54 protein-coding genes (1 of these 54 cut by a window edge) are annotated in these 56,029 nt (G+C 69.4%); 20 read left to right on the forward strand and 34 right to left on the reverse strand.

Annotated elements, in window-relative coordinates; all coding sequences use genetic code 11:
• The 9 genes from ASF94_RS16465 to ASF94_RS16505 all read right to left on the reverse strand — a co-directional run.
• Nucleotides 1-96 (reverse strand): GTP-binding protein (locus ASF94_RS16465; protein ID WP_033470817.1); only part of this gene is annotated, 96 nt, incomplete at its 3' end.
• A 225-nt stretch (nt 97-321) separates the two neighbouring features.
• Nucleotides 322-2,424 (reverse strand): elongation factor G, encoded by a 2,103-nt coding sequence (gene fusA, locus ASF94_RS16470; RefSeq protein ID WP_056668878.1) that lies wholly within the window; start codon nt 2,422-2,424, stop codon nt 322-324.
• Nucleotides 2,425-2,515: 91 nt separating this feature from the next.
• Nucleotides 2,516-2,989: a 30S ribosomal protein S7 gene (rpsG, locus tag ASF94_RS16475; RefSeq protein WP_056668881.1), complete on the reverse strand. Its 474-nt coding sequence runs from the start codon at nt 2,987-2,989 to the stop codon at nt 2,516-2,518.
• A gap of 170 nt (nt 2,990-3,159) precedes the next feature.
• Nucleotides 3,160-3,537 carry a 30S ribosomal protein S12 gene (gene rpsL, locus ASF94_RS16480; protein ID WP_015012185.1) on the reverse strand — a complete coding sequence of 126 codons (378 nt, stop codon included), beginning with the start codon at nt 3,535-3,537 and terminating at the stop codon, nt 3,160-3,162.
• Between the two features lie 303 nt (nt 3,538-3,840).
• Nucleotides 3,841-5,010, reverse strand: a complete 1,170-nt coding sequence (locus tag ASF94_RS16485) for a D-alanyl-D-alanine carboxypeptidase family protein (RefSeq protein ID WP_056668884.1) — start codon at nt 5,008-5,010, stop codon at nt 3,841-3,843.
• Nucleotides 5,011-5,120: 110 nt separating this feature from the next.
• Complete coding sequence (locus ASF94_RS16490) at nt 5,121-5,768, reverse strand: alpha/beta hydrolase (RefSeq protein WP_056668886.1); 648 nt, start codon at nt 5,766-5,768, stop codon at nt 5,121-5,123.
• Nucleotides 5,769-5,864: 96 nt separating this feature from the next.
• Entirely contained in the window at nt 5,865-6,242 is a 378-nt protein-coding gene (locus ASF94_RS16495; RefSeq protein ID WP_056668889.1) for a ferredoxin, read from the reverse strand.
• A 74-nt stretch (nt 6,243-6,316) separates the two neighbouring features.
• Entirely contained in the window at nt 6,317-7,432 is a 1,116-nt protein-coding gene (locus tag ASF94_RS16500) for a VanZ family protein (RefSeq protein WP_056668892.1), read from the reverse strand.
• A gap of 32 nt (nt 7,433-7,464) precedes the next feature.
• Nucleotides 7,465-7,893, reverse strand: coding sequence for a CopD family protein (locus ASF94_RS16505; RefSeq protein WP_056668895.1), 429 nt, complete (start codon nt 7,891-7,893; stop codon nt 7,465-7,467).
• A gap of 67 nt (nt 7,894-7,960) precedes the next feature.
• Between ASF94_RS16505 and hemB the strand changes: the two genes are divergently transcribed.
• From hemB to ASF94_RS16545, 8 genes are all read left to right on the forward strand, one after another.
• Entirely contained in the window at nt 7,961-8,971 is a 1,011-nt protein-coding gene (gene hemB / locus ASF94_RS16510) for a porphobilinogen synthase (RefSeq protein ID WP_056669367.1), read from the forward strand.
• 75 nt (nt 8,972-9,046) lie between these two features.
• The gene (locus ASF94_RS16515; protein ID WP_235505406.1) at nt 9,047-10,309 is read left to right on the forward strand and encodes a magnesium transporter CorA family protein; all 1,263 of its coding nucleotides are present in this window, start codon (nt 9,047-9,049) and stop codon (nt 10,307-10,309) included.
• Between the two features lie 156 nt (nt 10,310-10,465).
• Entirely contained in the window at nt 10,466-10,984 is a 519-nt protein-coding gene (locus ASF94_RS16520) for a MarR family winged helix-turn-helix transcriptional regulator (protein ID WP_056668898.1), read from the forward strand.
• 57 nt (nt 10,985-11,041) lie between these two features.
• A complete protein-coding gene (locus ASF94_RS16525; protein WP_082493362.1) occupies nt 11,042-12,592 on the forward strand; it encodes an efflux transporter outer membrane subunit in 1,551 nt (516 codons plus the stop codon).
• Between the two features lie 27 nt (nt 12,593-12,619).
• Complete coding sequence (locus tag ASF94_RS16530; RefSeq protein ID WP_056668901.1) at nt 12,620-13,876, forward strand: efflux RND transporter periplasmic adaptor subunit; 1,257 nt, start codon at nt 12,620-12,622, stop codon at nt 13,874-13,876.
• Nucleotides 13,877-13,901: 25 nt separating this feature from the next.
• Nucleotides 13,902-15,530 carry a DHA2 family efflux MFS transporter permease subunit gene (locus ASF94_RS16535; RefSeq protein ID WP_056668903.1) on the forward strand — a complete coding sequence of 543 codons (1,629 nt, stop codon included), beginning with the start codon at nt 13,902-13,904 and terminating at the stop codon, nt 15,528-15,530.
• Nucleotides 15,531-15,607: 77 nt separating this feature from the next.
• The gene (locus tag ASF94_RS16540; protein WP_056668905.1) at nt 15,608-15,889 is read left to right on the forward strand and encodes a hypothetical protein; all 282 of its coding nucleotides are present in this window, start codon (nt 15,608-15,610) and stop codon (nt 15,887-15,889) included.
• 250 nt (nt 15,890-16,139) lie between these two features.
• On the forward strand, nt 16,140-17,792 hold the full coding sequence (locus ASF94_RS16545) for a hypothetical protein (RefSeq protein ID WP_056668908.1): 1,653 nt from the start codon (nt 16,140-16,142) through the stop codon (nt 17,790-17,792).
• Between the two features lie 111 nt (nt 17,793-17,903).
• Here ASF94_RS16545 and holA read toward each other — a convergent pair whose 3' ends face one another.
• From holA to ASF94_RS16580, 7 genes are all read right to left on the reverse strand, one after another.
• Nucleotides 17,904-18,956 (reverse strand): DNA polymerase III subunit delta, encoded by a 1,053-nt coding sequence (gene holA, locus ASF94_RS16550; RefSeq protein WP_056668913.1) that lies wholly within the window; start codon nt 18,954-18,956, stop codon nt 17,904-17,906.
• A 227-nt stretch (nt 18,957-19,183) separates the two neighbouring features.
• Complete coding sequence (gene lptE / locus ASF94_RS16555; RefSeq protein ID WP_056668916.1) at nt 19,184-19,678, reverse strand: LPS assembly lipoprotein LptE; 495 nt, start codon at nt 19,676-19,678, stop codon at nt 19,184-19,186.
• Between the two features lie 21 nt (nt 19,679-19,699).
• Nucleotides 19,700-22,393 (reverse strand): leucine--tRNA ligase, encoded by a 2,694-nt coding sequence (gene leuS, locus ASF94_RS16560; RefSeq protein WP_056668919.1) that lies wholly within the window; start codon nt 22,391-22,393, stop codon nt 19,700-19,702.
• Nucleotides 22,394-22,514: 121 nt separating this feature from the next.
• Nucleotides 22,515-22,940 carry a biopolymer transporter ExbD gene (locus tag ASF94_RS16565; protein ID WP_056668923.1) on the reverse strand — a complete coding sequence of 142 codons (426 nt, stop codon included), beginning with the start codon at nt 22,938-22,940 and terminating at the stop codon, nt 22,515-22,517.
• Between the two features lie 42 nt (nt 22,941-22,982).
• The gene (locus ASF94_RS16570) at nt 22,983-23,711 is read right to left on the reverse strand and encodes a MotA/TolQ/ExbB proton channel family protein (RefSeq protein ID WP_082493363.1); all 729 of its coding nucleotides are present in this window, start codon (nt 23,709-23,711) and stop codon (nt 22,983-22,985) included.
• Nucleotides 23,712-23,757: 46 nt separating this feature from the next.
• Nucleotides 23,758-24,579 carry a 4-hydroxy-tetrahydrodipicolinate reductase gene (gene dapB / locus ASF94_RS16575; protein WP_082493364.1) on the reverse strand — a complete coding sequence of 274 codons (822 nt, stop codon included), beginning with the start codon at nt 24,577-24,579 and terminating at the stop codon, nt 23,758-23,760.
• 91 nt (nt 24,580-24,670) lie between these two features.
• Nucleotides 24,671-25,219, reverse strand: a complete 549-nt coding sequence (locus tag ASF94_RS16580; RefSeq protein WP_056668926.1) for an outer membrane protein assembly factor BamE — start codon at nt 25,217-25,219, stop codon at nt 24,671-24,673.
• Nucleotides 25,220-25,354: 135 nt separating this feature from the next.
• Here ASF94_RS16580 and fur point away from each other — a divergent pair, with 135 nt between their 5' ends.
• Entirely contained in the window at nt 25,355-25,792 is a 438-nt protein-coding gene (gene fur, locus ASF94_RS16585; protein WP_056668929.1) for a ferric iron uptake transcriptional regulator, read from the forward strand.
• A 77-nt stretch (nt 25,793-25,869) separates the two neighbouring features.
• Here the strand turns inward: fur and hprK are convergent, their stop codons facing one another.
• The 3 genes from hprK to hpf all read right to left on the reverse strand — a co-directional run bounded on the left by hprK (nt 25,870) and on the right by hpf (nt 27,988).
• On the reverse strand, nt 25,870-26,823 hold the full coding sequence (gene hprK / locus ASF94_RS16590; RefSeq protein ID WP_056668932.1) for an HPr(Ser) kinase/phosphatase: 954 nt from the start codon (nt 26,821-26,823) through the stop codon (nt 25,870-25,872).
• Between the two features lie 66 nt (nt 26,824-26,889).
• Nucleotides 26,890-27,357, reverse strand: coding sequence for a PTS sugar transporter subunit IIA (locus tag ASF94_RS16595; RefSeq protein ID WP_056668935.1), 468 nt, complete (start codon nt 27,355-27,357; stop codon nt 26,890-26,892).
• 277 nt (nt 27,358-27,634) lie between these two features.
• Complete coding sequence (gene hpf / locus ASF94_RS16600) at nt 27,635-27,988, reverse strand: ribosome hibernation-promoting factor, HPF/YfiA family (RefSeq protein ID WP_056668938.1); 354 nt, start codon at nt 27,986-27,988, stop codon at nt 27,635-27,637.
• A gap of 470 nt (nt 27,989-28,458) precedes the next feature.
• Between hpf and ASF94_RS16605 the strand changes: the two genes are divergently transcribed.
• Nucleotides 28,459-29,379 carry a phosphoribosylaminoimidazolesuccinocarboxamide synthase gene (locus tag ASF94_RS16605; protein WP_056668941.1) on the forward strand — a complete coding sequence of 307 codons (921 nt, stop codon included), beginning with the start codon at nt 28,459-28,461 and terminating at the stop codon, nt 29,377-29,379.
• 16 nt (nt 29,380-29,395) lie between these two features.
• On the opposite strand, the gene ASF94_RS16610 is transcribed toward ASF94_RS16605, so the two are convergent.
• The gene (locus ASF94_RS16610) at nt 29,396-30,253 is read right to left on the reverse strand and encodes a YbaY family lipoprotein (RefSeq protein WP_056668944.1); all 858 of its coding nucleotides are present in this window, start codon (nt 30,251-30,253) and stop codon (nt 29,396-29,398) included.
• Nucleotides 30,254-30,258: 5 nt separating this feature from the next.
• On the reverse strand, nt 30,259-31,164 hold the full coding sequence (gene trxA, locus ASF94_RS16615; RefSeq protein WP_056668947.1) for a thioredoxin: 906 nt from the start codon (nt 31,162-31,164) through the stop codon (nt 30,259-30,261).
• Between the two features lie 105 nt (nt 31,165-31,269).
• On the opposite strand from trxA, the gene purE reads away from it, so the two are divergent.
• The 4 genes from purE to ASF94_RS16635 all read left to right on the forward strand — a co-directional run bounded on the left by purE (nt 31,270) and on the right by ASF94_RS16635 (nt 35,072).
• Complete coding sequence (gene purE, locus ASF94_RS16620) at nt 31,270-31,767, forward strand: 5-(carboxyamino)imidazole ribonucleotide mutase (RefSeq protein WP_056668950.1); 498 nt, start codon at nt 31,270-31,272, stop codon at nt 31,765-31,767.
• On the forward strand, nt 31,764-32,960 hold the full coding sequence (locus tag ASF94_RS16625; RefSeq protein ID WP_056668952.1) for a 5-(carboxyamino)imidazole ribonucleotide synthase: 1,197 nt from the start codon (nt 31,764-31,766) through the stop codon (nt 32,958-32,960). Before purE ends, ASF94_RS16625 begins: the two co-directional genes overlap by 4 nt.
• Nucleotides 32,961-32,976: 16 nt before the next feature.
• On the forward strand, nt 32,977-33,990 hold the full coding sequence (locus ASF94_RS16630; RefSeq protein ID WP_056668956.1) for an L-threonylcarbamoyladenylate synthase: 1,014 nt from the start codon (nt 32,977-32,979) through the stop codon (nt 33,988-33,990).
• Nucleotides 33,991-34,115: 125 nt separating this feature from the next.
• Nucleotides 34,116-35,072 (forward strand): SGNH/GDSL hydrolase family protein, encoded by a 957-nt coding sequence (locus ASF94_RS16635; RefSeq protein ID WP_056668959.1) that lies wholly within the window; start codon nt 34,116-34,118, stop codon nt 35,070-35,072.
• 132 nt (nt 35,073-35,204) lie between these two features.
• On the opposite strand, the gene ASF94_RS16640 is transcribed toward ASF94_RS16635, so the two are convergent.
• The 3 genes from ASF94_RS16640 to dacB form a co-directional block, all read right to left on the reverse strand.
• Nucleotides 35,205-35,879: an OmpW family protein gene (locus tag ASF94_RS16640; RefSeq protein WP_056669378.1), complete on the reverse strand. Its 675-nt coding sequence runs from the start codon at nt 35,877-35,879 to the stop codon at nt 35,205-35,207.
• A gap of 41 nt (nt 35,880-35,920) precedes the next feature.
• A complete protein-coding gene (locus ASF94_RS16645) occupies nt 35,921-37,072 on the reverse strand; it encodes an SGNH/GDSL hydrolase family protein (RefSeq protein WP_156382570.1) in 1,152 nt (383 codons plus the stop codon).
• Between the two features lie 136 nt (nt 37,073-37,208).
• Complete coding sequence (gene dacB, locus ASF94_RS16650) at nt 37,209-38,756, reverse strand: D-alanyl-D-alanine carboxypeptidase/D-alanyl-D-alanine-endopeptidase (protein ID WP_235505407.1); 1,548 nt, start codon at nt 38,754-38,756, stop codon at nt 37,209-37,211.
• A 133-nt stretch (nt 38,757-38,889) separates the two neighbouring features.
• Here dacB and tsaB point away from each other — a divergent pair, with 133 nt between their 5' ends.
• The 4 genes from tsaB (at nt 38,890) to corA (ending at nt 42,159) form a co-directional block, all read left to right on the forward strand.
• Nucleotides 38,890-39,621 (forward strand): tRNA (adenosine(37)-N6)-threonylcarbamoyltransferase complex dimerization subunit type 1 TsaB, encoded by a 732-nt coding sequence (gene tsaB / locus ASF94_RS16655; RefSeq protein WP_056668967.1) that lies wholly within the window; start codon nt 38,890-38,892, stop codon nt 39,619-39,621.
• Between the two features lie 11 nt (nt 39,622-39,632).
• Complete coding sequence (rimI, locus tag ASF94_RS16660; RefSeq protein WP_056669381.1) at nt 39,633-40,133, forward strand: ribosomal protein S18-alanine N-acetyltransferase; 501 nt, start codon at nt 39,633-39,635, stop codon at nt 40,131-40,133.
• On the forward strand, nt 40,130-40,960 hold the full coding sequence (locus tag ASF94_RS16665) for a uracil-DNA glycosylase family protein (protein WP_056668970.1): 831 nt from the start codon (nt 40,130-40,132) through the stop codon (nt 40,958-40,960). Before rimI ends, ASF94_RS16665 begins: the two co-directional genes overlap by 4 nt.
• Before the next feature lie 212 nt (nt 40,961-41,172).
• Entirely contained in the window at nt 41,173-42,159 is a 987-nt protein-coding gene (corA, locus tag ASF94_RS16670; RefSeq protein ID WP_056668972.1) for a magnesium/cobalt transporter CorA, read from the forward strand.
• A gap of 195 nt (nt 42,160-42,354) precedes the next feature.
• On the opposite strand, the gene ASF94_RS16675 is transcribed toward corA, so the two are convergent.
• The 6 genes from ASF94_RS16675 to ASF94_RS16700 all read right to left on the reverse strand — a co-directional run bounded on the left by ASF94_RS16675 (nt 42,355) and on the right by ASF94_RS16700 (nt 49,270).
• Nucleotides 42,355-43,077: a 5'-methylthioadenosine/adenosylhomocysteine nucleosidase gene (locus ASF94_RS16675; RefSeq protein ID WP_056668975.1), complete on the reverse strand. Its 723-nt coding sequence runs from the start codon at nt 43,075-43,077 to the stop codon at nt 42,355-42,357.
• Between the two features lie 61 nt (nt 43,078-43,138).
• Complete coding sequence (locus ASF94_RS16680; RefSeq protein WP_056668978.1) at nt 43,139-44,821, reverse strand: long-chain-fatty-acid--CoA ligase; 1,683 nt, start codon at nt 44,819-44,821, stop codon at nt 43,139-43,141.
• A gap of 141 nt (nt 44,822-44,962) precedes the next feature.
• Entirely contained in the window at nt 44,963-45,694 is a 732-nt protein-coding gene (locus tag ASF94_RS16685; RefSeq protein ID WP_056668982.1) for a hypothetical protein, read from the reverse strand.
• Between the two features lie 221 nt (nt 45,695-45,915).
• Nucleotides 45,916-46,980 (reverse strand): class II fructose-bisphosphate aldolase, encoded by a 1,065-nt coding sequence (gene fba, locus ASF94_RS16690; protein ID WP_056668985.1) that lies wholly within the window; start codon nt 46,978-46,980, stop codon nt 45,916-45,918.
• 92 nt (nt 46,981-47,072) lie between these two features.
• Complete coding sequence (locus ASF94_RS16695) at nt 47,073-48,572, reverse strand: histidine kinase dimerization/phospho-acceptor domain-containing protein (protein WP_082493365.1); 1,500 nt, start codon at nt 48,570-48,572, stop codon at nt 47,073-47,075.
• The gene (locus tag ASF94_RS16700; RefSeq protein ID WP_056668988.1) at nt 48,569-49,270 is read right to left on the reverse strand and encodes a response regulator transcription factor; all 702 of its coding nucleotides are present in this window, start codon (nt 49,268-49,270) and stop codon (nt 48,569-48,571) included. Before ASF94_RS16700 ends, ASF94_RS16695 begins: the two co-directional genes overlap by 4 nt.
• A 128-nt stretch (nt 49,271-49,398) precedes the next feature.
• Between ASF94_RS16700 and ASF94_RS16705 the strand changes: the two genes are divergently transcribed.
• A complete protein-coding gene (locus ASF94_RS16705; RefSeq protein ID WP_056668991.1) occupies nt 49,399-50,244 on the forward strand; it encodes a phosphatase PAP2 family protein in 846 nt (281 codons plus the stop codon).
• Here the strand turns inward: ASF94_RS16705 and pyk are convergent.
• From pyk to speD, 4 genes are all read right to left on the reverse strand, one after another.
• A complete protein-coding gene (gene pyk, locus ASF94_RS16710; protein ID WP_056668995.1) occupies nt 50,222-51,658 on the reverse strand; it encodes a pyruvate kinase in 1,437 nt (478 codons plus the stop codon). The two genes, ASF94_RS16705 and pyk, sit on opposite strands and share 23 nt — an antisense overlap.
• 172 nt (nt 51,659-51,830) lie before the next feature.
• On the reverse strand, nt 51,831-53,225 hold the full coding sequence (locus ASF94_RS16715; RefSeq protein ID WP_056668997.1) for an aminopeptidase P N-terminal domain-containing protein: 1,395 nt from the start codon (nt 53,223-53,225) through the stop codon (nt 51,831-51,833).
• Between the two features lie 90 nt (nt 53,226-53,315).
• Nucleotides 53,316-54,077, reverse strand: coding sequence for a nucleotidyltransferase family protein (locus ASF94_RS16720; protein WP_056669000.1), 762 nt, complete (start codon nt 54,075-54,077; stop codon nt 53,316-53,318).
• A gap of 15 nt (nt 54,078-54,092) precedes the next feature.
• Nucleotides 54,093-54,476 (reverse strand): adenosylmethionine decarboxylase, encoded by a 384-nt coding sequence (gene speD / locus ASF94_RS16725; protein ID WP_056669003.1) that lies wholly within the window; start codon nt 54,474-54,476, stop codon nt 54,093-54,095.
• 101 nt (nt 54,477-54,577) lie between these two features.
• On the opposite strand from speD, the gene tkt reads away from it, so the two are divergent.
• Nucleotides 54,578-56,029: the 5' portion of a transketolase gene (gene tkt / locus ASF94_RS16730; RefSeq protein ID WP_056669006.1), read on the forward strand. Its footprint extends 642 nt past the window's final position; the window shows 1,452 of its 2,094 coding nt (coding positions 1-1,452); its start codon is at nt 54,578-54,580; its stop codon lies beyond the right edge, outside the window.

Here is a 56,029-nt window from a genome sequence, read left to right on the forward strand (position 1 = left end):
GATCGCTGCCGTCAGCGTCGTCTTGCCATGGTCCACGTGGCCGATGGTGCCCACGTTGACGTGGGGCTTGGTACGTTCGAACTTACCTTTTGCCATTTTGACTCTCCAAAGAGCAATGCCTGTGTCGGGGTTTAACGTCTGCACCCGATTGCTGAGTCGTCCCGCACAGGGCAACAGGACGGCACCGGGTCGCAGATTGCAAGAATCTTGCTGCTACTAATTTCATAGCTGCCGGCACTGATGAATCAAGCGCCGGCAGCCGATTTCTCTCGAAACCCAACCGGAAGGTCTGCCGAGGCAGCCCCTCCGGCCCTCACGCCATTACTTGGCGCGGGCAGCCATGATGGCTTCAGACACGTTGCGAGGCGCTTCGCTGTAGTGCTTGAACTCCATCGTGTAGGTGGCGCGGCCTTGCGTTGCGGAGCGCAGCGAGGTCGAGTAGCCGAACATTTCGGACAGAGGCACTTCGGCCTTGATGGCCTTGCCGCCGCCGACCATGTCGTCCATGCCCTGCACCATGCCGCGACGCGAGGACAAATCGCCCATCACGGTACCGGCGTAGTCTTCGGGCGTTTCCACTTCCACGGCCATCATCGGCTCCAGGATCACGGGGTTGGCCTTGCGGCACCCTTCCTTGAAACCGAAGATCGCGGCCATCTTGAACGCCAGTTCGTTCGAGTCCACATCGTGGTACGAACCGAAGTGCAGCGTGACCTTGACGTCCACGACCGGATAGCCGGCCAGCACGCCTTGGGTCACGGCTTCGTGGAAGCCCTTTTCCACGGCCGGGATGAATTCGCGAGGAACCACACCGCCCTTGATGGCGTCGACGAACTCGTTGCCCTTGCCGGCTTCGTTCGGCTCGATCTTGAGCACGACGTGACCGTACTGGCCCTTACCGCCCGACTGGCGCACGAACTTGCCTTCGGCTTCTTCCACCGTCTTGCGGATGGTTTCGCGGTAGGCCACCTGGGGCTTGCCCACGTTGGCTTCCACGCCGAATTCACGCTTCATGCGGTCCACGATGATTTCCAGGTGCAGCTCGCCCATGCCGGCGATCAGCGTCTGGCCCGACTCTTCATCGGTCTTCACGCGGAACGAAGGATCTTCCGCAGCCAAGCGTTGCAGGGCGATGCCCATCTTTTCCTGGTCGGTCTTCGTCTTGGGTTCCACGGCCTGCGTGATCACGGGCTCGGGGAACACCATGCGCTCCAGAATGATCTGGGAGTCGATGTCGCTCAGCGTTTCGCCGGTCGTCACGTCCTTCAGACCCACGCAGGCAGCGATGTCGCCGGCGCGGATTTCTTCGACTTCCAGGCGTTCGTTGGCGTGCATCTGCACGATACGGCCGATGCGTTCCTTCTTGCCCTTGATCGGGTTGTAGACGGTGTCGCCCTTGGACAGAACGCCCGAGTACACGCGCACGAAGGTCAGCTGGCCCACGAACGGGTCGGTCATCAGCTTGAACGCCAGGGCCGAGAACTTTTCGCTGTCGTCCGCCTTGCGGGTGACGGGGTTTTCGTCTTCATCGGTACCCGTCACATCATCGATGTCGGTAGGTGCCGGCAGATAGTCGATCACGGCGTCGAGCATGCGCTGCACGCCCTTGTTCTTGAACGCGGTGCCGCACAGCATCGGCTGGATTTCCGTCGCAATCGTGCGCGTGCGCAGACCGGTCTTGATCTCTTCCTCGGAGAGGTCGCCCTCTTCCAGGTACTTGTTCATCAGGTCTTCGGACGCTTCGGCAGCGGCTTCGACCATCTTCTCGCGCCATTCCTTGGCGGACTCGACGAGTTCGGCCGGGATGTCCTTGTATTCGAACTTCATGCCCTGCGAGGCTTCGTCCCAGATGATGGCCTTCATCTTCAGCAGATCGACCACGCCGGTGAAGTTTTCTTCCGCGCCGATCGGGATCACCACGGGCACGGGGTTGGCCTTCAGGCGCAGGCGCATCTGGTCATAGACCTTGAAGAAGTTGGCGCCGGTACGGTCCATCTTGTTCACGAAGGCCAGGCGAGGCACCTTGTACTTGTTGGCCTGGCGCCAGACGGTTTCCGACTGGGGCTGCACGCCACCCACGGCGCAGTACACCATGCAGGCGCCGTCCAGCACGCGCATGGAACGCTCCACCTCGATGGTGAAGTCCACGTGGCCGGGGGTGTCGATGATGTTGAAGCGGTGCTCGGGGTAGGACATGTCCATGCCCTTCCAGAAGCAGGTCGTGGCGGCCGACGTGATCGTGATGCCGCGCTCTTGCTCCTGCTCCATCCAGTCCATGGTGGCAGCGCCGTCGTGCACTTCACCGATCTTGTGGTTCACACCGGTGTAGAACAGGATGCGTTCGGTCGTCGTGGTCTTGCCAGCGTCGATGTGGGCCGAGATACCGATATTGCGGTAGCGCTCGATGGGAGTCTTGCGTGCCATGATGTTTCTTTCGTTTAACGGCTAAGAGCCCGCCCGCCAAAAATGGCGAATCGGGCTCCCAGCTTTCGAGATATGGGGACGAAACCCGGACTTAGAAGCGGAAGTGGCTGAAAGCCTTGTTGGCTTCGGCCATACGGTGCACTTCGTCACGGCGCTTCATCGCACCGCCACGGCCTTCCGTGGCTTCCAGCAGTTCGTTGGCCAGGCGTTGCGCCATCGACTTCTCGCCACGCTTGCGGGCGGCTTCCTTGATCCAGCGCATCGACAGGGCCAGGCGGCGCACGGGACGCACTTCGACAGGCACCTGGTAGTTGGCACCGCCCACGCGGCGGGACTTCACTTCGACCATGGGCTTCACGTTGTTGATGGCAACGGTGAACGCTTCCAGCGGGTCCTTGTCAGGATGCTTCTTCTCGATCAGTTCCAGGGCACCGTAGATGATGCGCTCTGCAACTGCCTTCTTGCCGCCTTCCATGATCACGTTCATGAATTTGGACAGCTCGACGTTGCCGAACTTCGGGTCCGGCAGGATTTCACGTTTGGGGACTTCGCGACGACGTGGCATTTTTCACCTCTATTTTTGCTTCAGTTGGCGCCTTTCCAGGCACCGCGAGAGCCAATGCAGGACTCCCACTTACTCGACCCGCGCAGAACGCCTGCGTTTGGGGCCACTACGCTGCTTCACCGCGCCACGCGGGAACAGCACCGAAAATTCTTGTACGAAAAGCGCAGGGCTTACTTGGCCTTGGGCTTCTTGGCACCGTACTTGGAGCGCGCTTGCTTGCGGTCTTTCACGCCTTGCAAGTCGAGCGAGCCACGCACGATGTGGTAACGCACACCGGGCAAGTCCTTGACACGGCCGCCGCGGACCAGCACCACGCTGTGTTCCTGCAGGTTGTGGCCTTCGCCGCCGATGTAGGAGATGACTTCGAAGCCGTTGGTCAGGCGCACCTTGGCGACCTTACGCAGAGCGGAGTTAGGCTTCTTTGGCGTCGTGGTGTACACACGGGTGCACACGCCGCGGCGCTGAGGAGAGTTTTCCATCGCAGGGCTCTTGGACTTGGTCTTTTCGACCTCGCGCCCCTGACGGACCAATTGATTGATGGTTGGCATTGAATACGTCCCTAAACGTGAATTTTTTCGTGTAAGCCGTGACAGCTTCGTGAACACGAAAACGTGAATCCCTTCGGAAATTCCGAAAAGCCTTCTAATGTAGCAGCAAGCCCCCGAACGGGCAAGCGGCTCGCTTTCCCCAGCCCATCGCAAGATACGACACGGCCCGTGGAATCGCACAGCCCGTGCCAGGACCGCCGCGCAAGGGCCGCCCCCCGCGCTGGCGATGTCCCCCTTCCCGAATGGCAGCGCCATTCGAGAGAAGGGGTGAAGGCGCGAAAGCGCCTCAGGGGGATGCGCCTCCTACTTGATCCAGAGGCGGATGGCATCCCAGGCGCGGCCGAAGATGCCGGCCTGGTCCACCGCCTCCAGCGCCACCAGCGGCACCTCGGCGATGGGCTGCTCGCCCAGGGACACCTTCAGCGTGCCCACCGGCTGGCCCTTGGTGAACGGCGCGACCAGCGGGTCCTGGCGCACGATCTGCGTCGTGACCTTGCCGGCGCTGCCCGAGGGCACGGTGACCACGATGGCATCGGGGCGGCCGATCTTCAGCGTATTCTGGGTGCCCTTCCAGACGGCAGGCGTCGCAGCGGGCTGGCCGGCGTCGAACAGCTTGACGGCGTCGAACGCGGTGTAGCCCCAGTTCAGCAGCTTCTGGGTTTCGTTGGCGCGGGCGTTCTCGCTCGTGGTGCCGAGCACGATGGACAGCAGGCGGCGCTGGCCGACATTCGGGAAGTCGCGCTTGGACGTGGCGACCAGGCAATAGCCCGCCGCTGCGGTGTGGCCGGTCTTCAGGCCGTCCACGGTCGGATCGCGGAACAGCAGCGAGTTGCGGTTGGTGCCGTTGGAGACGGGCGTGCCGGGATAGGCGTACTGCTTGGTGGCGTAGTAGTGCATGTACTCCGGGAAGTCCTTCATCAGCCGGGTGGCCAGCACGCCCAGGTCACGCGCGGTGGTGGTGTGGCCGGGCTCGGTCAGGCCTTCGGGGTTCTTGTACGCGGTGCCTTTCATGCCCAGCGCCTGGGCCTGGTCATTCATCAGCTTGACGAAATTCTCGGCCGTGCCGCCCACGCCCTCGGCCAGCGCCATCGTGGCGTCGTTGCCCGACTGCACGATCATGCCCTTGATGAGGTCTTCCACCGGCACCTGCATCTTGGGGTCGATGAACATGCGCGAGCCGGGCATCTTCCAGGCACGCACGCTCACGGGCAGTTTCTGGTCGAGCGCGATCTTCTTGGCGCGCAGCGCGTCGAACACCAGGTAGCCGGTCATCAGCTTGGTGAGCGAGGCCTGCTCCACCGGCGCGTCGATGTCCTTGGCCGCCAGCACCTGGCCGGCCGTCACGTCCAGCAGCAGGTAGTTGCGTGCGGCGATCTCGGGCGGCTGGGGTGCCTGCACCTGGGCCCACAGGGCGGCAGGCGCGAGCAGGACGGCGCAGACAAGGGTTCGCAGCGAGGGCAGGAAGGACTTCATGGAGGGCACGGGCACTTGAGGGAAACAACAGAAAGGGGAACGGGAAGAGCCGGCACCTGCAGTGGACGCTGCAGACGCCAGCGGACCGGGCCAGACGCCAGGGCCTGGCATCACGGTTCGGATTGCAGGTGGCGGGTGACCAGGTTCTTGAGCAGCGGCAATTGTCCGTGAAAGAAATGGCCGCCTCCGGGCACGACGGTAACGGGCAGTATCTGCGGGCGCGCCCAATCCATCACCGCCGACAGGGGCACGGTGTCGTCGACCTCGCCATGCACCACCAGCGTGCGCAGATGCGCCTCGGGCGGCACCGGGGCCACGGTGAAACGGCTGGCGGCGGTGCCGACCAGCACGGCGCGCTGGATGTCGGCCTGCCGCTCGGCCCAGAGGCGCTCCAGCGCGTGGCTGGTGACGAAGGCGCCGAACGAGAAGCCGGCCAGCGCCAGCGGCCCCTGCGGCGCGACCTGGCGCACCACGGCCAGCAGGTCGTCCAGCTCGCCCCGGCCGTCGTCGTGCGTGCCGGCGGTGGCGCCCACGCCGCGGAAGTTGAAGCGCACGGCCGTCCAGCCGCTGCCGACGAAGGCGCGCGCCAGCGTCTGCACCACCTTGTTGTCCATGGTGCCGCCGAAGAGCGGATGCGGATGGGCGATGACGGCCACGCCGCGCGGTGCGGCCCCCTCGGCCACGGTGGCGGCGTCGCGCAGCGCCTCGATGGCGCCGGCCGCGCCTTCCAGGGTGAGCCGTTCTGTCTGGGAATTCACGATTTTGCTATCAAATCAATAGCTACCAGTACTTGATGATCAAGCGCTGGCGGCCTAAAACACTGAAAATCGCTCGATGGACGAGCGATGTGCGGCTCAGCGGCCCACGTCCGGCGGCGTCAGCAGCCGCTCGACGACCTGGCCGTTCTTGAGGTGCGACTCGACGATTTCGTCGATGTCTTCCTTGTCCACGTAGGTGTACCAGGTGCCTTCCGGGTACACGACGGCGATGGGGCCGCCGGCGCAGCGGTCCAGGCAGCCGGCCTTGTTCACGCGCACCTTGCCGGGGCCGGACAGCTTGGCCGCCTTGACCTGCGACTTGCAGCGATCGAAGCCGTCCTGCGCGCCATAGCGGGCGCAGCTTTCCTCGCCCTTGCCGCGGTCGTTCAGGCAAAAGAAGATGTGGCGTTCGTAGTAGGAGGGTGCGGCCGGTGCGTTGTCGGCGGCGGCGGCAGGGGTGGGGTGGTCGCTCATGCGGTCATTCTAGGACGCGCCTCGCAGGGCGCCGGAGCACTCGGGCACTCGGCCGACAAGCCCGCAGGCTCCACTCAATCGGCTGCAGCGGCCGCCGTTTCCCGGTCGCGGCGCGACACGCGCTGCACCACGTAGCCCAGGGCCGCATAGGGCCAGAGCCAGCCCAGCCACTGCCCCAGCCCGAAGAAGCGGATGAAGCGGCCCTGCTCCCAGGCCTGCAGCGTTTCGGCGAAGTACGCGCTGGTGGGCGCCTGGTTGAGCAGGTTCAGGTGCAGCGCCAGCGCCAGCAGCAGCAAGGCTGCGCAGGCCCGGCGCGGCACGGCGACGAGCAGCAGCGCCACCACCAGCCCCGCCCAGATGCCCAGGTTCGCGGGCAGCGTGATCCATTCCCAGGCATGGGTCGGCCCCCAGCTCATGGCGGCCGACAGCGCGGTCGCCCCCACACCCACGGCGACCGTGCCGAGAGCAAACACCGCCCGCCGGCCCAGGTGCCGCATGATGCAAAAGCCCAGCAGGCACGGAATGAGCACGCCCAGCAGCACGGCCAGCAGCTCCGCGCCCGGCGACAGCGCCTCGAGCGGCTCGGTGCGCACGGGCAGCCACTTCAGGAACGGCGTGTCCTCCAGCCAGTCGATCAGCGCCGCCTCCAGCCGCTCCCACATCTGGCCCAGGCCGAAGGGCACGGCGGCGGGAAACAGCAGCGCCAGCGGCCAGAGCGCCAGCAGCACCAGCGCGCCACGGGCATCGTCCACGAACCAGCGGGCGCGCAGCCGGCTCCAGCGGTCGATGGCGCCCAGCCGCTCCAACAGCCAGGCCAGCAGGGCGCCCAGCAGGGTGCCGGCCGCGTTCAGCGCCAGGTCCATGTTGGACGGCACGCGGCGCGGCAGGTAGATCTGCAAAAACTCCATCGACAGCGACAGCAGCGTGCCCGCCAGCGTGGCCAGCAGCAGCGCCCAGCGCGCCCAGCCGCTGCGCATCATGGCCAGCGCCAGCAGGAAGCCGAACGGCGCGTAGCCGCCGACGTTGATGTTCACGTCGAACCACGTCCAGTAGGGCGGCGGCATCTTCGCCGTGAGGAACACCCAGGGGGAGATGCCCTGCCAGCGCCAGCCCTCGAACGGGAACAGGCTGGCGAAGACGATCAGCGCCGCATAGATCAGCGCGAGCGGCCAGGCGGAGGTCTTGTGCACGGCGGGGTTCGCTGCGCGGCGCCGGGCGCGGATCAGAACGGCTTGACGACCACCAGCACCACGGCGGCGGCCAGCAGCAGCACGGGTACCTCGTTGAACCAGCGGAACCAGCGGTGGCTGCGCCGGCTCTGGCCGTTCGCCAGCTTGCTCAGCAGCACGCTGCAGGCATGGTGGTAGCCCACGGCCAGCACCACCACGGCCAGCTTGGCGTGCATCCAGCCGTTGCCCGGGCCGCGGCCGATGCCATAGCCCAGGTAGAGCCACAGGCCCAGCCCCAGGGCCGGCACGGCCAGCAGGGTGGTGAAGCGCAGCAGCTTGCGCGCCATCAGCAGCAGCCGGTCACGTTCGGCCGCCGAGCCCGGCGCCACCATGGCCAGGTTGACGAAGATGCGCGGCAGGTAGAAAAGGCCGGCGAACCAGCTGGCCACGAACACGATGTGAAAGGCTTTGACCCAGAGCATGCGGCCAGTGTACGGGCGCACTTTGCGTCCAGATACCGGCTGCCGCAATGTGGCGCACAATTTCGGCATGCATCTGTCCAGCCCCACCCCGTTCCCCGCCCATCGTCCGCGCCGCCTGCGACGCGATGCCTTCACCCGCAACCTGGTGCGCGAGAACGTGCTCACGCCGCACGACTTCATCTACCCGGTGTTCGTGCACGAAGGCACGAACCTGCGCCAGCCCGTCACGTCCATGCCCGGCGTGGACCGGCTGAGCCTGGACCTGCTGCTGCCCGTGGCGGAGGACTGCGTGAAGCTCGGCATTCCGGTGCTGGCGCTCTTTCCCTCCATCGACCCGGCGCTGAAGACGCCCGACGGCCAGGAAGCGCTGAACCCCGACGGCCTGATCCCGCGCGTGGTGCGGGCGCTGAAGCAGGAATTCCCGGAGCTGGGCGTGCTGACCGACGTGGCGCTGGACCCCTACACCAGCCACGGCCAGGACGGCATGCTGGACGCGACCGGCTACATCATCAACGACGAGACCGTTGAGATCCTGGTGGGCCAGGTGCTGACGCATGCCGAGGCCGGCGTGGACATCGTCGCGCCCAGCGACATGATGGACGGGCGCATCGGCGCCATCCGCGACGCGCTGGAAGTGCAGGGCCACATCCACACCCGCATCATGGCCTACAGCGCCAAGTACGCCAGCGCCTTCTACGGCCCGTTCCGGGATGCGGTGGGCACGCGCGGCGCGCTGGGCAAGGCCGACAAGAACGTCTACCAGATGGACCCGGGCAATACCGACGAGGCCCTGCGCGAAGTGGCGCTGGACATCGCCGAGGGCGCCGACATGGTGATGGTGAAACCCGGCATGCCCTACCTGGACGTGGTGCGCCGGGTGAAGGATGAGTTCCGCGTGCCCACCTTCGCCTACCAGGTGAGCGGCGAATACGCCATGCTCAAGGCTGCCGCCGCCAACGGCTGGCTGGACCACGACGCCGTCATGATGGAGAGCCTGCTGGCCTTCAAGCGTGCCGGCGCCGACGGCGTGCTGACCTACTTCGCACGCGACGCCGCACGCCTGCTGCAGCGCCGCTGATCCCACGACGCCGGCCGGCCGGCACTACTAGACTCGTAGCTGTTGGCGCCCGAAGGACGGGCGCTGGAGCCTGTTTTGACCGAAGAAGCCTCCGCCGGCGCCATCCGCGTCTTCCACATCCAGCAGGGCGCGGCGCGCGAACTGACCGCTCTGCCCACGGCCCCGCCCGCGCAGGGGTTCTACTGGATCGCCTGCACCCGCCCGGCCTTCAGCGCCGGTCTGGCGCGCGTGCAGACCACGCTGCAGGCCACCGCCGGGCTGCACCTGGTGGACCTGCACGTGTCCGACCTGCTGAACGCGCACCTGCCCTCGCACTACGACTACACCTCGCAGTACGACCTGCTGGTGTTCCGCCGGCTCACCGCCACGCAGTGCGACACCGCCGTGCCGCCCGGCGCCGCGCCGGGCGCCGCGGCCGATGCTGCAGCCCTGCGCCGCAGCGGGCCGCCGGTGCTGCGGCGCATCGACACCAGCCCCGTGGGCTTCGCCGTCTTCGACCAGGTGCTGCTGACCGTGCACCCCGAGGACTGCACCGTGCGCGACGCCTTCGCCGCGCGCCTGCTCTCGCCCTCCCAGCCAGGCAGCCCTGCGTCGTCGTCGGCGGCGGCAGCAGCGGCTGCGCCCGACAGCGCGACCGCCACGGGTGCCGCAGCGATCTCCGCCACCGAGACCGCCCTGCGCGAGGCGCGCGGCGGCTTCGCGGCCGGCTCGCGCCTGCCCACCAGTCCGGCCGACCTGATGTTGCGGGTGGTGAACCTGATCGTGGACAACTACCTCGATCTGCGGCGCGAACTCTCGCGCCAGCTCGACCACTGGCAGGCCGAACTGCTCAAGCCCCGCGCCCGCTTCGCCAACTGGAATGCGCTGCTGGAGGCCCGCCTCACGCTGCACCAGCTCGACGAGATCTGCGAAGACCAGCGCGCCGCGGTGCAGGACTGGGTGGACACGCTGGAAACCTGGGCGCTGCCGGACACCGTGCCGGCACTGCGCGAGCTGGACCTGCTGAAGGTGCGCAGCCGCGACGTGCTGGAACACATCGAACGCGTGGTGCACCACGTGCGCCGGCTGGAACAAAGCACCGAAACGGCCGTGCAGATGCATTTCAGCGTGCAGAGCAACCGCACCAACGACATCATGCGGACGCTCACGGCCCTCACGGCCGTGTTCCTGCCGCTCAACCTGATCGCCGGCATCTTCGGGATGAACTTCGAGTTCATCCCGCTGGTGCACAAGCAGGACGGTTTCTGGTGGGCGATGGGTTCCATGACCGTCATCGCCATTGCGTTGATCGCGCTGTTCTGGCGCAAACGCTACCTGGCGCGCACGGGCCAGGGCTGACGACGACGCTGGCGACCGGGCGGCCGCACCACCTGGCGCCCGCCCGCGTTTCCGCCCGAGCTTCGGGGGCAGCCCCGCCCCATTAACCCTCTTGCCCTGTCAGACAAGTCAAAGGGTGTCGCAACATTAATTGCCTAGTCAATTAATATCGGTGTCATGCAATCCAATGCCCCCGAAGACCTCGCCGCCTGCCTGGACCCGCAGTGGCCCGTGCCGCACCCGATCGAACAGCACCTGGGCTACCAGCTGCGCCGCATCGTGACGCTGCTGAGCGCGCACATCGACCGCCAGGTCGAGCCCCTGGGGCTGACCGATGCCCAGTGGAAGCCCCTCCTGCGCCTGCTGCTGGACCAGACCGGCACCGTGGCTGCCCTGGCGCGCATCTGCCAGCTGGACGCGGGCGGCATGACGCGCCTCCTGGACCGGCTGGAGACCAAGGGCCTGGTGCGGCGGGAGCGTTCGCTGGAAGACCGCCGTGTGGTCAACATCGAGCTGACCGACGAAGGCCGCACCGCTGCCCAGCAGCTGCCCGACATGCTGCAGGGCATGCAGCGCTCGCTGCTGCAAGGTTTCAGCGCCGAAGAAGAGGCCCAGCTGCGCGGCTTTCTGGGCCGCCTCTACGCCAACGCCCAGGCGCTGGAGCCGGGCAGCGCGCCGGGCGGCCCGGACAGCTGACAACCGGCTGCCACCCAACACCCCTTTTCCTTTCGCCTTTCTCCAGAGCACAACAGCATGAAAAACCAGCTCACCCCCTCCCTCACCGCTTCGGCTCCGGGGCCTGCCGCCCGCAGCGATGCGGACCAGCCCAGCCCCCTGAAGGGCGCGGCGCTCTACTTCGCGACACTGGCCCTGGCCATCGCGGCCCTGCCCGGCCTGACCGGCTGCGCCGACATGTCCGGCATTGCATCGCATGCACAGATGCGCGACGCAGCCTCGCTGGGCCTGCCCGCTGCGGCGGCGCCCGGCACGCTGCAGGTCGACGCCGCCGTGCCCGCCGACTGGTGGCGCGGCTTCGGCGATGCGCAGCTGAACGCGCTGGTCGACCGCGCGCTGGCGCAGAGCCCCAACCTGAAGCTGGCCGAAGCCCGGGTGGCGAAGGCCAATGCCTTCACCGAAACCGCCCGCGCCGCCACCGGCCCTCGGGTGAACGGCAGCCTGGACCTGAACCGCCAGCTCTACAGCGCCCACGGCCCTTACCCGCCTCCGCTGGCGGGCAGCACGCTGAACAGCGGCACGGCGCGCCTGACCGGCAGCTGGGAGATCGACTTCTTCGGCGAGCACCGCGCCTCGCTGCAGTCCGCCCTGGGCACGGCCAACGCCGCCCAGGCCGAAGCCCAGTCCGCCCGCCTGCTGCTGGCTGCCAACGTGGCGCGCAACTACATCCAGCTGGCCCGCCTGCAGGCGCAGCTGGACGTGGCCGAACGCACGCTGGCCCAGCGCAGCGAGACCCTGCAGCTGGTCAAGGACCGCGTGACCGCCGGACTGGACACGCAGCTGGAGCAGCGCCAGAGCGAGGGCGGCCTGCCCGAAGCACGCCAGCAGATCGAAGCGCTGCGCGAACAGATGGCGCTGACCCGCAACGCCCTGGGCGCGCTGGTCGGAGAGCCCAATCTGCCCCTGGCGCTTGACAATCAAGCGCTTTCCGCTATTCATTCGATAGCAATGCCCGCCCAGCTGCCAGCCGACCTGCTGGGCCGCCGGCCCGACGTGGCCGCTGCCCGCTGGCGCGTGGAAGCCAGCGCGCAGAACGTGGCCGTGGCCCGCGCGCAGTTCTATCCGAACGTGAACCTGACGGCCTTCGTCGGCCTCTCGTCCATCGGGCTGGACCGGTTCGTGCAGGCCGGCAGCAAGGAATGGGGCGCCGGCCCCGCCATCCGCCTGCCGATCTTCGACTCGGGCCGGCTGCGCGCCAACCTGCGCGGCCAGTCGGCCGACCTGGATGCGGCGGTCGAGAGCTACAACGCCGCCTTGCTGGACGCCGTGCACGACGCGGCCGACCAGATCGCCTCGGCCAGCGCCATCGACCGCCAGGCCGCCGAGCAGCGCCAGGCAGAAGCCGCCGCCGAGAGCACCTGGGCCATCGCCCGTCAGCGCTACCAGGCGGGCCTGGGCACCTACCTGAACGTGCTGGCGGCGGAAACCACCGTGCTGGCCCAGCGCCGCCAGGCCGTCGACCTGGCCGCACGGCGGCTGGACAACCAGGTGGCGCTGATGCGCGCCCTGGGCGGCGGCTGGCAGGACACCACCGTGCCCGCCGCGCCCGGCGCCGTCGCCGCCCGCTGAACACCCCCCATTTTTCGAGTCACGACCATGAACGCACCGCAAACCGCCTCCGATCACGCCGCATCTCCCGCCCCTGCCCCCGCCGACAAGAAGGCCGGCCGCCGCAAGGCCCTCATCACCCTGGCCGCCGTGGTCGTGCTGGCCGGCGCCGGCTGGGGCGTCTACGACTGGCTGGTGGCCAGCCACTACGAGAACACCGACAACGCCTACGTGCAGGGCAACGTCATCCAGATCACGCCGCAGACCGGCGGCACGGTGATGTCCATCCTGGCCGACGACACCGACTTCGTGAAGGCCGGCTCGCCGCTGGTGCAGCTGGACCCGGCCGACGCCCGCGTGGCGCTGGCGCAGGCCGAGGCCGGCCTGGCCCAGGCCGTGCGCCAGGCGCGCACGGTGTACGTGAACAACGGCTCGCTGAACGCGCAGATCACGCTGCGCCAGGCCGAAGTCACCAAGGCCCGCTCGGACGTGGCCCGCGCACAGCAGGACCTGCAGCGCCGGCAGTCGCTGTCGGGCAACGGCGCCGTCTCCAAGGAAGAACTGCAGCACGCGCAGAACCAGGTGGACGCGGCCCGCTCGGCGCTGGCCGCCGCCCAGGCCGGCGTGGAAGCCGCCCGCGAGCAGCTTTCCAGCAACCAGTCGCTGACCCAGGGCGTGCCGGTCCAGGAGAACCCCAACGTGCTGGCCGCCGCCGCCAAGGTGCGCGAGGCCTATCTGGCCGAGCGCCGCACCGCCCTGCCCGCGCCGGTGGACGGCTATGTCGCCCGCCGCACCGTGCAGCTCGGCCAGCGCGTGGCGCCCGGCGCTGCGCTGATGACCATCGTGCCGCTCAGCCACGTGTGGGTGGACGCGAACTTCAAGGAAAACCAGCTCCGCAACCTGCGCCTGGGCCAGCCCGCCAAGCTGACGGCCGACCTGTACGGCAAGAAGGTCGAATACACCGGCACCGTCGCCGGCCTGGGCGTGGGCACCGGTTCGGCCTTCGCGCTGCTGCCGGCGCAGAACGCCACGGGCAACTGGATCAAGGTGGTGCAGCGCGTGCCCGTGCGCATCGCGCTGGACGCGGCCCAGGTACAGGAACACCCGCTGCGCGTGGGCCTGTCGATGGACGTCACGGTGAACACGCAGCAGCGTGACGGCGCCCTGCTGGCGGGCGCGCCGCGCACCGACCCCGTGGCGCAGACGAACGTCTACGGCGGGCTGGACCAGGGCGCGGACGCGGAAGTGGCCCGCATCATCGCGGCCAACACCGGCGGGGTGAAGACCGCCAGGTCGGTCCACTGAACGGCCAGGCAAGGCAAGAGCCCGCATGACCACCGCCACCGCATCTACCGCAGACGCCGCGCCGGCACCCCGTGCCGCGCCGGCCGCACCCGCCCCGGGCCCGGCGCCCGGCGCGGCCCACCCGCCGCTCGAAGGCAGTGCGCGCCTCTGGGGCACGCTGGCCTTGTCGGCGGCCACGTTCATGAACGTGCTGGACACCTCCATCGCCAACGTGTCCCTGCCCGCCATCGCCGGCGACCTGGGCGTGAGCCCCACGCAGGGCACCTGGGTCATCACCAGCTTCGCGGTGGCCAACGCCATCGCCGTGCCGCTGACCGGCTGGCTGTCGCAGCGCTTCGGGCAGGTGCGCCTGTTCGTCGCCAGCGTCACCCTCTTCGTCATCGCATCGCTGCTGTGCGGCATCGCGCCCAACATGGCCACGCTGATCGCCTTCCGCGCGCTGCAGGGCTTCGTCGCCGGGCCGATGATTCCGCTGTCGCAGTCGCTGCTGCTGTCCAGCTACCCCAAGGCGCTGGCCGGGCTGGCGATGGCGATGTGGTCCATGACCACGCTGATCGCGCCGGTGATGGGGCCGCTCCTGGGCGGCTGGATCACCGACAACATGAGCTGGCCGTGGATCTTCTACATCAACGTGCCGGTCGGCATCGCGGCGGTGCTGGTGACCTGGAGCATCTTCCACAAGCGCGAGTCGGAACGCCGCGCGCTGCCCATCGACTCCATCGGCCTGGCGCTGCTGGTGATCTGGGTGGCGGCCATGCAGGTGATGCTGGACATCGGCAAGGAACACGACTGGTTCGCCTCGCCCTGGGTGGTGGCCTGCGCCGTCGTGGCGGTGGTGGGCTTCATCGCCTTCATGATCTGGGAGCGCGGCGACGACCACCCGGTGGTGGACCTGTCGCTCTTCAAGATCCGCAACTTCTGGGCCGGCGCGCTGGCCACCTCGGTGGGCTACGGGCTCTTCTTCGGCAACGTGGTGCTGCTGCCGCTCTGGCTGCAGCAGTACATGGGCTACACCGCCACCCAGGCCGGCGAGGTGCTGGCGCCGGTGGGCCTGATGGCGCTGGTGCTCTCGCCCGTGGTGGGCAAGAACATCGCCAAGGTGGACCCGCGCCGCTTCGCCACCTTCGCCTTCCTGGTGTTCGCGCTGGTGCTGTGGATGCGCTCGCGCTTCAACACCCAGGCCGACCTGATGACCATCATGGTGCCGACGATCATCCAGGGCGTGGCCATGGCGTTCTTCTTCATCCCGCTGGTGACCATCACGCTGTCGGAGATCGCGCCGGCCCGCATCCCGTCGGCCTCGGGCCTGTCGAACTTCATGCGCATCACGGCGGGCGCGATCGGCACCTCCGTGTCGACCACGCTCTGGGAACGCCGCGCCGAGCTGCACCACGCCCAGCTGACCGAAGGCCTGCAGCAGGGCGGTGTCGCCGTCACGCAGACGCTGCAGGGCCTGCAGGCCGGCGGGCTGGCGCCCGACCAGGCGCTGGCCCAGGTCGAGCGGCTGGTGAACCAGCAGGCCTACATGCTGGCCGCCAACGACATCTTCTATGCGTCGGCCGTGCTGTTCCTGCTCCTGATTCCGCTGGTCTGGCTGGCCCACCCGGTGCGCGCCAGCGCCGGCAGCGCGGATGCGGCGGCCGGGGCGCATTGAGGGCGTGCCGGCACGGGAGGCTCGAACGGATACGCTCGAGCCTCCCCACATCTCCCGCGTCTTCATCGCTGCCCCTCATGACCACGCCTGCTGCTCACGAACTCGACACCTTCCACACCGCCCTGGAGCAACTGCGCCAGGGCGGCCTGCGACCCCACGACTTCAGCAACACGGCCCGCGCGCTGGAAGCCTTGCGCGCGGCGCTGCCAGCGCGGTATGACGAAGTGCTGCTGGGCTTGCTGGACCGATTGGAGTCGGGCGCGCTGTTTGCAGAGGAAAGCTGCTCCTTCAGCCAGCAGGACTTGCTGGACAGCCTGCGCCTGTGGGCTGACAAGGCTGGCGGCCAGTTGCCCGGCTGAACGGCGGCCCCGGTCCAACGCAGCGCGCAGGCAGGCACTCAGACACTCAGGCCCCACCCTCGCACGCACGCACACACGCACACACGCATGCTGGATCGGTCACCGCCACACCGAACGGCGATGACCGCGCGCAAACGATGGCGTCATAAGGGTTTCATCGGAATTTCTTACAAATGCACCCAATGCACGCGAGCTGCGCCAGCACCTCGCTCTGCATTGCATGCATCACGTCAAGAACAACCGATAACCCATGACACTCCCTCGCGCTTTCCCTTCCCCATCGCTGCGCCGAGCGCGGATGGCCCTGTCCACCGCCCTGGCGCTGCCTGTCTTCCTGCTGGCCGCCTGCGGCGGCTCGGGCGACGGCAATGGCTCCACGGCCGCCAATGAGCAGTCGGGCCGCTGGACCACCGGCGACCTGCACACCCACACCGTGCAGTCCGACGATTCGCGCACCACGCAGACGCTGGACTTCCTGCTGGGCAAAGCCTTCACCAGCTATGGCCTGGACTGGATGGCGGTGACCAACCATCTGCGTTCCTCCAAGTACGACAACGCGGCCAACCTGCTGCCCGCGCCCAAGGCCTTCGCCTACGGCATGGAAAGCTACGAGATGCCGCGCATCAAGGCGCTGCAGGATGGCGGCAGCTACAGGGGCAAGCTGATCTATTCGGCCTTCGAATGGGACATGCCCACGCATGACCACGTTGGCGTGGGCATCTTCGAAGGCGCTGCCGGCGCCTGGAAGACATCGGCCAGCGCCGCCAAGGAATTCCAGTACCTGTTCACCACGGGTGCCGAAACGCTGTTCGACCCGTCGGACGTGGCCCGCTGGAAGGCCCAGTACCCGCAGCGCTACAACCAGACGGGCGACGACGCGATCAAGGCCATCGCCTGGCTGAAGGAAAAGTACCCCGACAACAGCTATGCGCTGATCAACCACCCCTCGCGCAACCCGAACAAGTACACCATCGCCGACCTCCGCCAGATGAACGACCTGGCGCCGAAGATCGTGTTCGCCATCGAAGGCATGGTGGGCAACCAGCTGGAGCCCGACCGCGGTGGCTACACCTCGGCCTACATCGACGCCAACAAGCCCAACCGCACCTACGGCGGCACCGACTACATCGTGGCGCAGCTGGGCGGCGTGTGGGACGCGCTGCTGGGCGAGGGCCGCCGCATCTGGAACATCGCCGATTCGGACTCGCACTTCGAGATCGACGCGAACAACAACAGCAGCGGCTACTACCCGGGCGAATACGCCAAGACCTATGTCTGGCAGCCCACCAAGGCCGAAGGCGGCATCAGCGGCCTGCTCGACGGCCTGCGGTCGGGCCGCACCTTCGGCGTGTTCGGCGATCTGGTCAACGCGCTGGACTTCAACGTTTCCACCCTGGCCGGCAAGGCCTTCATGGGCCAGGAAATCACCGCCCTGGCGGGCGAGAGCGTGATGGTGCGCATCCGTTTCAAGAGCCCTCCCATCAACAACTACCAGCGCCCGGTCTCCAGCGGCAATCTGGGCAACATGACGCCCAAGGTGGACCACATCGACCTGATCGCCGGTGACGTGGGCCCGCGCGCCCAGCCCGGCACGCCGCAATACCAACAGGCCACCAACCCCAGCACCCGCGTGGTGCGCCGCTTCACTGCGGCCGACTGGAAGCAGGATGCCGAGGGCTACTACGTGATGGAGCTACCGATCGCCGTCACTAGGAACCAGTACTTCCGCCTGCGCGGCACCAACGTGGGCGAGAACGTGGCCGGCCTCACGGCCAACGGCGAGCCGCTGGCCGACCAGGCCGTGACCACGACCGACGCAGCCAAGCGCCACGACCAGATCAACGACCGCAATTACGGCAACCTCTGGTTCTACTCCAACCCGATCTTCGTGTCGGTGAAGTGAGCCCGGGCCCATGGGGCCCGCACGACAAAGGGGCGCCGCGGCGCCCCTTTGTCGTTGAATGATGCGTGGGTGCTCGTGGGTGAGCCCCGCCCTGGCCCCGGCCGCACCGCCTCAGCGCCCGGCGCAGGCCTTGCACAGCTGCAGCGCCAGCCGCTGCAGCGCCTGCCAGCCGTCGGTGGGCCAGTCGGACACTTTCAGGCCCTTGACGATGCCGTCCACGGTGTGGGCCGACTGCAGCAGGCGGGCGGCGGCGGCGTCGGAGAAGCGCGGGACGATGCGCTCGAAGAGTCGCTCCTTCGCGCCCCAGACCCGGTTCTCCCGCAAGGCCATGGGCAGCGGCTTGCCGGCGTTCACGGCGTCTTTCACCCGTTTGAGCGCGCGGATGTCTTCGGCCAGCGCCCAGTGCACCAGCACCTCGGCCTCGCCTTCGGCCTGCAGGCCGTCGAGCATGCGCTGCACGCGCAGCACCTGGCCCGAGAGCACGGCTTCTGACAGCTTGAAGACGTCGTAGCGCGCCACGTTCAGCACGGCCGATTCGACCTGGGCGAGCGACAGCTCGCCCGGCGGGTGCAGCAGGGCGAGCTTGGCGATTTCCTGGTGCGCGGCCAGCAGGTTGCCTTCCACCCGGTCGGCGAAGAACTGCAGGGTGCGCTGGCCTTCGTCGCCCGAGGCCACGCGCTGGCCCTGCGCGCCCAGCCGCTGGGCGATCCAGGTGGGCAGCGCGGCGCGCTCCACCGGGTCGATCTGCACCGTGGCGCCATTCGACTCCAGCGCGGCGAACCAGGCGCCGGTGCGCGTGGCCTTGTCGAGCCGGGGCAGCAGCACCAGCGTGAGGGTACCGTCGTTGCCCTGCGCGGCGGCGGCGATCTGCTGCAGCGCGGTGCTGCCGTCCTTGCCGGGTTTGCCGGAAGGGATGCGGATCTCGACGATCTGCTTGTCGGCAAACAGCGAGAGCGAGCCGCCCGCCGCCAGCACCGCGCTCCAGTCGAAGTGCGCGCCGGCGACGGTGAAGCTGCTGCGTTCGGTGTAGCCCTGCGCCCGCGCCGCCGAGCGGATGGCGTCGGCCGCCTCCTGCTGCAGCAGCGGCTCGTCGCCGTGCAGGGTGTAGAGGGGGCGCAGGCCTTTTTGCAACTGCGCGGTCAGCTGGTTCAGCGCAATCTGCATGGCAAAGCCCTTCTTTTGGATTAAAAACCGGCTGTGGCGCCTGTAAATAGAGCGCTCACAGCTATCAAAAATATAGCAACCGACAGAATGCCAGCGGTGCTGCGGGTGGGCGCCTCCCCCGGGCCCGCACACGCCGCGCAGCGGGCGGCGCCGGTCCACCGGCGGCGTTTCCCCTGACTCAGGCGCAGGGGCAGGGCCAGGCGCGAAGCGACCCCAGGCGGCTGCCCTTATTTCACCGCCGCCAGACGGCGCATGAGCTGCTGCACCAAGTCGGTCTGCATGTTGCGGAACAGCAGGGCTTCCTCGCCTTCCTTGGACAGCGCCACCGACTCGTTGTAGCTCACGTCGCGCTGCTGCAGCAGGTCGGTCGGCGCGATCAGCTCCACGCCCTGCTGGTTGCGCAGGCTGAACCGCAGCCGCAGCCGCAGCTGCAGCTCACGCACCTGGCCGGAGGCATTCAAGCCCACCACCACGCGCTCCTGCTGCTCGGAGAGGATGTCCAGGACGGCCTCGGCCTGCGGCAGCTGGGCGGGCTCGGTGAGCAGCGTCAGGTTGCCGCCCGAGCCCTGCAGCGTGCGCCGCAGCTCCCGCGCGATGGCGGAGCCGGGCTGCGCCTGCACGTAGAGCGAGCGGAAGCTGAAGTCCGGCGCGCCGCGCAGGCGAAAACCGCAGGCGGCAAGCGGCGCGGCGGCCAGCCAGACGAGAAGGGAGCGTTTTTGCATGGGGGTGTGGCTCGTTGGGGCTCAGATCACGATGTTGACCAGGCGGCCAGGCACCACGATGACCTTCTTGGGCGTGGCGTCCGGTGCGAACTGGCGGAAGGCCTCGCTCGCGACGGCAGCCTGCTCGATGGCGGCCTTGTCGGCCGATGCGGGCACGTGGATGGAGCCGCGCAGCTTGCCGTTGACCTGCAGCATCAGTTCCAGCTCGTCCTGCACCAGCGCGCCGTCGTCCACCTGGGGCCAGGCGGCGTCCAGCAGGTCGCCCAGCACGCCGGCATAGCCCAGCTCGCTCCAGAGCGCGTGGGTGATGTGCGGCGTGGCGGGGTAGAGCACGCGCAGCAGGATGCCGAAGCCTTCGATCAGCGCGACGGCGGCGCCGGGGCTGTCGGTGGCCTTGAAGTCTTCCAGCGCGTTGATCATCTTCATCGCACCGGAGACCACGGTGTTGTACTGCATGCGCTGGTAGTCGTAGTCCACCTGCTTGAGCACGGTGTGGATCTCCAGCCGCAGCGCCTTGGCTTCCTTGCCGAAGGCCACGTCCTGCAGGGTGGCGGCGCCCGCCACGCTGGCCAGGGCGGCTGCCTTGTCCAGCGCGCCCAGCTTCACGCCGAAGTTCCACACCCGGCGCAGGAAGCGGTAGCTGCCTTCCACGGCCGCGTCGTTCCACTCCAGGGTGGCTTCGGGCGGCGCGGTGAACATGGTGTAGAGGCGCGCGGTGTCGGCGCCGTACCGCTCGATCAGGTCCTGCGGATCGACGCCGTTGTTCTTGGACTTGGACATGGTGCCCACGCCCTCGTAGTCGATGGGCGTGCCCACCGGCAGCGTCACGCCGCCGCTTTCCACGGCGTTCTTGAGCTGGGCGCCGATGATCTTGCCGCCTTCATCGAGCAGATGCTCCACGTCGTGCGGCCAGAAGTATTCCTTGCCGCCCTTGTCGGTGCGGCGCGAATAGATGTGGTTGAGCACCATGCCCTGCGTGAGCAGGCGGGTGAAGGGCTCGTCCACCGACACCAGCCCCAGGTCGCGCATCACCTTGGTCCAGAAGCGGGCGTACAGCAGGTGCAGGATGGCGTGCTCGATGCCGCCGATGTACTGGTCCATCGGCATCCAGTACTTGGCGCCTTCGGCCACCATGGCATCGCTGTTCTTCGGGTCGCAATAGCGCATGAAGTACCAGGACGAATCCACGAAGGTGTCCATGGTGTCGGTCTCGCGGCGGGCGGCCTTGCCGCAGACCGGGCAGGTCACGCCGGCGTGGAAGCCTTCGTGCTTGTGCAGCGGGTTGCCCGAGCCGTCGGGGATGCAGTCCTGCGGCAGCACCACGGGCAGGTCCTTCTCGGGAACCGGCACGGCGCCGTGTTCGTCGCAGTGGATGATCGGGATCGGCGTGCCCCAGTAGCGCTGGCGGCTGACGCCCCAGTCGCGCAGGCGCCAGGTGGTCTTCAGGTCGCCCAGGCCCTTTTCATGCAGCGCGTGGGCCACGGCGGCCACGGCTTCCTTGTGCGTCAGGCCGCTGAAGCTGTCCGAGTTGATGGTGACGCCGCGCTGCTTGTCGCCGTACCAGTCCTGCCAGCGGTGGTAGTCGTAGCTTTCGCCATCGACCAGCACGACCTGCTTGATCTCGATGCCGTATTTCAGCGCGAAGGCGAAGTCGCGCTCGTCGTGCGCGGGCACGCCCATCACGGCGCCGTCGCCGTAGCTCATCAGCACGTAGTTGCCGACCCAGACTTCCACCGGCTCCTCGGTCAGCGGGTGGGTGACGAAGAGGCCGGTGCGCAGGCCCTTCTTTTCCTGGGTGGCGAGTTCGGCCTCGGTCGTGCCGCCGCTCTTGCATTCCTCGATGAAGGCGGCGATCTCGGGGTTGCTGCGCGCGGCATGCGCGGCCAGCGGGTGTTCCGGCGCCACGGCGCAGAAGGTGACGCCCATGATGGTGTCGGCGCGCGTGGTGAAGACGTACATGCGGCCGTCGCCGATCAGCGTGCCGTCTTCGCCCCGGATGTCGTGCGGGAAGGCGAAGCGCACGCCCTCGCTCTTGCCGATCCAGTTGTCCTGCATCAGCTTCACGCGCTCGGGCCAGCCGGGCATGCGGTCGCCGCGCACGTTGTCCAGCAGCTCTTCGGCGTAGTCGGTGATCTTCAGGTAGTAGCCGGGGATCTCGCGCTTTTCCACCAGCGCGCCGGTGCGCCAGCCGCGCCCGTCGATCACCTGTTCATTGGCCAGCACGGTCTGGTCCATCGGGTCCCAGTTGACGACCTGGGTCTTGCGGTAGGCGATGCCCTTTTCCAGCATCTTCAAAAACAGCCACTGGTTCCAGCGGTAGTAGTCGGGGTCGCAGGTGGCGACCTCGCGCGACCAGTCGATGGCCAGGCCCATCGCCTGCATCTGCTTTTTCATGTACGCGATGTTCTCGTACGTCCACTTGGCGGGCGGCACGCCGTTCTTCAGCGCGGCGTTCTCGGCCGGCAGGCCGAAGGCGTCCCAGCCCATCGGCATGAGCACGTTCATGCCCTTCATGCGCAGCTGGCGCGTGAGCATGTCGTTGATGGTGTAGTTGCGCACGTGGCCCATGTGCAGCTTGCCGCTGGGGTACGGCAGCATCGAGCAGGCGTAGAACTTCGGCCGGCTCGCGTCTTCGGTCACACGGTAGGCGTCTGCGGCGGTCCAGTGGCTGTGCGCTGCGCGCTCGACTTCGGCGTGGTGGTACTTGTCTTGCATGGGTGGGCGGGCCGACAGGGCGCGGCCGCGAACAAAGGGGTAGGCGGGAGTCAGCCGGCGATTTTAGGCGCGATGCGGCGGCGGGCCGGCCGGGGCCAGCGCGGCGGGCCCGCCCTGCGGGCTAGCGCGGCGTGCGCGGCTCGGCCACGAAGCCGATGCGCGTGAGGCCGGCCGCATGCGCCAGGCCCATCACCTCGACCACCCGGCCATAGGGCACGGCGGCATCGGCGCGCAGCTGGATCTCGGTGCCGGGCCGCTCCTGCGCGGCCTGCGCCAGGCGCTCGGCCAGCGCGTCGGCCTCCACGGCCTCGCCCTGCACGAACACCTGGCCCGCCCGGTCGATGCTCACGGCGAGGGAGGGCGGCGCCGTGCCGGTGGCGGTGCCCTCGGCGCGCGGCAGGTCGAGCCGGATGGAGCTGGCCAGGAGGGGCGCGGTGAGCAGGAAGATGACCACCAGCACCAGCATCACGTCCACCAGCGGGGTCACGTTGATGTCGCTGAACGGGCGGGGCCCGGCGGGGGTGCGGTCGATGCGGCCGAATGCCATGGGTGGGTGCGGACGTTGAAGCGAACGGTCGGCCGAGCGCGGTCAGGCCTGGGCGGCGGACGCGGCAGGCGCGGCGGCAGGTACGGCGGCCGTGCCGGGCGCACCCGGCTCCGGAGAACGATCCAGCACCAGTTCCCGCAGGTCGTGCGCGAAGCCTTCCAGCTCGGCCTCAACGCCGCCGATGATGCGGCCGAACACGTTGTAGGCCAGCACGGCGGGCAGTGCCACGGCCAGGCCGGCGGCGGTCATCACCAGCGCCTCGCCCACCGGGCCGGCCACGCGTTCGATGCTGATCTGCCCGGCCCCGGCGATGGCGGTGAGCGCATGGAAGATGCCCCACACCGTGCCCAGCAGGCCGACGAAAGGCGCCGTGGCGCCCACGGTGGCCAGCAGCACCTGGCCGAACTGCAGGCGGCGCAGCACGCCGTGCAGCGCGCCCCGCAGCAGGCGGGTGAGCTGCTGCGCGCGGCTGGCGCGGGTGGCGAGCGTGGCAGTGGGGCCGGCAGCGTCTTTTGCTATATTTTCAATAGCAACAACCATAGGCAGCACCAGCGCCAGGGCATCGAAAGACTCCAGACGCTGGCGCGCAACCGCCAGGCTGGGCGCCTGCCAGAATGCCGCCATGCTGCGCAGCACGTCCTGCCGGGCGCCGCGCAGCAGCCAGGTCTTCCAGCAGATGACGACCCAGCTGGCGACCGACATGGCCAGCAGCAGCAGCGCCGTGCCGCGGGTGACCGCATCGCCCTCGTGCCACCAGTGCAGCAGGTCCATGGCAGGCTTTCGGTCGTCGTCGTCGTCTTCGGTGGGACGCGTGGGCTCAGTTCAGGCCCAGCACGTCGAGCATGTCGAAGAGGCCGGTGCGCTGCGACTGCAGGAAACGCACCGCGCGCAGGCTGCCCTGCGCATAGCCGGCGCGGCTCGACGACTTGTGCGTGATCTCGATGCGCTCGCCGGTGCCGGCGAACAGCACGGTGTGGTCGCCCACGACGTCGCCGCCGCGGATGGCCGAAAAGCCGATGGTGGAAGGATCGCGCTCGCCGGTCACGCCCTCGCGCGCATAGACCGCGCAGTCCTTGAGGTCGCGGCCCAGGGAGGAAGCGACCACCTCGCCCATCTTGAGCGCGGTGCCCGAGGGCGCGTCCACCTTGTGGCGGTGGTGCGTTTCGATGATCTCGATGTCGTAGCCGGTGGCCAGCGCCTTGGCGGCCATTTCCAGCAGCTTGAAGGTGACGTTCACGCCCACGCTCATGTTGGGCGCGAAGACCACGGCGGTCTTCTGCGCGAAGGCGGCGATCTCGGCTTTCTGCGCCTCGGTGAACCCGGTGGTGCCGATGACGATCTTCACCCCCAGCTCGGCGCAGAGCGCCAGGTGGGCCAGCGTGCCCTCGGGGCGAGTGAAGTCGATCAGCACGGCGGCGTTCTTCAGACCTTCGCGGGCGTCGTCGGTGATGGTCACGCCGCTGGCCTGGCCCAGGAAGGCGGTGGCGTCGGACCCGATGGCGGGGCTGGAGGCCACGTCGAGCGCGCCGGCCAGCACGCAGTCATCGGTGGCGCGCAGCGCCTCGATCAGCATGCGGCCCATGCGGCCGGAAGCACCGGCGATGGCGACGCGGCAGGGAGCGGTGGAAGGTGCGGTCATGGCGGGCAGAAAAGAGAGGCGGTCGGATCGGCGGCCAGCCGGCAGGGCGCGCGGGCGGCTCGGTCGAGAGCAGAGACGGGGACGGCGGCGTTCAGCGCACCGTGGATTCGAGCGGCGGGTAGCTCGACGCCGGAGGCGGAACGGGGCTGGAGGCGGGCTCCGGCAGCGGCGCGGCCTTGGGGAAGCGGGCCAGCTGGGCCTCGGTCGCCTCGAGTTCGGGCACCTTGGACTTGGCGCGCTTGGAGCCCAGCGTGGCCACGAATTCGGCCTCGGTCGGCATCTCGTCGCCTTCGACGCGGTCGAGCACGTCGCCCTTGAAGAACACGGTCAGCTTGCGGGTCTGCACTTCGACGTCGGGGCGCTTGAGCGTGAACACATATTCCCAGCGGTCGCCATGGAACAGGCTGGTGACCAGCGGCGTGCCCAGGATTTCCTTGACCTGCTGGCGGCCCATGCCGGGCTGCAGCGCCTGCACCTGCTCGCGCGAGACGAAGTTGCCCTGCACCACGTCGACCTTGTAGGGCGTGATCACGCTCGACACCCGGTTGCTGACGTTGTCGAAGGTGCCGCACGCCGCAAGGCTGGCGCCGGTCAACAGGAGGGCGGCCCAGCGGGCGCCAGCACGGACGTGAACAGACATGGAAAGAGCCATAGCGATATGATCGGCCCATTGTAGCGGCTGGTTTTCCGAGCCCGTTCCGCGCCTGCCGCGCCCTGCTGCGAAGGCTGATCTCCCGGGGCCGACACGCCTTGCGGCCCACGAAAGATTCCTGTCATGACCAATATCGACGAACTCAAGAGCACGGGCCTGAAGGCCACGCTGCCCCGCCTGAAGATCCTGGAGATCTTCCAGAAAGGCGCGCAGCGCCACATGACCGCCGAAGACGTGTTCCGCGTGCTGCTGGAAGAGCGCTCCGACATCGGCCTTGCCACCGTGTACCGGGTGCTGACCCAGTTCGAGCAGGCCGGCATCCTGAACCGGAGCAATTTCGAGAGCGGCAAGGCGGTGTACGAGCTGAACGAAGGCCAGCACCACGACCACTTCATCTGCACCGTCTGCGGCAAGGTGGAAGAGTTCTACGACCCCGAGATCGAAAAACGCCAGCAGCTGGTGGCCAAGGCCAAGGGCTGGGTGGTGCACGACCATTCCATGGCGCTGTACGGCCAGTGCGCCACCTGCGCCAAGCTGGGTCCGGCGTCGAACCAGCGCTGATCCATTCTCGATCGACCCGGGCTCTGGGGCCCGGGTCGCCGGACGCGGCTCGAGAGCCCGCCCCGGGTGGAGCGCACTCAGGAGCCGTCGCGCTCCATGGCACGCCGGTGGCGCTCGACGAATTCCTGGTAGGTGTCGATTCCGCGCAGGTTCAGGATGGTGTTGCGCACGGCGGCTTCCACCAGCACGGCGATGTTGCGGCCGGCCACCACCTGGATCACCACCTTCAGCACGGGCACACCCAGCACGTCCTGCGTGAGCGGTTCATAGGGCAGGCGCTCGTACTCGCGCTCCAGCGTTTCCTTGCGCACCAGATGCACGATGAGCTTCAGGCGCATCTTGCGGCGCACCGCCGTCTCGCCAAAGATGGCGCGGATGTCGAGCAGGCCGATGCCGCGCACTTCCAGCAGGTTCTGCAGCAGGTCGGGGCACTTGCCCTCGATGGTGGTCTGGTTGATGCGGTAGAGATCGACCGCGTCGTCCGCCACCAGGCCGTTGCCGCGCGAGATGAGTTCCAGGCCCAGCTCGCTCTTGCCCAGGCCCGATTCGCCGGTGATGAGCACGCCCAGTCCCAGAATGTCCATGAACACGCCGTGCATGGTGGTGCGGTCGGCGAAATGCTTGGACAGGTAGGCCCGCAGCACGTCGATGACGAAGGCCGACGACTCGTGCGTGGCGAACATCGGGATCTGCGCCCGCTCGCACATGGACAGCAGCGCATCGGGCGCGCTCTGGCCGTCGGCCAGCACCAGCACCGGCGGCTCCAGCGTGACGATGCGCGCGATGCGGCGCTTGCAGTCTTCGGGCGTAGCGTTGGTCAGGTAGGCGATCTCGCGCTCGCCCAGGATCTGCAGCCGGTAAGGGTGGATGTAGTTGAGGTAGCCCACCAGGTCGGCGCCCGAGCGGGCCGAGCGCACGGCAACCTCGTCGAAGCGGCGCTCGGAGGCGCCCAGGCCCGCCAGCCATTCCCACTTCAGCGGGCCACGGAACTCCTCGAACAGGACATCGGCACTGACGACGTTCGGCTTCACGGCGGGGGTCCCTCGGTGGGTCAGGGGGTGGGGGGGGGTGCCAGGCGCCAGGAGAGGCGGCTGCGCTCAGGCGGTCTGGGCCGACTGCCAGTTGGCGATCAACGCATGCAGCTGCGTGGCGTCGGTGCTCGACTTGATGCGCTCGCGCAGGCCGCTGTCGCTCAGCAGCTCGGCGATCTCGGAGAGGATTTCGAGGTGCTTCTGCGTCGCCGCTTCGGGCACCAGCAGGAAGATGAGCAGGCCCACCGGCTGCTCGTCCGGCGCGTCGAAACCGATGGGATGGGCCAGCTGGAACACCGCCGCCATGGGCGACTTCAGTCCCTTGATGCGGCCGTGGGGAATGGCCACGCCATGGCCGAGGCCGGTGGAGCCGAGCCGCTCACGGGCAAAGAGGCTGTCGGTGATGAGCGCACGGGACAGGCCGTGCTGGCTCTCGAACAGCAACCCCGCCTCTTCGAAAGCGCGTTTCTTGCTGGTGGCATCGACGCTCACGAGCACTTGGGCCGGAGGCAGGATGGAGGCGAGACGGTTCATAGTAGGAAAAACGATTATGCACGTCCCGCAAGCGGGCCTGTCGAAAACCCTAGGAAGGCTCTTCACGAACGAGCGGCGGCGAGCGCTGCGGATCAGGATGGGCAACGCCGCAGACCGCCTGAGGCCGCCGATGCACACCGCGCGGTGATTCGGTAAGAGCTTTGCCAGGAGTGTAACCACAGGCAACCAAACAAAAACCGCCCCTGGCGGGGCGGTGCCGCCGGGTCAGCCGGCGCGCTGCGGTGAAGGGGTGGGGAAGCGAATGCCGTCGGCGGGGTCAGGCCGCAGCCGCTTCAGCCGGCGTGGCGGCCCGCTTGAGGGGCGCGTGGCTGTGGTCTTGCAGACGGTCCTTGTGGCGCACGACCTGCCGGTCGAGCTTGTCAACCAGTTCGTCCACTGCGGCATACAGGTCGGCGTGGCAGCTCTCGGCGAACAGGTCGCTGCCCTTCACGTGCACGTTGCACTCTGCGCGCTGGCGCTTGTCCTTTTCCTTTTGATTTTCCACACTCAGGATCACTTTGACATCGACCACCTGGTCGAAGTGGCGCGTGATTCGCTCCAGCTTGGAGGTCACATAGCTGCGCAAGGCGGGGGTCACTTCCAGATGATGGCCGCTGATCGTCAGGTTCATAGACAGGTCTCCTGTGGTTGACGTTGAAGAACATGGCCGCCCGTGCCGGTCAAAGGCGGCCTGCTGAACTCGATGCATGCGTCGCTCGTTGAATTCACTATGCGCCGGCCCCGGGCGAAAAGCAAACCGGTCCCCGATAGGCATCTGCGGTTAAGGGAGACCGGATGATGGACCGCCAAAAAACCTTCACAATGGCTGAGTTCGCCGGGCAGCACCCGCTTTCCGGCTCCTGCGCCCGGCCCGCCCGCACACCCCGTCGGCAGAAGCCGCCTGTGCAGCCACAGGGGCCGCAGTCATCCGGATGGCGCCCCGTCCTGCCGCACTGCGGCGTCCATCCCCTGCCGCGCGCCGCCCCACGCGGGCACCCGCATGCCGGCCGCTAAAATCCGCACGCCTGTCCGTGGGCTGCCACCGGCCGCCCGCCCCTTCCGTATCCTTTTCGTCCCGCACGCCGCAACACCCGCCCCGCCATGATCACCCCCAGCGCTTCCGCCCTGCACACCTCCGCCCTGACCTCGCTGCCGCTGCTGGCCCGGGGCAAGGTGCGCGACAACTACGCCGTGGGCGACGACCGCATCCTGATGGTGGCGAGCGATCGCCTGTCCGCCTTCGACGTGATCATGGGCGAGCCCATCCCCGGCAAGGGCGAGCTGCTGACGCAGATGGCGCTGTTCTGGTTCGACAAGCTCGGCCACATCGTGCCCAACCACCTGACCGGGGACGACCCCGAAAGCGTGGTCACGCCGGCCGAGGTGCCGCAGGTGCGCAGCCGCTCGATGCTGGTGCAGCGGCTCCAGCCCATTCCGGTGGAGGCCGTGGTGCGCGGCTACCTGGCCGGCAGCGGCTGGAAGGAATACCAGGAATCGCGCGCCGTGTGTGGCGTGCTGCTGCCCGAAGGCCTGACCAACGCGGCGCGGCTGCCGCAGCCCATCTATACGCCGGCCGCCAAGGCCGCCATGGGCGAGCACGACGAGAACATCACCTTCGAGCGCACGGTGGAGATGATCGGCCTCGAGCTGGCCACGAAGATCCGCGACATCAGCATCGCGCTGTACGAAGCGGCGGCGGCCATCGCGCTCGAGAAAGGCATGATCATCGCCGACACCAAGTTCGAGTTCGGCCTGACGCCTGCCGGCGAGCTGGTGCTGATGGATGAGGTGCTGACCCCCGACAGCTCGCGCTACTGGCCGGTCGAAGGCTACGAGGCGGCGCTGGCCGCCGGCGAGAACCCACCCAGCTATGACAAGCAGTTCGTGCGCGACTGGCTGGAGCAGGCCCAGGTGAACGGCAAGCCCTGGAACAAGACCGCCCCGGCGCCGCGCCTGCCGCGCGAGGTGGTGGAAAAGACCGCGGCCAAGTACCGCGAGGCGCTCGAGCGCCTGACCGCCTGACCGCCAGGGCCGCGGTTCACTGCGGCAGCATCGGGGGCTCGTCCTCGTCGATGCGCCGCTCGCCCCATTCCTGCGCCCGAAAGCGCAGCAGGGGCTCCAGCTCGATGTCGCGCAGCATTAGGTCGCGCCCCTCCTGCATGTAGCTGGTGACGCGGCCCAGGGCCCGCAGGAAGGCCTGCCCGGCACCCGCGCCCTGCAGGCACAGCCGCACCGACGCATCCAGCACCTGAAAGCGCAGCTGGCCGCCCTCCTCCGCGAAGCGGGCGACGAAACGGTTGCAGCCGTCGCCGCCGATGGCGCGGTCGCCGTCCCGCTGCAGCACCAGATGCGGGGCGGGCTGGCCCTCGGCTGGCGCGGCAAGGGGCGGCTCGCCCTCGATGGACACCAGCTTCCAGTAGCTCTGCCGCAACGGCACCGACGCGGCCACGTTGGCGCGGTGCAGCCGCACGGGCGCCAGCACCACGTCCACATGCCGGAAAGCCGGATCGAACAGCACCGGATGCACCCCGGGCGTGTCGAGCAGGATGGCGCCGTTGCGCCGCACGGCGGCGCGCACCTCATAACGGCCCTGCGGGTGCAGCTGCGACTGGTAGAACGACAGCCGCAGCGGGTAGGGCAAGAGGCCGGCCGGGTCGATGCGCTGGCGGGCCAGCACCACGGGCGGGTCTTCCGGGCGGGAGACGTCGACCAGTGCGGCGTCGAACACGGCCTCGGGCGGCACGTAGAGCCGCTCGCGCGAGAGGACCGAGCCGGTGACCTCGATGTCGGGCGGCTTCGTGGCGCAGCCGGCCAGCGCCCCGAGCGCCGCCGCCAGGCAGAGCGCCGCAAGCGGGCCGGAAAACGGCCCAGGGACCGGGCGGCGGGGCTCGGTCAAACCCTTCAGCTCAGCACCACGCTGGAAAGCCGCCGGCGGTAGGTGGCCAGCACCGGGTCCTGCGGCGGGATCTGGCCCTCGGCCACCTTCACCTTCGGCGGCTCGATGATCTCCAGCACCGCCACGTAGGCCTTGCGGGCGGCCTCGTCGTTCCAGCCCTTGTCGCGCATCAGGATTTCCAGCAACTCGTCCATGGCGTCGGTCCAGCGCTGCTGGGCGATCAGCCCCTGCGCGCGGCCGAAGCGGGCGTCGAAATCGCGCTTGTTGGCTGCGATCCGGGCATCGAATTCGGCTCCAGCGCCCGATTTGCCTCCACCCTTAGCTACGAAATCAATAGCATCCATCCACATCTTCAAGGCGCCCAGCTTGCGCGATACGCCCGCCTTGGCGATCACCGGCGCGAAGGCGACCTTGGCGTCGTCCTCGCGGCCCTGCAGCAGCAGCGCCTTGACGTAGTCGAAGCGAGCGTCATCGCTCGCCGGGTCGGCGGCCACGGCCTGCTGCAGCCTGTCCAGCGCGGCTGCCGGGTCTTCCTGCGCTGCCAGGGCGTCGGGCGCCTCTTCCGGCGGCTCGTCGAACGCTTCGGCCGGGGGCAGGTGCTTGTCGAGGAAGGCGCGCACCTGGCCTTCGGGCTGGGCGCCGGTGAAGCCGTCCACGGGCTGGCCGTTCATCAGCAGCACGCAGGTGGGAATGCTGCGGATGCCGAACATGGCGGCGATCTGCTGCTCCTGGTCGGAGTCGATCTTGGCGAGCTTGAAGCGGCCGGCGTAATCGATCTCGAGCTTTTCCAGGATCGGGCCAAGCGACTTGCAGGGGCCGCACCAGGGCGCCCAGAAGTCCACCAGCACGGGCACTTGCATCGAGGCCGCGATGACCTCGGTTTCAAAATTCTCTACGGTGATGTCGATCATTGCTTTGAGGCCCGTTGGCGTGCGCGCCGCCCGGGGCGCGCGCACAAAAGTAAAATCGCGGGTTCCACTTCGGCGCGCCGTCTCAGCCTGGCGCACGCACTCCACATGAAACCCCTCCAGATCGGCGTGGTCATGGGCTCTTCCAGCGATTGGGAGACCATGCAGCACGCAGTGCAGATTCTCCAGCAATTCGATGTCGCCCACGAGGCACGCGTGGTATCGGCCCACCGCATGCCCGACGACATGTTCGCCTACGCCGAGGCCGCTGCCGGCCTGGGCCTGAAGGCCATCATCGCCGGCGCGGGCGGCGCCGCCCACCTGCCCGGCATGATCGCCGCCAAGACCACCGTGCCCGTGCTCGGCGTGCCGGTGGCAAGCCGCCACCTGCAGGGCGTCGACTCGCTGCACAGCATCGTGCAGATGCCCAAGGGCATTCCGGTGGCCACCTTCGCCATCGGCGCGGCCGGCGCGGCCAATGCGGCGCTGTTCGCGGTGGCGCTGCTGGCCAGCGAAGACCCGGCGCTGCGTTCCCGCCTCGAAGCCTTCCGCGCCGAGCAGACCGAAGTCGCACGCGGCATGACGCTGCCGCCGGTGGGCCCATGAGCGACACCACTCCAGAACAGAACGCCATTGCAGCGACACCCCTGCTTGCGGGGGCCACGCTGGGCGTGCTGGGCGGCGGGCAGCTGGGGCGCATGTTCGCGCATGCCGCCCAGGCCATGGGCTACTTCACCGCCGTGCTGGATGCCGACCCGACCAGCCCCGCCGGCCTGGTGAGCCACCACCACATCCAGACCGCGTACGAAGACCCGGACGGGCTGGCCCAGCTGGCAGCCCTGAGCGATGCCATCACCACCGAATTCGAGAACGTGCCGGCGCAGGCCCTGCGCACGCTGGGCGCCGAGCGCCCGGTATCGCCTGCCGCCAGCGCCGTCGCCATCGCGCAGGACCGCGCGGCCGAGAAGGCGCATTTCGACCGCTGCGGCGTGCCCTGCGCACCCTATGCCGTGATCGGCTCGGCCGAACAGCTGGCCGCGGTCGATGCCGACCGGCTGCTGCCCGGCATTTTGAAGACGGCCCGCATGGGCTACGACGGCAAGGGCCAGTCGCGGGTGAAGACGCGCGAGGACCTGGCCGCCGCCTGGCAGGCCATGGGCGGCGTGCCCTGCGTGCTGGAAAAGATGCTGCCGCTGGCGCTGGAGTGCTCGGTGATCGTGGCGCGCGGCGCGGACGGCGCCTGCGTGCACCTGCCGGTGCAGCGCAACCTGCACCGTGCCGGCATCCTGGCCGTGACCGAGGTGCATGAAGGAAATGTGCCTCCCGCGCTGGCGGAACAAGCGGTTGCCGCTGCCAAATCGATAGCAGAAGGGCTGCAATACGTCGGCGTGCTGTGCGTGGAGTTCTTCGTGCTGGAGGACGGCGCCCTGGTGGTCAACGAGATCGCTCCGCGTCCGCACAACAGCGGCCACTACAGCCAGAACGCCTGCGACGTGTCGCAGTTCGAGCTGCAGGTGCGCGCCATGGCCGGCCTGCCGCTGACCCAGCCGCGCCAGCACAGCCCCGCCGTCATGCTCAACCTGCTGGGCGACCTGTGGTTCGCCCGGGGCCCGCATGCGCAGACGCCGCCCTGGGCGGCGGTGCTGGCGCTGCCGGGCACCCATCTGCACCTCTACGGCAAGGCCGATGCCAAGCCCGGCCGCAAGATGGGCCACCTGAACGTCACCGCCGCCACGGCCGAGGTCGCGCGCGCCACCGCGCTGCAGGCCGCCGCGCTGCTGGGCATCGAACCCTTCTGACGGCACGGGGCACCGCATGATCCTCGACGGCCAACGGCCCGACTCCATCGCCGCCGCCGCCACGGCCCTGCGCGGCGGCGCCCTGCTGGGCCTGCCCACCGAAACGGTCTACGGCCTGGCGGCGGACGCCGCCAGCGATGCCGCCGTGGCGCAGATCTTCACCGCCAAGGGCCGGCCCAGCGACCATCCGCTGATCGTGCACGTGGCCGACGCCAGCGCCATCGCCCGCTTCGCCCGCGACATGCCGCCCTTCGCCCAGGCCCTGGTCGATGCCTTTTGGCCCGGGCCGCTCACGCTCATCCTGCCGCGCCAGCCCGGCGTGGCCACCGCCGCCACCGGCGGCCAGGACAGCGTGGGCCTGCGCTGCCCCGCGCATCCGGTGGCGCAGGCCGTGCTGCGTGCCGCAGCGTCCGGCGATGCGGACCTGCCCGGCCGGCCCGTCTGGGGCGTGGCCGCGCCCAGCGCCAACCGCTTCGGCCGCGTCAGCCCAACCACCGCCCGCCACGTGGCCGAGGAATTGGGCGACGCCCTGCTGGTGCTGGACGGCGGCCCCTGCGAGGTCGGCATCGAGTCGACCATCATCGACTGCACGCGCGGCCGGCCCGTGCTGCTGCGCCCGGGCGCCATCACGCGCGCCCAGGTGGCGGCTGCCTGCGGCATCGATCCGCTATCGAAAGAAGAGCTGCCGGACCACACGCCCCGCGCGTCGGGCACCTTGGAAGCCCATTACGCCCCGGCCGCCCGCGTGCGGCTGATGGACGCCCGCGCGCTGCAGGCGGGGCTGGACGTGCTGGGCGCCGATGCCGCGCATCTGGCCGTCTATGCCCGCGCCGCGCTGCGCACCCGCTCGGCGCATGTCGTCATGCGCCGCATGCCGGACGATGCCGCGGCTGCGGCGCAGCAGCTGTTTGCGGCGCTGCGCGGCTTCGACGATGCCGGCGTGAAGCTGATCTGGATCGAAACCCCGCCCGACGCACCCGACTGGGAAGGCGTGCGCGACCGGCTGCAGCGCGCGGCGGCAGCGGCCTGACCCAAGGGCCCGGACATGCCCCGCGCCGCCTGCCTGGCCCGACGCGATCGCCAAGATCGCACTGCTTGCGAGCCTTGCCGGGCGTAATCGTTAAACTCGGCCCACTAATTCTGGAGAAACACACCATGGCAGCAAACTGGATGCGCCGCAGCCTCGTGGTCGCCGCTTGCGCGTCGGCCGCATTGCTCGCAGCCTGCGGATCGAGCACCACTGAATCGGCCCTTTCGCCGACGCGGTTCATCGCTTTCGGTGACGGCCTGACCGACGCCGGCCAAGGCGGCGGAGGCAAGTACTCCGTGAACGACGGCTCGATCAACAACTGGGCCATTCAACTGGCGTCCCGCTACGGCCAGAACATCACGCCGGCATCCGCTGGCGGCCTGGGCTATGCCCGCGGCAACGCCCGGGTCGTCGCCACGCCCGACGCGGCAGGCAACAGCGCCACCCTGACCGTCAAGCAGCAGATCGACGCGTTCCTGGCGAGCGGCCAGTTTGGCGGCGACGACCTGGTCCTGATCAGCGGCGGCGTGAGCGACGTGATCGTCGGCATGCGGGCCGTGCAGGCCGGCACGCAGACCGAAGAGGCCTATGTGGCCGCCATGCGCACGGCGGGCCAGGAATACGCCAAGCAGCTGCGCCGCCTGTCCGACGCGGGCGCGCGCCACATCGTGGCCACCGGCACCTACGACCTGAGCCGCTCGCCCTGGGCCACGGCCATCAACCGGACCGACCTGCTGAGCCGCGCGAGCAGCGCCTTCAACCAGGGCCTGCTGGTGGACATCGTCGATCTGGGCAGCACGGTGCTGTACGTCGATTCGGCCTACTACGTGAACCTGATGCAGGGCGGCCCGTCCGGCTACGGCTTCGACAACGCCACCACGCCGGTGTGCACCTCGGTGGATGCCGGCGCGGGCATCGGCATCGGCGCGGGCGAGGTCAACTCCTCGCTGTGCAACGTCTCCACCCTGCTGGCCGGCGCCAACCAGGACAAGTACCTGTTCGCCGACAAGGTCTATCTCACGCCCTCGGGCTATCGCCAGTTCGGCAACTACGCCTACGACCGCCTGCGCGTCCGCTGGTGAGCCCGACCAAGCCGGGGAGCCAGCGGCTTCCCGAGTCGCCCATGAAAAAGCCGACCTCCTGGGTCGGCTTTTTGCTGTGCGGCGACAGCCGGGTGCCTCGTGGGCGCCCCACTGCGCATTCCTGAGGAGGTATCAGAACCGGTAGCCGATTCCCACGGCGAAGACGTTCGGGTTGAGACGGATCGACACGCTTTGGCCGCTGGACAGGTGCGTGCGGGTCTTCAGGAAACTCTTGTAGTAGGCGGCGTCGACGAACCAGCGCTCGTTGAAGTTGTAGACGAAGCCGACCTGCGGCGTCAGGCCGAAGCGGTCGTCGATATCGGCCGTGGTCGGGTTGGCGGGCGTGCCCCCGCTCAGGGCGTTCAACGTGGCGGTGGTGCGTTCCTTGAAGAACTTCGCGTAGGTCACGCCCAGCCCCAGGTAGGGACGGAAGCTGGCGTTGGCCTCGCCAAAGCGGTATTGCGCGAACACGGTGGCGGGCAGCACCTTGGTTTCGCCCACCTTGCCCACGCCCGCGATCGCGCCGTCGCCGTAGAACGAGTGCTTGAAGGGCAGGCCGATGGGCACGTCGATGGCCCAGTGGTCGGTCAGCATGTAGTTCAGGCCGCCGGTCAGCGCGCTGGCGGGATCGACGTCCACGCGCGTGCCGGGAAAGCTCGGCGCGCTCAGGTCGCCGCTGCGCACCTGGGGCGCAATGTGGGTCGCGCCGATGCGCACGCTGAAGGTGCCGGCCACCTGTGCCTGCGCGGCCGTGGCGAGGAGGACGGTGGCGAGGGCCGCGCCGGCCCGGACGATGTGCTTGTTCATGGCGATGGGTTCCTGCTCCTGGGAGGTGGGGCCGAGGCCGTTCACAGCCAGCCGGCCTGCGAGAGGGCGCGCGACACCAGCTGGCCGACCAGCTGGTGGCCGTACGGCGTGGGATGGAAGCCGTCCGCGAAGCCGTAGGTCTGCCACCAGTTGCTGCCACCCGTGGCGCCGGCGGGCGGCGTGGCGGCCGACAGGGCGGCTGCGGTGCAGGACGGGAAGGTGTAGGTGGGCAGGCCGTCGCTGCCGACGCCGGTGGCCGGGCAGGCGGCCGTGGTCACGTTGGTCAGCTGGTACTGGGCGGGGTTGGTCGCCTGGTCCTTGAACGAGGAATAGAGGTCGGCGATCACGACGCGGCTGTCGCCCGCCACGCTGCCGGCCAGCTGTTGGTTGAACGCCTGCACCCAGCCGTCGAACACCGCTTCGGCCTGGGCTGCCGCGGTGGCGCCGTTGGCGGCCGCCACCGAGGCCAGCACTGCGCGGAAGCGCGGCGTGAGCGTGATGCCGGGCATGTTGACGATGGCGACGCGCTTGGCGCCCTTGTCCAGCGTGTTGGTCTTGATGGTCGTGGCGAACTGGCTGGCCAGCGTCTGCATGTAGCGCCCGCCGACCTGCGCCAGGCCGGTGGCACCGGCGGCGAAGGCGGCGTTCACCGTGGCGGTGTCCAGCACGGTGCTCAGCACGGCCCGGTAGGCGGCGGCGCCGTCGCGGGGCACCCGCAGGTAGGCACCGATCAGGTCGGCCGCGTCGTTGCCGCCGCCGTCGATCAGCACCAGCTCGCTGCCGTTGTAGCCCGCCGTGCCCGCATCCTGGATCTGGCGGGTGATGGACACCGGCGAGGCCGGGGCCGTGAAGTTGTTGATGCGCCCGCCGGCCACCGCGTAGTTGGTGCAGGTAGCGTTGACGCTGAAGCTGGTGCCGTTCGACGTGTAGTGCGGGCAGAGCGTCTGGCCGTACGTGGTGGCCACGCGCTCGGGCCAGATGGGGGTGGAGCCGGGGCCGGTCGGGGCCGAGCCCTGCACGGTGGCCTTGAAGCCGAAGGTGCCGCTGTCGGCCAGGCTGTCGCCCATCACGCGGACGGAATTCACGCTGACGGCCGTGGACGTATCGGAACCACCGCCGCCGCAGGCGGCCAGCAGGGCGGCGACGGCAGAGGCCACGGCGGCACGCGCCGCCCATTGCATGCGAGGTTTCATCTAACGACTCCTGTTATAAATAGAACGATCGTTCTTTTTTCCAAGGCCCATCGTAAGCCGGTACCTTGCGCGCGATGGAGCGGGTAAACACCGAGCAGGTGTATCAGGCTGTGGGCAGCGGTGCGGCTTGCCCGGATCAGTCCGGTCGGCCCGTGTCCGCCGCGGCCCATTCCACCAGCGCCTCGATGGCCGGCCGCGCTGCCGGCGCATTGGCATGGTTGACGAGGGCCACCAGCACGTAGCGCCGGCCGCTGGCGGCATGCACGTAGCCGGCCATGGCCGTCACGTCCCGCAGCGTGCCGGTCTTGAGGTGGGCGCTGCCGGTGGCCCGGCCCTGCGTGCGGCGCAGCGTGCCGTCCACCCCGACGATGGGCAGCGAGGCCATGAGCTCGGGCATGGCGGGCGACGCCCAGGCGGCCTGCAGCATGCGCGCCAGCGCCTGGGCGCTGACGCGGCCCTCGCGGCTCAGGCCCGCGCCGTTGTCCATCACCGGGGCGTCGCCCGACGCGCCGAAGCGCTGGCGCCACCACTGCCCGACCACCGACCGCGCGCCCTCGAAGGTGCCCACGCCGCCCCGCTGCAGTGCCAGCGTCAGGAACAGCTGCTGGGTCATCACGTTGTTGCTGTATTTGTTGATGTCGCGCACCACCTCGGCCAGCGCCGGCGAGCGCACGCTGAAGGCCGGCGCCAGGCCGGCCGGCACGCGGCCGTCGCGCACGCTGCCGGTGAGGCGGCCGCCCAGCTCGCGCCACATGCCTTCGACGGCGCGGGCCGCATAGCCGGCCGGGTCGGCCGGGGCCACCGCCCACTGCCGCTCGGCGCAGGCGGCGGGGTAGACGCCCTGGAAGGCCACCCGCGCGGGGTCGGTGAAGTCCGCCTGCAGCCCGGCGCGCCAGTCGCCACAGGCCGCGCCGGGCGCGGCCAGCGGCACCGTGGCCTGCCACTGCATCGGCGACAGGGGCGGCTCGTAGCTCACGCGGGCGACGCCGGCCTGTACGTCGGGCAGGAAGGTCATCGCCAGGGTCTTGTAGTTGATCAGGAGCGCGTCGGGCGCGGCGTTGTAGGGCCGCAGCGGCTCGCCGTCGAAAAGGCCCGCGTCGTGCGGCGGCACGGCGAATGCGCTGCGGTCGAGCACGATGTCGCCCACGATCACCTGCACGCCCTGCGCACGCAGCCGCTGCATCAGCAGCCAGAGGCGCTCCACGACCAGCTTCGGGTCGCCCTGGCCCTTGATGTACACGTTGCCGCGCAGGCTGCCGCCCTGGGGCACGGCGTCCAGGTACACGGGCGTTTCCCAGGTGAAGGCGGGGCCCAGCAGGTCGAGTGCGGCGTAGGTGGTGACCAGCTTCATCACCGAGGCCGGGTTGGCCGGCACCTGCGCCCGGTAGGCCAGCCGGGGCGGCACCCGGCCGTCCGCCTCCACCACCACGGCGGACAGCGCTTCGCGCGGCACCTTGGCGCGCAGCAGGGCCGCATCGACGGCGGGCGGCAGGGCCGGCAAGGCCGCCGCTGCAGCCACCGCCGGAGCGGTGGGCGCGGGAGCCTGGGCCCGGGCGGGCGATGCGGCCAGAGCCGAGAGAAGGGACACAAGGGACAGAAGGGACAGCAGGGCGACGCCGCCGGCCACCGGCGTGCGTGGGGAAGGCCAGGAACGCGCCTGCCGGGCGCTGGAGAATGAAACCATGCGGCAAAGTCTAGCGTTCGCCCGCGGCAGACCCCGACCCCGGGCCGGGCGCCGATAATCGGCAGCCGCCCTTTTCCCTGCCATGCCGGTCGCGGCCGTTCCGCAACGAACGGCCCGGCCCTGCCCCTCATCCATGCCACTGCTCGCCTTCGACACCAGCACCGACACCCTGTTCATCGCCGTGCAGCGCGACGCGCAGGTGTACGAGCATCGCGGGCCCGGGGGCGCGCAGGCGTCGGCGACGCTCATTCCGGCGATCCGCGCACTGATGGCGCAAGCGGGCGTGGATTTCGACATGCTCGACGCCATCGTCTTCGGCCGCGGGCCCGGCTCCTTCACCGGGCTGCGCACCGCCTGCGCCGTGGCCCAGGGCCTGGCCTTCGGCGCACGCGGCGGCCAGGGCGTGCCAGTGCTGCCGGTGGACACCCTGCTGGCCGTGGCCGAGCAGGCCCGCGCCGAACACGGCTGCACGCAGGTGCTGGCGGTGCTGGACGCCCGCATGGACGAGGTCTATGCCGCTGCCTTCGACTACGGGGCGGACGGTCGCTGGCAGGCCCCCGCCGACTTCACGCTGTGCGCGCCACAGGCGCTGGCCGTGCCTGCAGGCTTCACGGTGGCGGGCAATGCGCAGGCGGCCTACGGCGACCGGCTGGCGCCCGCCGCGCCCCATGTGCCGGCCCTGCCGACGGCCACCGCGCTGCTGCGGCTGGCGCCGGCCCTGCTGGCGGCGGGCGACGCGCTGCCGGCCCAGGAGGCGCTGCCCCGCTACATCCGCGACAAGGTGGCGCAAACGACCGAAGAGCGCGCGGCCATCAAGCGTGCGGCGGCTGCGGCCGCTGCCGCAGTGGCGGCGCCCACCGCATGAGCGTGCCCGCCATGAGCGCCCTCCCCAGCCCGCCGCCCCCGGCCGCCGTGCCCGCCCCGCACACCACCGAGGCGCGCTTCGAGCCGCTCACGGTGCAGCGGCTCGACGCCCTGCTGGAGGTGGAAGCCGCTGCCTACACCCATCCCTGGACGCGCGGCAACTTCATCGACGCGATGGCGGCCGGCTACCAGGCGCAGCTGCTGATGGCCGGCGACACGCTGATCGGCTATTTCGTCGCCATGCGCGGCGTCGACGAGGTGCATCTGCTGAACATCACCGTGGCGCCCGCTTTCCAGCACCAGGGCTGGGCGCGGGTGATGCTGGACGCGCTGGCCCTGTGGTCGCGCGGCCAGCAGGCGCAGTGGCTGTGGCTGGAGGTGCGCATCGGCAACCTGCGCGCGCGGCAGATCTATGAAGCGCACGGCTACCAGGTGGTGGGCCAGCGCAAACGTTATTACCCCGCCCACGCCGACGAGCGCGAGGACGCCATCGTGATGAGTCTGAAACTATGAGCCTGGACCTCGACGCGCGCCAACGCGCCATGCTGCAGGAGATGGGCATTTCCGTCTGGGCGCCGCAGCCTGCTGCGCCCACCGTGCCCGCCACCGCCACCGCCGCCGCATCCGCGGCGATGGCCGCGCCCATGGCCGACGAGCAGGCCACCGCCCCGCTGCGGCCCGCCCCTGCCGCAACGCCGGCGCCGCTCGCCCAGCCGGCGCAGGCCGTGCCGGCACCGACGCGGGCACCCGCACCCGCACCCGCACCCGCAGCCACACCAGCGCCCGCGGTTGCGGCCCAGCCTCCGGCCGCGTCCGCCCCGGGCTCCGGCCTGGTCTGGCATGCCCCGGTCGCGGTCTATCCGCAGGCCGATCCGGCCGCCACGCCCACCTCGCTGGGGGCGGGCTGGCTGGTGGTAGTGGAAAGCGCCACGCCGGGCCAGCCGCTGCAGGGCGACGCGGGCCGGCTGCTGGACAACATGCTGCGCGCCATGCAGTTGCACAAGCATCCACGCACCCACGTCGCCACCCTGGGGCGTTCCGGTGGACCTTCGCCGGAAGGCTGCGCCGAGCCAGCCGACGGCATGGCGCAGGCACTGGAGCAGTTGCGCCCCGCGCTGGTGCTGGTGCTCGGCCTGGGCGCCGCCCGTGCGGTGCTGGGCAGCCGCGAGCCGCTGGGCCGGCTGCGGGCCGGCGTGCAGTCGCTGGCGGGCCCGGGCGACATGCGCGTGCCGGCCGTGGTGAGCTACGACCCGGCCTATCTGCTGCGTGCGCCCGACGCCAAGGCCGGCGCCTGGGCCGACCTGTGCCGGGCGCTGGCGCTGGTGCGCGGCGCCGCCTGAAACCCGGCTGCGCGCCCCGCCTGCCCGGGCCGCGCAGCCCCGTGGCGATGCCATAATTCGCCGCTTTCGTTGTTGACCAAAGCCAAGACCACACCCATGGAAACCTACCCTAGTTGGTAGCTTTCAGCTCCCGGCCGGTTCACTGCCACGGGGTTGAAAGCGCACCCCACGCCCCCCTCGCAGTCGACCCACAACACACCGGGAGTGAGCCCATGCTCAACATCTTTACGCTCGCCAACGGCCGGCTGGTCCAGGAAGAAATCGAGTCGCTGGAAGAGCTGGCGCAGTTCCAGCCCATCTGGGTCGATCTGGAATCGCCCACGCTGGAAGAAAAGCGCTGGATCAAGCAGCACTACGGCCTGTCCATCCCGGAAGACGCGATGGACGAGGACATCGAGGAATCCGCCCGCTTCTATGAAGAAGACAACGGCGAGCTGCACATCCGCAGCGACTTCCTGATCGACGACGACGAAGACCCGCGCTCGGTGCGGGTGGCCTTCATCCTGAACCTGGTCAACAACTCGCTCAAGAGCAAGGGCGTGCTGTTCTCCATCCACGACGAGGACGTGCCCGTCTTCCGCCTGCTGCGCATGCGCGCGCGCCGCGCGCCGGGGCTGATCGAGGACGCGCGCGAGGTGCTGCTGAAACTCTTCGACGCCGACGCCGAGTATTCGGCCGACACGCTGGAGAACATCTACGACGAGCTGAAGGAAGTCAGCACCCAGGTGCTGGCCGGCGACGTGACCGACACCCGCGCCGGCGAGGTGCTCTCGGCCATCGCCCGCCAGGAAGACCTGAACGGCCGCATCCGCCGCAACGTGATGGACACGCGCCGCGCCGTGAGCTTCATGATGCGCAGCAAGATGCTGAACGCCGAGCAGTTCGAGGAGGCCCGCCAGATCCTGCGCGACATCGAATCGCTGGACAACCACACGGCCTTCCTCTTCGACAAGATCAACTTCCTGATGGACGCCACGGTCGGCTTCATCAACATCAACCAGAACAAGATCATCAAGATCTTCTCGGTGGCGAGCGTCGCGCTGCTGCCGCCCACGCTGATCGCCAGCGTCTACGGCATGAACTTCCAGCACATGCCGGAACTGGGCTGGACCTACGGCTACGCCTACGGCATTGCGCTGATGGTGGCGAGCGCCGTGGGGCCGATGTGGTACTTCCGCAAGCGCGGCTGGTTGAAATAATCCCCCCCTGAGGCGCTGGCGCGCCATCCACCAAGGGGGACGACGCCAGTGGACCGGCGAAGCCGGATCCACGGCGCCTGCGGGCGAAGACATGCCCTGTGCCTGAAGCCGTCTTCGCGTGCATGCCGCAGGCCGCTGTTTTATTGGCATATCTGCCAGCAGCGCTTATTCCACCAGCGCCAACAGCTATTATTTTTATAGCAAACGCATGAATTCGCCGATGATCTCGTCCGCATAGCGGCTCGCGACCTCGGTGACGAAGCGGGTGAAGTCGACGTGCGCCGTGTCGTCGGCGCGGTCGGAGATGGTGCGCATGGCGGCGAAGGGCAGGCCGTAGTCGGCGCAGACCTGGGCCACGGCAGCGCCTTCCATTTCCACCGCCAGCACGTCGTGGCCCGCGGCGGACAGCGCCTGGCGCAAGCCACGTGCCGCATCGGCAGCCCCCACGAACACGTCGCCGCTGGCGATCAGGCCGCCATGGCGGCGTGGGCCGGCGGGCAAGCGGTTCAGGCAGGCGTCCACCGCGCGTTCCAGTTGCGCGGTCAGCGCCGGGTGGCAGGGCCAGCGGGTGCGGCCGTAGCCGGGCACTTCCCAGCGCGGAAAGAGCGGCGACGCGTCCATGTCGTGCTGCAGGAACTCCTCCGCCACCACCACGTCGCCCACCGCCACGCCCTCGCCCAGGCCGCCGGCCACGCCGGTGAAGACGATGCGCGCCACGCCGAAATGCTCGATCAGCGCGGTGGCCGTGGTGGCGGCCGCCACCTTGCCGATGCCCGAGAGCGCCAGCACCACGGAACGGCCCTGCAGCTCGCCACGCCAGAAGGCGCGGCCCGCATGCGCGATGCGCTGCGGGTGCGCGAGCGCATGCACCAGGCCGGCCTGTTCTTCGGGCAGGGCGCTGAGGATGGCGGTGGCCATGGGTGATGCCTCTGCTAGGCGAGGCACACGCCGGGCCGGCAGGCGCCGCGCGCGGGAATGCTCATTTCTTGTCGCGCAGTTCGCGGCGCAGGATCTTGCCCACCGGGGTCTTGGGCAGCTCGGTGCGGAACTCGATCACGCGGGGCTGCTTGTAGCCGGTGAGGTTGGCCTTGCAGAATTCGCGCACCTGGGCGTCGGTCAGCTCCGGGTCCTTCTTCACGATGACCAGCTTCACGGCCTCGCCGGTCTTCTCGTCGGGTACGCCCACCACGGCGCACTCCAGCACGCCCGGCAGCCCCGCCACCACGTCTTCCACCTCGTTCGGATAGACGTTGAAGCCGCTCACCAGCACCATGTCCTTCTTTCGGTCCACGATCTTGAAGAAGCCGCGCTCGTCCATCACGCCGATGTCGCCCGAACGGAAGTAGCCGTCGGCCGTCATCACCTTGGCGGTTTCATCGGGCCGCTGCCAGTAGCCCGCCATCACCTGCGGACCCTTGATGGCGATCTCGCCGGCCCGGCCCGCACCGACGACATCGTTGCCCTCGTCGTCGATCAGCTTCATGTAGGTGCTGGGGATCGGCACGCCGATGGTGCCGGTGAACGCGGTCGCCGTCACCGGGTTGCAGCTGGCCGAAGGGCTAGTTTCCGACAGGCCATAGCCCTCACAGATCGGGCAGCCGGTCTTCTCCAGCCAGAGCTTGGCCACGGCGCCCTGCACCGCCATGCCGCCGCCGACGGAAACGCGCAGGTTCTTCCAGTTCACCGTGTGGAAGTCGGGGTGGTTGGCCAGGCCGTTGAAGAGCGTGTTCACCGCCGGAAAGCTGTGGAAGGTGTGCTTGGAAAGCTCTTTCAACACCGCCGGCAGGTCGCGCGGGTTGGGGATGAGGATGGTCTTGCCGCCCGTGCGCAGCGACAGCATCATGTTCACCGTGAAGGCGAAGATGTGATAGAGCGGCAGCGCGCAGACGCTGGTGGGCTGCTCGCCCGCCGGCACCTTGGCCATCGCGGGCAGGTTCCAGGCCTCGGACTGCAGCACGTTGGCGATCACGTTGCGGTGCAGCAGCACGGCGCCCTTGGAGACTCCGGTGGTGCCGCCCGTGTACTGCAGCAGGGCGACGTCGCCCGGCTGGATGGCCGGCTCCACCAGCGCCGAGCCGGACGCACCCTTGGAGAGCGCGTCGTTGAAGCGCACGGCGCCGGCCAGGTCGAACTCCGGCACCAGCTTCTTCACGTTGCGCACCACGTAGTTCACCACCAGGCCCTTGAGGAAGCCCAGCCGGTCGCCCATGGAAGCCAGCACCACGTGCTTGACCTGCGTCTGCGCGATGCAGGACTGCAGCACCTTGGCGAAGTTCTCGATGATGACGATGGCCTTGGCGCCCGAATCCTTGAGCTGGTGCTCCAGCTCGCGCGCCGTATAGAGCGGGTTCACGTTCACCACCACGAAGCCTGCGCGCAGCACGGCCGCCACCGCCACCGGGTACTGGGGCACGTTGGGCATCATCAGCGCGACGCGGTCGCCCTTGACCAGGCCCAGGCTCTGCAGGTAGGCGGCCAGATGGCGGCTCTGCGTGTCGGTCTCCGCATAGGTCACGTCGCGGCCCATGAAGCTGTAGGCGACGCGGTCGGCGTATTGGCGGAAGGCCTCCTGCATCAGCACGACCAGCGATGGATATTGCGCTGCGTCGATGTCGGCAGGAACGCCCTGCGGATAGGCGGCGAGCCACGGTCGGTCGGTCATGCTTGTCTCTCCAGTTCTTGTTCGGTCAGGTGGAATGCCGCGCATTGTCTCTGCGCGGGCACGGGCGGCGTGTCGGTACTTTCGCTAGCGCATTCGCGGGGCGCCCGGGCCCGCAGAGCGCTCACCGGCGCTCACCGGCGCTCAACGCGGCACGGTGAACGGGAACGGCGGCACGACGAAGCGGCCGTCCATCATGCCCGTGCTCAGGCGCGCGGCCTCGGCCAGCTTTTCGCCGTAGGCGAGAGCGGGCCGGCCGGCGACGAGGAATTCCTCGTTGTTGCGCGTGTCGGGGCGCAGCAGGCGCTGGTCGGCCACCACGTCCACGGCGATGAAGGCGCCGCCCGTGCCGGCATAGCGAAAGAGGATGTGCGAATACGGCCTGGGCAGCTCGATCTTGTGGCGCGCCATCCATTCGGCCAGCCGCGGGCGGTTCTCGCCCAGGTAGTTGGCCGTGTCGGCCCGGCGCTTGTAGCGCAGGCAGTCGATGCGCACGGGGCTGCCCTGCGCGGCGTCCTGCACCTCCACGCCGTCCTGGCGCGGGCACGGCGCGGTCCAGAACGTGGTGTCGCGCAGGTAGTTGGAGCTGTTGGTCTGCACCAGCATCACGGCCAGCAGTTCCCTGGCCGGGCCGCGCAGGCCCATGGCCACCATGCTGAGCGGAATGTCGTTGGCGGTGTCGTCCGGCAGCACGTCGATCACCTCGTCGGCGCGGCCGAGCGGCTCCCAGCTGGCGCCCAGGGGCATTTCCAGCTGGGCGCGGCCCACGCGCGGGAGGTCGGGTTGCAGCGGCGCGCAGGCGGCCAGGCTCAGGGCGGCAGCGGCGATCAGCACCGGGGCCAGGGCGGCGCGGCCGGTACGGAAAAACTGGGGCATGGAAACGGTCCTCGTTGGTCGGAGCTTCGCGCAGCCGACGCCGGGGAGCCAGAGGTCCTCCGCCAGGCGCGTGCGCTCGATGGGCTGGAAGGTTACCTGATCGCACCAAGCGCCCTGCGCAAAAACGCAAAAGGCCCGGGGCGCTCGATGGCGCCGCCGGGCCCGGGCCGCCCCGCCGGCCAGGAGCTTCCTGCGCCGCCGGGGTTGCGGTCAGCCGATTATCAGTTCACCACCTGGGCCAGCGAGCCGGCGGCGTAGCGCGCGGCCATGTCCTGCAGGCTGTGGCCCTTGACCTTGGCGCCCTGGCCTTCGCAGCCGAACTCGATGTAGCGCTGCTTGCAGATCTGCTTGGCGGCTTCGCGGGCCGGCTTGAGCCACTCGCGGGCGTCGAACTTGTCGGGGTTCTCGGCCAGGAACTTGCGCACCGCGCCGGTCATCGCCAGGCGGATGTCGGTGTCGATGTTGATCTTGCGCACGCCGTACTTGATGGCTTCCTGGATCTCCTCGACCGGCACGCCGTAGGTTTCCTTCATCTTGCCGCCGTACTGGTTGATGATGGCCAGCAGCTCGGCGGGCACCGACGAGGAGCCGTGCATCACCAGGTGGGTGTTGGGGATGCGCTGGTGGATTTCCTTCACGCGGCTGATGGCCAGGATGTCGCCCGTGGGCTTGCGGCTGAACTTGTAGGCGCCGTGGCTGGTGCCGATGGCGATGGCCAGCGCGTCGAGCTGGGTGGCCTTGACGAAGGTGGCCGCCTCTTCCGGATCGGTCAGCATCTGGCTGTGGTCGAGCTTCACGTCGGCGCCGATGCCGTCTTCCTCGCCCGCATCGCCGGTCTCCAGGTTGCCCAGGCAGCCGAGTTCGCCTTCCACCGTTGCGCCCACCTTGTGAGCCATCTCGACGACCTTGCGCGTGACGTCCACGTTGTAGTCGAACGAGGACGGCGTCTTGCCGTCGGACCTCAGCGAGCCGTCCATCATCACCGAGCCGAAGCCCAGGTTCAGCGCGCCCTGGCAGATCTCGGGGCTGGTGCCGTGGTCCTGGTGCATCACCAGCGGGATCTGCGGGTACATCTCGGCGGCCGCCTGGATCAGGTGCTTGATGAACGCCTCGCCGGCATATTTGCGGGCACCTGCGCTGGCCTGCAGGATCACGGGTGCGCCGGTTTCCTTGGCAGCTTCCATCACGGCCTGCACCTGTTCCAGGTTGTTCACGTTGAAGGCGGGAATGCCATAGCTGTTTTCAGCGGCATGGTCGAGCAGTTCGCGCATCGAGACGAGAGGCATGGGATAGGTCCGTTCAGAGGAGATGAAGGAGGGCCGGTGGCCCGGAACGGCGGAGCCGCGGGGAGCCGGTAACCGCTTGGTAACCGGTGATTTTATCCCTCCTGCGTGTCAGCCGAATTCGCCAATGCGATCCGCCAGCAGGTGGTGAAGGGGGCCGGGGCGGGTGCGGGGCCGAAGCTGCCGCCATGCACCTGCGCGACGCGGGTGACGATCTCGTGGCCCAGGCGCAGGCTGTCCACCGGCGGGGTGTGGGGCGGCGTGCCCGCGCGGGCGCCGTCGTCGCACACCTGCAGCCAGGCGGCGGGCGCCGGATCGCTTCCCGCGGCGGCGGCGGCAGCGGCGTCGGGGGGCACGCCGCTGCCGACCTGCACCTCGATGCGCGTGCCGGCGGGCGTGTGGCGCAGCGCGTTTTCGAGCAGGTTGCGCACGGCCAGCTCCAGCAGCACCGCGTTGCCGTGCAGCACGGCAGGCGACGGCGCCACCACCGCGATGCTGCCGCCGTGCTCCCACGCGGCCTGGGCGTAGTCGGCGCTCACCTGCCGGGCCAGCGCCGCCAGGTCCACCGCGTCCGACTCCTGCAGCCGCGCACGGCTGGTGCGCGCCAGCGCCAGCAGCTGGTTCAGCACGTGGCCGGCGCGCAGCGCGTCGCGGCCGATGCGGCCCAGCGCCTCGGCGTGCTGCTCGGGCGGCAGCCCGCGCGCCAGCGCATCGGCGTTCAGCACGATGGAGGACAGCGGCGTGCGCAGCTCGTGCGCCACCTCGTTGGCCAGCCGGCGCTCGCGCGCCAGCACCGCCTGCTGCCGGTCCAGCAGCGTGTTGATCGACGCGACCACCGGCGCGAATTCGCGCAGCGGCGTGCGCGCGGCCAGCCGCTGGGTGCCCGCCACGTCCAGCGCAGCCACGTCGTGCGACAGCGTGTAGAGCGGCCGCAGCCCGCGCCGCACGGCCAGCCCCAGGGCCAGCGCCACCACCGGCAGCAGCCAGAGGCCGGGCTCGATCATCTGGCCGGCGATGTCTTCGGCCAGGTCGTCGCGCTCCTGCAGTTCGAGCAGCACCATCACCTTGCGGTCATGCGCCGCGTCCCACTGGGAGAAGGCGCGCCAGGCCGGCGTGGCGGGCACGCCGTGGCTGATGTCGGCAAAGCCTTCCGGCGTCTCGAAGGCGGGCAGCGGGGCGGTGCCGGTATGCGTCAGCAGGCGGCCGGTGGCGTCCCACTGCGTCACGCTCAGCGACTGCTGGTAGTCGTGCGCCTTCAGCCACGGCATGTCGGTGCGCTGGGTGGCGCGGGTGGAATCCACGGCCGCGCCGGGCGCCAGGTTGAGCAGCAGCGCGGCCACGCTGGCGAGGTGGCCGTCGGTCAGCTCGTCCGCCTCCTGCACGCCGGTCTGGTATGCCATGACCACGAAGCTGCCCCACACGAGGACCAGCGCGCCCAGCGTCCAGCACAGCAGCAGCCAGGTCAGCGACCGCTGCCGGCGGCCCGGGGCGGCGGCGGCCCGCGCGGGCGGGGGCGGGACGGCGCCCGGGTCGGCCACGGACGTGGCGGCGGGGGAGCCGGCGGGGGTGGTGGCGGGCCGGGAAGACGGGCTCATGCCGCTGACTCCGCAGGAATGAAGTAGCCCACGCCGCGCATCGTCACGATGCGGTCGTTGCCCAGCTTGCGGCGCAGGTGGTGGATGTGCACCTCGATGGTGTTGCTCTCCACCGCCGTCTGCCAGCTGTAGAGGCGCTCCTCGATCTGCTGGCGCGACAGCACGCGGCCGCGCGACTCCAGCAGCACCCGCAGCACCGAGAATTCGCGCGGCGACATGTCCACCAGCACGCCCGCGCGCCGCACGGTGCGCGCCGCCGGGTCCACCTCCAGGTCGCCGTGGCGGATGGTGGGTGCAGCGCGCCCGGCCGAGCGGCGCAGCAGGGCGCGCAGCCGGGCCTCCAGTTCGTCCACGTCGAAGGGCTTGGTCAGATAGTCGTCCGCGCCCAGGTCGAGCCCGGCGATGCGCTGGCGCACCTGGTCGCGCGCGGTCAGGATCATCACGGGCGTGGCCGGGTCGGGCAAAGTGCCTTCGCCGGGCGCCGGCGCGGGGCTGGCCCGCAGGCGCTGCAGCAGTTCGCCGCCGTCCAGGTCCGGCAGGCCCAGGTCGAGCAGCACGGCCGAGAAGGCCTCGGCGCGCAGCGCGCTCCATGCCGCGGCCACGCTGCCGCACACGTCCACCGCATAGCCACGCTGCTGCAGCGTGGCGCTCAGGCCACCGGCAATGCCGGCATCGTCTTCCACCACCAGGATTCGCATGGGGCGATTGTGGCGCGGCCGGCGGCCGTCCGGGGGAGGGATCGGCTCGGCCTGCCCGCGCCGACCCCATAAGGCGGCGTTAAGCCCGCGCGGATAAGGTGCGCGCCATACCGCACTCCACCCCTGCCATGCCGCCCGCCGACCTCCTGGCCCCGCCCGCGCATCCTGCGCCGCAACCCGCCTCCGCCGCTTCGTCCGATCCAGCTGCCCGCACGCCTCGCGCGCCCCGCAGCGGCTGGCAAGACCCTGCCCTGCTGGCCATTCCCGCCGCGGCCCTGCTGCTGGCGCTCTGGGACACGACGCCGCTCGACCTGCTGCTGGCGCAGCGTTTCAGCACGGGCGGCGGCTTTCCGCTGCGCGAGTCGTGGTGGCTGTCGAAACTGCTGCACGACGACGTGCGGCGGCTGGCCTGGGCCGCAGCCACGGCGCTGGTGGTGGGCGTATGGCTGCCCTGGGGCCCGCTGCGGCGCATCGACCTGCCACGCCGCGCCGCGCTGGCCGTGGGGCTGCTGCTGTCGCTGGCGCTGGTCTCGGCCGGCAAGGCGCTCAGCCACACCAGCTGCCCCTGGGATCTGGCGCAGTTCGGCGGCGCGGCGCGCTACGTGTCGCACTGGCACTGGGGCCTCAGGGACGGGGGCAGCGGCCACTGCTTCCCGGGCGGCCATGCGTCGGCCGGCTTCGCCTTCCTGTCGCTCTACTTCGCCTGGCGCGACGACGCACCGCGCCTGGCGCGCATCTGCCTGGTGGCAGCGTTGCTGGGCGGGCTGGCGCTGGGCGCCGTGCAGCAGCTGCGCGGCGCGCATTTCCTGAGCCACAACCTCTGGACGGCCTGGCTCTGCTGGACGACCTGCTGGGCCGTGGACGCCGTGCGGCGGCGCTGGTTCGGCCCGGCCCGCCCGCTTGCGGATGCGAACGCGGAGACCGGGGCGCCAGGCGTCTTCATTGCCCCCGTCAGTTCGCCCGGCAGATCTTGAGCATGTTCGTGCCGCCCGGCGCGCCCATGGGCTCGCCGCAGGTGATCACGTACAGGTCGCCCTGCTGCACGATATTGCGAGTCTTCAGGTGCCCTTCGGCCTGTTCCAGCGCGGTGTCGCGGTCCACGCTGGTGTCCATCAGCAGCGGGCGCACGTTGCGGTACATGGCCATCTTGCGCTGCGTGGCCACCTTCGGCGTCAGCGCGTAGATCGGGATGTGGATGCGGTGGCGGCTCATCCAGAGGGCCGTGGAGCCGCTGTCCGTGAGCGCCACCAGCGCCTTGGCGCCCAGGTGGTGGGCCGTGAACAGCGCGCCCATGGCGATGGACTGGTCGATGCGGCCCAGCGTCTGGCCGATGAAGTCGGAATCGCGCTCGGGGTCTTCCGCGGCCTCGGCGGCGGCGCAGATCTTGGCCATTTCCTCCACGGTTTCCAGCGGGTAGCGGCCGGCGGCGGTTTCGGCGCTCAGCATCACGGCGTCGGTGCCGTCCAGCACGGCGTTGGCCACGTCGCTCACCTCGGCGCGCGTCGGCACGGCATTGGTGATCATGCTCTCCATCATCTGCGTGGCGGTGATGACGACCTTGTCCATGTCGCGCGCCATGCGGATCATCTTCTTTTGCAGCGCGGGCACCGCCGCGTTGCCCACCTCCACCGCCAGGTCGCCGCGCGCCACCATGATGCCGTCGGACACGCGCAGGATCTCTTCCAGCAGCGGCACCGCCTCGGCCCGCTCGATCTTGGCGATCAGGCCCGGACGGTGGCGGTATTCGCCCGCCGCCACGTTGCACAGCTGGCGCGCCATCTCCATGTCGGTGGCGTTCTTCGGGAAGCTCACGGCCACGTAGTCGGCCTGGAAGCTCATCGCGGTCTTGATGTCTTCCATGTCCTTGGCCGTCAGGGCCGGCGCGGTGAGGCCCCCGCCCTGCTTGTTGATGCCCTTGTTGTTGGACAGCTCGCCGCCGATCTTCACGGTGGTGTGCACCGCTTCGCCGCGCACGGCGGTCACCACCATCACGATCAGCCCGTCGTTGAGCAGCAGCACGTCGCCGGCCTTCACGTCGCGCGGCAGTTCCTTGTAGTCCAGGCCCACGCCGTTGATGTCGCCCGGCTCCATGCGCGAGGCGTCCAGCACGAAGGGCTGGCCGGCCTGCAGCATGACGCGGCCTTCGGCGAACTTGCCGACGCGGATCTTCGGCCCCTGCAGGTCGGCCATGATGGCCACCTCGCGGCCGGCGCGCTGCGCGGCCTCGCGCACGGCGGCGGCCCGGTCGATGTGGTCCTGCGCCTTGCCGTGGCTGAAGTTCAGCCGCACCACGTTGACGCCGGCGCGGATCATCTGCTCCAGCAGTTGCGGGTCGCTGGAGGCGGGCCCGAGGGTGGCGACGATCTTGGTGGCGCGGCGGATCTGCATGGTTTGTCTCTTCCTGGTTCGGCGATGTAATCGGATTTCAATTCTGGCATGGCACCGGTTACATACCGGTTACCACGCCGCTCCGCACCGCCAAAATCCAAGCCGAAACTGCCTCTCGCGCCCGTATATCCATCGTTTATTGCTATATTTTTAATAGCAAACCGGCGGCAGCCTACCCGCGCATCAGTGCTTCGATCTCGCCACCGTCCACCGGCACGCCTCGGGTGATCAGCTCGCAGCCGCCCTCGGTCACCACGGCGTCGTCCTCGATCCGGATGCCGATGTGGTGGAACTGCTCGGGCACGCCGGGCGCGGGCCGCACGTACAGGCCCGGCTCGATGGTCAGCACCATGCCGGGGTGCAGGATGCGGCTGGGCCGGTTGGTGATGGCCTCGCCCGAGAGCGGATCGCGCCGCTGGCTGGTCTGGCCGACCTCGGTGGGCTCCACATAGCTGCCGCAGTCGTGCACGTCCATGCCCAGCCAGTGGCCGGTGCGGTGCATGTAGAACTGGAAGTAGGCGCGGCTGTCGATCACGTCCTGCACGCCGCCCACCTTGTTGCGATCGAGCAGCCCCAGGTCCAGCAGGCCCTGCGACAGCACGGCGACGGTGGCGTCGTGCGGGTCGTTGAAGCGGGCACCGGCGCGGGTCGCCGCCACGGCCGCTTCCTGGCTGGCCAGCACCAGGTCGTACAGCGCGCGCTGCGGGCCGGTGAAGCGGCCGTCGGCCGGGAAGGTGCGGGTGATGTCGCTGGCATAGCCGTCCAGCTCGCAGCCGGCGTCGATCAGCACCAGCTCGCCCGCGCGCACCGGGGCGGCGTCGGCGCGGTAATGCAGCACGCAGGCATTGGCGCCCGCCGCGACGATGGAGTTGTACGCCACGGCCTGCGAACCCTGGCGGCGGAATTCATGCAGCAGCTCGGCGTCGAGGTGGTATTCGCGCACGTCTTCGCCGGCACGCAGCATGCGGGCGCTGCACTGCATGGCGCGGATGTGCGCCTGGGCGCTGATGGCGGCGGCGCGGCGCATCACGTCCAGCTCGTGCGCGTCCTTGACCAGCCGCATCTCGTCCAGCAGCGTGCAGAGGTCGCCCTGCTCGGCTGGGCAGAGCGCGCCGTAGCGCACCCGGGCGCGCACCTGGTTCAGCCAGCCTTCGACGCGCGCAGCCAGCCCGGCATGGGTGGCGAACGGGTACCAGACGCGGGCGCGATTCTCCAGCAGGCGGGGCAGATCGGTTTCCAGCGCGCTTGCGGAATGCGCGGCCTGCACGCCCAGTGCATCGACCGCGGCCTCCGGCCCCAGGCGGTAGCCGTCCCAGATCTCGCGCTCCAGGTCCTTGGGCTGGCAAAAGAGCGTGCTCGTGCCGTCGGCCGCCAGCACCAGGCAGGCGCCGGGCTCGGTGAAGCCGGTCAGGTAGTAGAAGTAACTGTCATGCCGGTAGAGGAAGTCGCTGTCGCGGTTGCGCGGGCGCTCCGGCGCGGTGGGGACGATGGCGATACCGCCTTCGCCGAGCTGGGCGGCAAGGCGGGCGCGGCGCTGGGCGTAGAGCGCGGTGGTCGGCTGGGTCATCCGCGCATTCTCGATGCAACCGCCCGGGCCGCCCGCACGCTTTCCCGATCTGCTTACATTTGGCAGCAATCTGGGGCGCTTCGGGCCGCCTCAACCCTGGAGTTCGGCCAGCCGCTCGGGCGTGCCCACATCGGTCCAGCGGCCGGTGTACAGCGCCCCGGTGACGCGGCCGGCGTCCATGGCCCGGCGCAGCAGCGGGGCCAGCGGGGCGGCCACGCCCTCAGGGTTGCCGGGCGGCATGTCGCACCAGGGAGCCGCGAACAAGTCGGCACGCAGCAGGGCGATGGTGCTGTAGGTGTAGCGCGGCCCGGGGTGGTCGGCGGGCAGGTTCAGCACCCGGCCTTCGGGCGACAGGCCGAAATCGCCCCGGAGGTGGTGCGCCGGATTGGGCACCAGCCAGAGGTGCGCCAGCGCGTCGCCGGCGGCGAAGCGCTCGGCGGCTTGCGGCTCGAACGCGAAATCGGGCACGAACACGTCGCCCGCGGCCAGCCAGAAGACCGGGCCCAGCTGGGGCAGCGCCCGGGCGATGCCCCCGGCCGTCTCCAGCGCGGCGCCGAAGTCCCGGCCTTCGTTGGAGTATGAAATCGATAGCACACTATCGAGGCCATCCGGGCGCTGGAGGCTGAAAACACCACCAAAGCGCTCGCTGACCTGGTCGCCCAGCCAGGCGGTATTGACGACGGCGCGCGGCACGCCCGCCTCGGCCAGCGCGCGCAGGTGCCACTCCAGCAGCGGCCGACCCCGCACGCTCAGCAGGGGTTTGGGCAAGGTGTCGGTCAGCGGACGCATGCGCTCGCCCCGGCCGGCGGCCAGCAGCATGGCAGGAGGTTGGTAGGTCATCGTGGAAGTCATGGGCGGCAGGGGGCTTCAGGGCGACGCCAGCGCGCCGCGCTGCAGGGCATGGCGCTGCACCCGCTCGGGCGCGAAGAGCGCCAGCAGCGCGTCCATCAGCGCTTCGGCACGGGGCGACTGGTCGCCGCCGAAATTGCACACATACACGTCGAGCGTGACGGCGCCCTGCTCGGGCCAGGTGTGCACGCACAGGTGCGACTCGGCCAGCAGCACGGTGGCGGTGACGCCGCCCGGGCCCTGCGCGGTGGCGGGAAAGGCGTGGAACAGCTGGCCCACCGCCTGCAGGCCGGCCGCCGCGACGGCGTCGGTGCAGGCGCTGGCCAGCAGCGCGGCGTCCAGCAGCCATTGCGGGGCGCAGCGGCAGCCCTGGAGATCGGCGGTGAGGTGCAGGCCTTGCATGGGGCTGGACTTTAGTGCATCGCCACCGCAGCCGAAGGGTGGCGCGCCCGCCCGGTAAAATGCGCGGTTTCCTCCCACAGCCCCTTCCGGAGCCGCCCTCGATGGCCAATTCTCAACAGATGGCGAATGCGATCCGCGCACTCGCAATGGATGCAGTTCAACAGGCCAATTCCGGCCACCCCGGCGCCCCCATGGGCATGGCCGACATGGCGGTGGCGCTCTGGGGCCGGCATCTCAAGCACAACCCCGCCAACCCGCAGTGGGCCGACCGCGACCGCTTCGTGCTGTCCAACGGCCACGGCTCCATGCTGCTCTATGCGCTGCTGCACCTGAGCGGCTACCCGCTGCCGATCGAAGAGCTGAAGAACTTCCGCCAGCTGCACAGCAAGACGGCCGGCCACCCCGAATACGGCATCACGCCCGGCGTCGAAACGACCACCGGCCCGCTGGGCCAGGGCATCACCAACGCCGTGGGCTTCGCCCTGGCCGAGAAGCTGCTGGCGACCGAGTTCAACCGCGATGGCCACGCCGTGGTGGACCACCACACCTTCGTGTTCCTGGGCGACGGCTGCCTGATGGAAGGCATCAGCCAGGAAGCGATTTCGCTGGCCGGCGCCTGGAAGCTGAACAAGCTGATCGCCCTCTATGACGACAACGGCATCTCCATCGACGGCCAGGTCGCTCCCTGGTTCATCGACGACACCCCCGCCCGCCTGCGCGCCTGCGGCTGGAACGTGATCGGCCCGGTGGACGGCCACGACGCCGACGCCGTGGACGCGGCCATCGCCAGCGCCAAGACCAGCACCGACAAGCCCACGCTGATCGTCTGCAAGACGGCCATCGGCAAGGGCTCGCCCAACCGCGCCGGCACCTCCAAGGCGCACGGCGAACCCCTGGGCGCCGACGAGATCACGCTGACCCGCAACGCCCTGGGCTGGACCAGCGCCCCGTTCGAAGTGCCTGCCGAGGTGTATGCCGACTGGGACGCCAAGGCCGCCGGCAGCGCCGCGGAAGCCGCCTGGAACGAGCGCTTCGCCGCCTATTCCGCCGCCTTCCCCGAGCTGGCCGCCGAGTTCACCCGCCGCATGGCCGGCGACCTGCCCAAGCACTTCGCGCAGACCGCCGTCGACACCGTGGTCGGCGCCCACACCAAGGCCGAAACGGTGGCCTCGCGCAAGGCGTCGCAACTGGCGCTGGAAATGTTCACCGCGCAGCTGCCCGAGCTGCTGGGCGGCTCGGCCGACCTGACCGGCTCGAACCTGACGAACACCAAGAGCACGCCCGCGCTGCGCTTCGACGAAGCCGGCAAGGTGGTGCAGGTCGAGGTGGCTCTGGGTGCCGACACCGCCAAGGTGGGCGGGCGCCACATCAACTACGGCGTGCGCGAATTCGGCATGGCCGCGATCATGAACGGCATCGCCCTGCACGGCGGCTTCATCCCCTACGGCGGCACCTTCCTCACCTTCAGCGACTACAGCCGCAACGCCATCCGCATGGCCGCGCTGATGAAGCTGCGCGTGGTGCATGTGTTCACGCACGACTCCATCGGCCTG

Origin of the sequence: Acidovorax sp. Leaf160 (assembly GCF_001424265.1) — a bacterium.
Classification (GTDB): domain Bacteria; phylum Pseudomonadota; class Gammaproteobacteria; order Burkholderiales; family Burkholderiaceae_C; genus Paracidovorax.

Bases quoted from the DNA above. Each gene is read 5' to 3' on its own strand.
- fusA (WP_056668878.1), bottom strand. From the start codon at position 2,424: ATGGCACGCAAGACTCCCATCGAGCGCTACCGCAATATCGGTATCTCG.
- rpsG (WP_056668881.1), bottom strand. From the start codon at position 2,989: ATGCCACGTCGTCGCGAAGTCCCCAAACGTGAAATCCTGCCGGACCCG.
- rpsL (WP_015012185.1), bottom strand. From the start codon at position 3,537: ATGCCAACCATCAATCAATTGGTCCGTCAGGGGCGCGAGGTCGAAAAG.
- ASF94_RS16485 (WP_056668884.1), bottom strand. From the start codon at position 5,010: ATGAAGTCCTTCCTGCCCTCGCTGCGAACCCTTGTCTGCGCCGTCCTG.
- ASF94_RS16495 (WP_056668889.1), bottom strand. From the start codon at position 6,242: ATGAGCGACCACCCCACCCCTGCCGCCGCCGCCGACAACGCACCGGCC.
- ASF94_RS16505 (WP_056668895.1), bottom strand. From the start codon at position 7,893: ATGCTCTGGGTCAAAGCCTTTCACATCGTGTTCGTGGCCAGCTGGTTC.
- hemB (WP_056669367.1), top strand. From the start codon at position 7,961: ATGCATCTGTCCAGCCCCACCCCGTTCCCCGCCCATCGTCCGCGCCGC.
- ASF94_RS16520 (WP_056668898.1), top strand. From the start codon at position 10,466: ATGCAATCCAATGCCCCCGAAGACCTCGCCGCCTGCCTGGACCCGCAG.
- ASF94_RS16525 (WP_082493362.1), top strand. From the start codon at position 11,042: ATGAAAAACCAGCTCACCCCCTCCCTCACCGCTTCGGCTCCGGGGCCT.
- ASF94_RS16530 (WP_056668901.1), top strand. From the start codon at position 12,620: ATGAACGCACCGCAAACCGCCTCCGATCACGCCGCATCTCCCGCCCCT.
- ASF94_RS16535 (WP_056668903.1), top strand. From the start codon at position 13,902: ATGACCACCGCCACCGCATCTACCGCAGACGCCGCGCCGGCACCCCGT.
- ASF94_RS16540 (WP_056668905.1), top strand. From the start codon at position 15,608: ATGACCACGCCTGCTGCTCACGAACTCGACACCTTCCACACCGCCCTG.
- ASF94_RS16545 (WP_056668908.1), top strand. From the start codon at position 16,140: ATGACACTCCCTCGCGCTTTCCCTTCCCCATCGCTGCGCCGAGCGCGG.
- holA (WP_056668913.1), bottom strand. From the start codon at position 18,956: ATGCAGATTGCGCTGAACCAGCTGACCGCGCAGTTGCAAAAAGGCCTG.
- lptE (WP_056668916.1), bottom strand. From the start codon at position 19,678: ATGCAAAAACGCTCCCTTCTCGTCTGGCTGGCCGCCGCGCCGCTTGCC.
- leuS (WP_056668919.1), bottom strand. From the start codon at position 22,393: ATGCAAGACAAGTACCACCACGCCGAAGTCGAGCGCGCAGCGCACAGC.
- ASF94_RS16565 (WP_056668923.1), bottom strand. From the start codon at position 22,940: ATGGCATTCGGCCGCATCGACCGCACCCCCGCCGGGCCCCGCCCGTTC.
- ASF94_RS16570 (WP_082493363.1), bottom strand. From the start codon at position 23,711: ATGGACCTGCTGCACTGGTGGCACGAGGGCGATGCGGTCACCCGCGGC.
- dapB (WP_082493364.1), bottom strand. From the start codon at position 24,579: ATGACCGCACCTTCCACCGCTCCCTGCCGCGTCGCCATCGCCGGTGCT.
- ASF94_RS16580 (WP_056668926.1), bottom strand. From the start codon at position 25,219: ATGTCTGTTCACGTCCGTGCTGGCGCCCGCTGGGCCGCCCTCCTGTTG.
- fur (WP_056668929.1), top strand. From the start codon at position 25,355: ATGACCAATATCGACGAACTCAAGAGCACGGGCCTGAAGGCCACGCTG.
- ASF94_RS16595 (WP_056668935.1), bottom strand. From the start codon at position 27,357: ATGAACCGTCTCGCCTCCATCCTGCCTCCGGCCCAAGTGCTCGTGAGC.
- hpf (WP_056668938.1), bottom strand. From the start codon at position 27,988: ATGAACCTGACGATCAGCGGCCATCATCTGGAAGTGACCCCCGCCTTG.
- ASF94_RS16605 (WP_056668941.1), top strand. From the start codon at position 28,459: ATGATCACCCCCAGCGCTTCCGCCCTGCACACCTCCGCCCTGACCTCG.
- trxA (WP_056668947.1), bottom strand. From the start codon at position 31,164: ATGATCGACATCACCGTAGAGAATTTTGAAACCGAGGTCATCGCGGCC.
- purE (WP_056668950.1), top strand. From the start codon at position 31,270: ATGAAACCCCTCCAGATCGGCGTGGTCATGGGCTCTTCCAGCGATTGG.
- ASF94_RS16625 (WP_056668952.1), top strand. From the start codon at position 31,764: ATGAGCGACACCACTCCAGAACAGAACGCCATTGCAGCGACACCCCTG.
- ASF94_RS16630 (WP_056668956.1), top strand. From the start codon at position 32,977: ATGATCCTCGACGGCCAACGGCCCGACTCCATCGCCGCCGCCGCCACG.
- ASF94_RS16635 (WP_056668959.1), top strand. From the start codon at position 34,116: ATGGCAGCAAACTGGATGCGCCGCAGCCTCGTGGTCGCCGCTTGCGCG.
- ASF94_RS16640 (WP_056669378.1), bottom strand. From the start codon at position 35,879: ATGAACAAGCACATCGTCCGGGCCGGCGCGGCCCTCGCCACCGTCCTC.
- ASF94_RS16645 (WP_156382570.1), bottom strand. From the start codon at position 37,072: ATGAAACCTCGCATGCAATGGGCGGCGCGTGCCGCCGTGGCCTCTGCC.
- dacB (WP_235505407.1), bottom strand. From the start codon at position 38,756: ATGGTTTCATTCTCCAGCGCCCGGCAGGCGCGTTCCTGGCCTTCCCCA.
- tsaB (WP_056668967.1), top strand. From the start codon at position 38,890: ATGCCACTGCTCGCCTTCGACACCAGCACCGACACCCTGTTCATCGCC.
- rimI (WP_056669381.1), top strand. From the start codon at position 39,633: ATGAGCGCCCTCCCCAGCCCGCCGCCCCCGGCCGCCGTGCCCGCCCCG.
- ASF94_RS16665 (WP_056668970.1), top strand. From the start codon at position 40,130: ATGAGCCTGGACCTCGACGCGCGCCAACGCGCCATGCTGCAGGAGATG.
- corA (WP_056668972.1), top strand. From the start codon at position 41,173: ATGCTCAACATCTTTACGCTCGCCAACGGCCGGCTGGTCCAGGAAGAA.
- ASF94_RS16675 (WP_056668975.1), bottom strand. From the start codon at position 43,077: ATGGCCACCGCCATCCTCAGCGCCCTGCCCGAAGAACAGGCCGGCCTG.
- ASF94_RS16680 (WP_056668978.1), bottom strand. From the start codon at position 44,821: ATGACCGACCGACCGTGGCTCGCCGCCTATCCGCAGGGCGTTCCTGCC.
- ASF94_RS16685 (WP_056668982.1), bottom strand. From the start codon at position 45,694: ATGCCCCAGTTTTTCCGTACCGGCCGCGCCGCCCTGGCCCCGGTGCTG.
- fba (WP_056668985.1), bottom strand. From the start codon at position 46,980: ATGCCTCTCGTCTCGATGCGCGAACTGCTCGACCATGCCGCTGAAAAC.
- ASF94_RS16695 (WP_082493365.1), bottom strand. From the start codon at position 48,572: ATGAGCCCGTCTTCCCGGCCCGCCACCACCCCCGCCGGCTCCCCCGCC.
- ASF94_RS16700 (WP_056668988.1), bottom strand. From the start codon at position 49,270: ATGCGAATCCTGGTGGTGGAAGACGATGCCGGCATTGCCGGTGGCCTG.
- ASF94_RS16705 (WP_056668991.1), top strand. From the start codon at position 49,399: ATGCCGCCCGCCGACCTCCTGGCCCCGCCCGCGCATCCTGCGCCGCAA.
- pyk (WP_056668995.1), bottom strand. From the start codon at position 51,658: ATGCAGATCCGCCGCGCCACCAAGATCGTCGCCACCCTCGGGCCCGCC.
- ASF94_RS16715 (WP_056668997.1), bottom strand. From the start codon at position 53,225: ATGACCCAGCCGACCACCGCGCTCTACGCCCAGCGCCGCGCCCGCCTT.
- ASF94_RS16720 (WP_056669000.1), bottom strand. From the start codon at position 54,077: ATGACTTCCACGATGACCTACCAACCTCCTGCCATGCTGCTGGCCGCC.
- speD (WP_056669003.1), bottom strand. From the start codon at position 54,476: ATGCAAGGCCTGCACCTCACCGCCGATCTCCAGGGCTGCCGCTGCGCC.